Origin of the sequence: Sagittula sp. P11 (assembly GCF_002814095.1) — a bacterium.
Lineage (GTDB): Bacteria > Pseudomonadota > Alphaproteobacteria > Rhodobacterales > Rhodobacteraceae > Sagittula.
The window spans coordinates 4,056,291-4,110,680 of the sequence record NZ_CP021913.1; the positions used below are offsets into that span (position 1 = coordinate 4,056,291).

Sequence of the window (54,390 nt, forward strand, 5' to 3'; positions counted from 1 at the left end):
GGCGCGGCAAACTGGGCCTTTATCGTCTCGAAAAGGGCCTGGTCGACGCCGGTGAAGGTCGGGCGGATGAGAGCATAGACCTCATCAACCCGGGCGCGGATGTCGTCGATGCCGTGTTCGTGCACGGTGATCTTGATGCGCGACTTGTACTTGTTGTCGCGGCGGCCCAGCAGGTTCCAGACGGAGACAATGGCCTCCAGATAGGGCAGAAGATCGGCCATGGGCACGTGTTCCGCGATGGTCTTGCCGATCATCGGGGTGCGGCCCATGCCGCCGCCCACCACGACCTCTGCGCCCGCGACGCCGTCCTTTTCGTGCAGCCGAAGCCCGATATCGTGCGCCTTGATCACGGCGCGGTCGTTCGCGCTGCCGGTCACGGCGATCTTGAACTTGCGCGGCATGGCCTGGAATTCCGGGTGGTCGGTGGACCACTGGCGGATCAGCTCGGCCACCGGGCGCGGGTCCATCACCTCGTCGGCAGCGGCGCCGGCGAAGTGGTCCGCGGTCACGTTGCGGATGGTGTTGCCCGAGGTCTGGATGGCGTGCATCTGCACCTCGGCCAGCGCGTCGAGCATGTCGGGAATGTCGCGCAGTTCCGGCCAGTTGTACTGGATGTTCTGGCGCGTGGTGAAGTGGCCGTAGCCCTTGTCATACTGCTCGGCCAGGTCGGCGAGGCGGTCCATCTGCCGGCTGGAGAGCGTGCCGTAGGGGATCGCCACCCGCAGCATGTAGGCGTGCAGTTGCAGGTAGAGGCCGTTCATCAGGCGGAACGGCTTGAACTCGTCCTCGGTCAGCGAGCCGTCGATGCGGCGCTCGACCTGCTGGCGGAACTGGCGGTTGCGCTCGGTGACGAAGGCGTGGTCGAAGTCGGAATAGCTGTACATCGTGTCGTCCTTTCGGGGCTGCGGATTTCCGTGGAAAACCGGGCCCTTGTAGAAATCGGCGTCAGAGGTCGGCCTGCTTGCCGTGCGCGTAGTTGGAGGGTCCGGTGCGGCGGAACTCCTCGCGGAAGTGGGTGGGCTCAGGGCCGTCTTCGCCCTCGGCCACGTCGGCGAGGTAGACGCCGACGATCTCGGACTGGCGGACGGAGGCCTCCACCAGCCGGAGCTGGGCGTGCGCCTCGTCGGTCAGGACCTCCGCCTCGGACAGGCGCGGCGACCAGTCGTCGTTGGCGGTGAGGTAGACCACCTCGCCCGAGAGCAGCGCATTGGCGGTGACGACCTTGGGGGTGAATTCGCGGGGCATCAGGAGACCTCCTGCTGGCGGGATGGGACGGCCGTCAGGCCGGAAGACTGAAGGGTGGGCAGTGCGTCGCGCGGGGCGAGCCCGTAGAGGATCAGGGCGGGGCCGTCGGGACAGTCGTCCAGATCGGCGGAGAGCGTGGCGAGGGCCGAGGCGATCACCGCCTGGTCCCCGCGCGAGGCATTGGCGACCACGGTCACCGGCGTGTCGGCGGCGGCGCCGTGCATCAGCAGGCGGCCCTGCAGGAAGCGCGCGGCGCGCTTGCCCATGTAGATCGCGGCGACCTGGTCGGGGGCGGCCAGCGTGCGCCAGTCGTGGTCGGCGAAACCTTCGGTGTCATGCGCGGTCATCAGCCGGACAGAGGCGTTGCGGCCGCGCTTTGTCAGGCTCTGGCCGATGGCGGCGACGGCGGCGGAGGCCGCGGTGATGCCCGGCACGATCTCGTAGCCGATGCCATGCGCGGCCAGCGTGTCGATTTCCTCGTCGAGGCGGGCGAAGAGGGTCGGATCGCCGCCCTTCAGCCGCACGATCTGCGCGCCGGTCGCGGCGTGTTCCACGAGCAGGGCGTTGATCGTTTCCTGCGGGGTCGAGGGGCCGAAGCCGGTCTTGCCGACCTCGATCATCGTGGCCTCGCGGCGGGCGAGTTCGAGGATCGGCTGCGGGGCGAGCCGGTCGTAGAGCACCACGTCGGCCTCGTCGAGCAGGCGGCGCGCCTTCAGCGTCAGGAGGTCCGGGTCGCCGGGACCGGAGCCCACGAAGGAGACGAAGCCCGCGCGGGCCGGACGGTCGAGATGCGCGTCGAGGAGGTCGTTCAGGGCCTCCTGGGTTGCGTCCTCGCCCTGCGCGTAGGCGCGGGGGCCCGCGGCGAAGAACCAGTCGCGCCAGAAGTCGCGGCGCGCGCGGCCGTGGGGGAGCGCCTCTGCCATCTTGCGGAAACCGCTGGCGATGCGCGCGAGCGGGCCGGTGGCGGTGGGGAGGTGTTCCTCCAGATGGGCCTTGATGGCGCGGGCGAGCACGGGGGCGGTGCCTTCGGTCCCGATGGCGACGGTCACGGGGTCGCGGTCGACGATCGCGGGGGTGATGAAAGCGCTATCGTCAAGGTTGTCGACGATGTTAACAAGGACGCCAGCGGCGCGCGCGAGGGTTGCGGTGCGGGCGTCGGTTTCGGTGTCTTCGTCGGCGGCATAGGCGAGGGCGGCACCGTCGAGGTCGCCGTCGCGGAGCGGGCGGCGGTGCAGGGTGAGGCGGCCTTCGGCGGCCCAGCCCTCGATCTCGGGCGCGGGGAGGGAGGAGAAGACATGCAGTGCGGCCTCGGTCTTCATCAGCAGGCGCAGCTTGGCAAGTGCGGCGTCGCCGCCGCCGGAGAGGACGACGCGCGTGTCGCGCAGCGCGAGGAAGATCGGGAAGTGACGCATGACGGACCTCTTTTGACTCCGTCTCAATATAGGAAATTATCCTGCGGCGGGGCTATGCCCTTGTCTGAATAAGGAAGTTTGTTCTACCTTCTGAGACTGAAAGGAGCCGTGTTTCGGATTTCGCGGCAAAAAGGGAAAACGATGAAGATCGACGATACAGACCGGAAAATCCTTGTGCAGTTGCAGCGTGACGCGAGCCAGTCGCTGGACGAGATTGCCAAGGCGGTGGGGTCCTCGAAGACCCCGGTCTGGAACCGGATTCGCAAGATGAAGGAGGCCGGGGTGATCGGCGCGCAGACCGTGCTGCTGGATGCCGATGCGCTTGGGTTCGAGGCGTGTTTCTTCGTGCTGATCCGCACGTCGGAGCACGAGGCGGAGTGGCAGCGGCGGTTCCTCAAGGCCCTGCAGGAGCGCCCGGAGGTGCAGGAGGCGCACCGCCTGGCGGGCGACATCGACTACATCCTGAAGGTGAGGGTGAAGAACGCGCGGGCCTATGACGCCTTCTACCAGGCGTTGATCTCGGAGGTGAAGGTGCACAACGTAACGGCGCTTTTGTCGATGGAGGAGATCAAGGCGACGGTGGCGCTGCCCCTGTAGGCGTGACCCGATTGTGTGCTGCGCACGCAGGTTCAGCGCGCTGCGCGCGCCTGTCGGTTCCTGCGCGCTGCGCGCGTTTGGCAGTTCTTGCGCGCTGCGCGCGCGGGTGCCTTCGGCGGAGTATTTTCAAAGCGGAGAAACATGGGGTCCGTCCCATGGCCCGGCGTGTCGTGGGCGGTGGCGGGGGGCTACCAGGCGGCGCGGAGCGCCTCCAGCCCGTGGAAATGGTAGAGGTTGGCGTAGCGCGGCGGTTCCGCGAGGCGGAGGCCGGGCAGGCGCTGCATGAGGATCGGCAGGGCGATCGACATTTCCAGCCGGGCGAGCGGGGCGCCGACGCAGAAGTGCAGCCCGCCGCCGAAGCCGGTGTGGGTTGCAGGCGGGCGGGCGGGGTCGAAGGTCGCAGGATCCGGCCACGTCGCCGGGTCGCGGTTCGCCGCCGCGAGCAGCAGCGCCACGCTGTCGCCGCGCCGGAAGGTATGGCCGAAGACCTCGACCTCTTCGTAGGCCATCCGGGTGAACATGTGCAGCGGCGGGTCGAAGCGGAGGATCTCCTCGACGGTGCGGTCGGCGGTCTCCGGCGCGATCGGGACGTTCTCTTCGAGGAGGGCCTTGATGCCGTTGCCGAGGCTGTGGACCGTCGCCTCGTGGCCCGCGTTCAGGAGCAGGATCACCGTGGCGGTCAGTTCCCCGGTCGAGAGGCGGCTGCCTTCGGCCTCCGCCTCAACCAGCCGTGTCAGCAGGTCGTCCTCGGGGTGCCTGCGGCGGTGGGCCACGAGGTCGGCGAGGAAGGCCTGGAAGTCGGAGGCGGCGCGGGCGGCGGCGTCCTCAACCGCGCGGTCGCGGCGGGCCTGGTACATGGCGACCATGGCGTTGGACCAGTCGAGAAGCTGCGGCGCGTGCGACTCGGGCACGCCCAGAAGGCGGCAGATGACGATCACCGGCAGGGGCTGGCAGAAGGCCGGCAGGAGGTCGGCGCCGCCTGCGGGCAGGGCGTCGATCAGTTCGTGGGTGAGGGAGGTTATGTCGTCGCGCATCGCGGCGATCCGGCCGGAGGTGAAGGCGCGCAGCACCAGCCCGCGCAGGCGCGTGTGGCGGGGCGGCTCGAGCTCCAGCATGGAGTGCGCCTCGATCGCGTAGAAGGGGGCGAGGTGTTCGGGGATCGGCGGCGCGAGATCGGCGGGGACCTCGCGTCCGAACCGGCGGTCCTTCAGCAACGCCTGCACCGCGCGGTGCGAGACGGCGCAGGGCATGCCGTAGTCCTCCCACCATGCAAGGTCGCCGCCGTTGCGCAGGCGGTCGTAGAACGGGTAGGGGTTCTGGACGAAGTCGGGGTCGGTGGGGGATTGTGAGAGGCGCAGCATGCGCGGACAATCGTCCGGCGCGGCGCGCTTGGCAAGGGGCGGCTGAAGGGGAACGGATGACGAGGCGGCATCACCGGATCTGGACGGTTCTGGCCTTCCTTGCGGGGGTGGCCGGGCTGTCCTACGGCGTGTGGTCCTATGCCTACGGGCAGGCGCTGGAACAGGTGCGTGCGCGCGGCGAGGCGGACCTTGCGCTGGCGGCGGACCGGCTGGTGACCGGGCTCTTGCGGTACAGGGCGGCGGCGGTGCTGCTGGCCGATCATCCGGTGCTGGAGGCCCTGCACGACGAAGGCGTGAGCGGCGGCGCGGCGGCGCGGCGGGCCATGGTCTTCCTGCAGCGCAGCGCCGACCGGACGGGCGCGGCGCTGGCCTTCTACGCCGACGCGGAGGGGCGGGTGCTGGCCGCGACACAGGGCGACGTGCCCCGCGATTTTGCCCGGGCGGACTGGTTCCGCCGCGCGCTGGACGGGGCGCTGGGGGCGGGCGCGCGGGTGGCGCGGGACGAATCGCAGCGGCTTTTCGTGCATGCGGCGCCGTCCTTCGGGGCGGACGGACGGGTGCAGGGTGTGCTGGTCATGGTGGTCGACCTCGAAGGGATCGAGGGCGAATGGCGTGGGTCGCGCCCTTCCGTGTTCTTTACCGACAGTGCCGGCGACATCCTGGTGACCAACCGTTCGGAGCTCTTGTTCTGGCAACTGGCGCCGGAGGCGGTGATCCGTCCGGACGGCGGCGTGGCGGAGGTCACGCGGCGCTTTGTCGGCGGGTACGAGATCTGGCGGCAGGCGCTGTCGCCCTACGTGCCGGAACGCGGGCTGCACCTGGTCCAGCCCTTGCCGGTGGTGGGGTTGACGGGCGAGGCGCTGGTGGACGTGGGCCCGGCGCGCAGGCTTGCGGCCTTGCAGGTGGCGGTTGTGGCGATCCTCTGCCTCGGTTTCGGGGCGGTGCTGTTCCTGCTGGCGGAGCGGCGGCGCGTGCTGACGGAGGCGAACACGGCGCTGGAGGTCCGGGTGCGGGCGCGCACGCTGGAGCTGGAGGAGGCTAACACCGCCCTGCGTCACGAGGTACGCGAGCGGCAGGAGGCGGAGGCGGCTTTGCGGCGGGCGCAGGCGGACCTCGTTCAGGCGGGGAAGCTGTCGGCGCTGGGGCAGATGTCGGCCGGGATCAGCCACGAACTGAACCAGCCGCTGATGGCGATCCGGCAGTTCGCGGAGAATGGCGGCGCGTTCCTCGACAAGGGGCAACCGGAGCGGGCGGCGGAGAACCTGTCGCGGATCGCCGCGCTGGCGGGGCGGGCGGCGCGGATCATCCGCAACCTGCGCGCCTTTGCCCGCAACGAGAGCGAGCCGATGGGCCGTGTCGACCTCTGCGCGGTGATCGACGAGGCGGTGGAGCTGACCGAGACACGGCTGGAGGCGGAAGGCGTCGAGGTGGCCTGGGACCGTCCGGGCGGGGCGCTTTATGCCATCGGCGGCGAGGTGCGGCTGGGGCAGGTCTTTGTCAACCTGATCAACAATGCCGCCGACGCCATGGCCGGTCAGGCGGTAAAGAGGATCGCGATCCGGGTGGAGGCGGGCGAGCGGCTGGTGGTCCGGGTGCGCGACACCGGGCCGGGCATCGCCGATCCGGAGAAGGTGTTCGAGCCGTTCTATTCCACCAAGGAGGTGGGCGGCGGCATGGGGCTTGGCCTGTCGATTTCCTACGGGCTGGTGCAGAGCTTTGGCGGCAACATCCGCGGCCGGAACATCGCCGGGGGCGGGGCGGAGTTCGAGGTGGAACTGGACCGCTGGCAGGCGGAGGCCGCGGCGTGACGGGGTCCGGCGCTCCTGCGCCTGTGGCGCATGTCGCCCCGCCCGCCGTCCCGCTAAGGGGTGCACACGCCATGGGCCGGGCGATGAAACGGGGGACGGCATGATCTGCAAGGTGCTTCTGGTCGACGACGATCTGGCCGTGCGCGAGGCGTTGGGGCAGACGCTGGAGCTGAACGATTTCGAGCCGGTGACGGCAGGGTCCTTCGTGGAGGCCAAGGACCTGATCGGGCCGTCCTTTTCGGGCGTGGTGGTGTCGGACATCCGGATGCCCGGGCGCGACGGGTTCCACCTGCTGGATTACGCGCAGGGCCGCGATCCGGAGCTGCCGGTGATCCTGCTGACCGGCGAGGGCGACATTCCCATGGCGGTCAGGGCGATGTCGCAGGGCGCCTTCGGGTTCCTCGAAAAACCCTGCAGCCCGGCGGAACTGGCGGGGCTGGTGCGGCGGGCGCTGAAGACGCGGGAGATGGTGCTGGACAACCGGCGGATGAAGGCGCAGCTCGAGGCCGGGGATCCTGCCGCACGGATGATCTTTGGCCTGTCTGAGCCCGTAACGCGGCTGCGGGAGCAGGTGCGCACCGCGGCGCGCGCCGGGACGGAGGCGCTTGTGCGCGGGGCGCCGGGGTCGGGCATCTCGAAGGTGGCGGAGGTGGTGCACCTGAGCTCGGTCCAGTCGAAGGGGCCGTTCGTGAAGCGCGCGGCCGCGGGGCTCGACCGCGCCGGGTTCGAGGCGGCCTGGGAGGCGGCGCAGGGCGGCGCGCTGTTCCTCGACGAGATCGGGGTGCTGCCCGAGGACACGCAGCTTGCGCTGACCGACGCGCTGGAACGGGGCGGGGCGCGGCTGATCGCGGGGACGACGCAGGACCTGAAGCATATGGTCGCGGAGGGTCGGCTGTCAGCCGACCTGTATTACCGGCTGGACGTGGCGCAGGTGCGCATCCCGTCGCTTGCGGAGCGCCCCGAGGACATTCCGGTGCTGTTCCGGCATTACGTGGCGCAGGCCGCCGAGCAGGCGGGCATCCAGCCGCCCGAGATCACGCCGGAGCACGAGGCGGGCCTGATGGCGCAGGACTGGCCGGGCAACGCGCGGTCGCTGATGTCGGCGGCCATGCGGTTCGTTCTGGGCATGCCGGAGGAACTGTCGAAGACCAGCGAGATGGGGCTCGCCGAGCAGATGGCGCAGGTCGAGCGGTCGCTTCTGGTGGCGGCCCTCGGGCGGCACAACGGCGTGGCGGCGGAGGCCGCGAAGGCGCTGAAACTGCCGCGCAAGACGATGTACGACAAGCTGGCGAAATACGGGCTGAAGCCGGAGGCCTTCCGGCGGGAGGGGTGACGGGCCTTGGGTGGCTTTCAGGTATTTTTGTCAAGATGAAGGGTGGGGGCGTGCGCCGTCCCTTGCGTGGCGTTTGGGGGACCGAGGTTTCCGGGTGCGGTTCGAATCGCGGGGGTGCGGGCGCGAATCGGGGGCGGCGCTTGTGCGGATTTCCGCACAAGCCGCGCTAACGGGCGTGCGGGAATCCGCACAGCCGCCGTGCGGGGCGGCCATTCCGAGAATGCATGGATGTCGGCAAGTCTTTGCCGCTTGGGCGTTTTTCGGCCTGCGGGGCGTGGTCGTGCAACACGCTTGATCCGATTCTCGGGGGCGGGTCATGTAACGTCATTCGGTGCCCGGGGAGAGGGCGCCGGGCGAGAAACCAAGCCGTATCTGGGAGGATACCGATGAAAAAGCTTCTCATGACCGCCGCGGCGGCCGCCCTTGCCGTGACCGGCGCAACCTCGGCGCAGGCGTCCTGCGAAGAGGGCGAAATGGTCATCAAGTTCAGCCACGTGACCAACACCGACCGCCATCCGAAAGGCATCGCCGCCACCCTGCTGGCCGAGCGTGTCAACGAAGAGATGAACGGCACCGCCTGCATGGAGGTCTACCCGAACTCCACCCTCTACAACGACGACCAGGTGCTCGAGGCGATGCTGCAGGGCGACGTCCAGCTGGCCGCGCCGTCGCTGTCGAAGTTCGAGCAGTTCACCAAGGTGTTCCGCATCTACGACCTGCCGTTCATGTTCAAGAACATCGATGCGGTCGACGCCTTCCAGGCCTCCGAGACCGGCCAGGCGATGAAGGAATCCATGGTGCGCCGCGGCCTCCTGGGCCTCGAGTTCTGGCACAACGGCCTGACGCAGATCTCGGCCAACAAGCCGCTGATCTCGCCGGAAGACGCCAAGGGCCTGAAGTTCCGCGTGCAGCCCTCCGAAGTGCTGAAGGCGAACATGGAAGCGCTCGGCGCGTCGCCGCAGCCGATGGCCTTCTCGGAAGTCTACGGCGCGCTGCAGACCGGCGTCGTCGACGGGCAGGAGAACACCTGGTCCAACATCTACGGCCAGAAGTTCTTTGAGGTGCAGGACGGCACGACCGAGACCAACCACGGCGTGCTCGACTATCTGGTCGTGACCAACGTCGACTGGTGGGAAGGTCTGGACCCGGCGGTCCGCGAGCAGCTGGCCACCATCCTGAACGAAGTCACCACCGAGCGGAACGCCGCCGTGGGTGAAGTCGACGCAGAGGCCCGCCAGGCGGTTCTGGATGCCGGCGGCGAGATCCGCGAGCTGACCGAAGAGCAGCGCCAGGTCTGGGTCGACGCCATGAAGCCGGTCTGGGAACAGTTCACCGACGACGTGGGCCAGGAAAACATCGACGCCGCACAGGCGATCAACAACTCGATGTAAGCGCCTGAACGACAGGCAAGACAATCCGGCGGCGGCAGGGATCGCCGCCGGAACCGCACCCGGGGAACGCGGCCGAAAAGGTGCCGATGTCCCCACCACGCCCACAGGGCGGCTTCTCCCGACATCTGCGGCCCGTTCGACCGGGTCCCGGACCACGCAATGAGCGGGAGCCGCGGCAGGGCCTGATTTCTCGGAGGGGGACATGTCCGATCATACCGTCTCGGACTCCATGCTCGGACGTTTCGTCAACGAGCTGGAGGAGAGCTTCATCGCCCTGATCCTGGGGCTGATGACCATCATCACCTTCACCAACGTCGTGCTGCGCTACGGCTTCAACACCGGCCTGATCTGGGGGCTGGAGATGACCTCCATCCTGTTTTCGTGGCTGGTGCTCTTCGGGGTGAGCTATGCGGTGAAGACGACCGCGAACCTCGGGGTCGACGCGGTGACGAACATCATGTCGCCCGCCGTGCGCCGCGTCATGGCGCTGTTCGCCGGTGCGATCTGCATCGCCTATGCCTGCCTCCTGCTGAAGGGCGCGTGGGATTACTGGGCGAACTTCGCCAACCTGCCGCAGACCACCGGGCGCTGGTTCCCGACCGGGTTCGAGGAGATGACCCGCACGTCCTACCGGTCGTGGTACGAGATGGTCGACACCCCGATCCCCGGCTGGCTGCGCTGGATCGAGCCGCTGATCAACGAGGGCGAAGCCTACGAGAAGATCCCGCGGTTCATTCCCTACGTGATCCTGCCGGTCGGCGCCGCGCTGCTGCTGTTCCGCTTTGTCCAGGCGACCGTGCGGATCTGGAAGGGCACCTCCGACAGCCTGATCGTCAGCCATGAAGCCGAAGACGCGGTCGAAGACGTCGCGCACATGAACAAGGACTGATCCCATGGACGTCGTACTTCTGTTTCTCATGGTGATCGGCCTGATGCTGGTCGGCGTGCCGATCGCGGTGTCGCTGGGCTTTTCGTCGATCGTCTTCCTGCTGGTGCTGTCGGAGACCTCGCTGTCCTCGGTCGCGCAGAGCTTCTACCAGGCGATGGCCGGGCACTACACGCTGCTGGCCATCCCGTTCTTCATCCTCGCGTCGTCCTTCATGTCGACCGGCGGGGTGGCGGCGCGGATCATCCGCTTCTCCATCGCCATCGTCGGCCACCTGCCGGGCGGGCTGGCCATCGCGGGCGTCTTTGCCTGCATGATGTTCGCGGCGCTCTCCGGGTCGTCGCCGGCGACGGTGGTTGCCATCGGCTCCATCGTGATCGCGGGCATGCGGCAGGTCGGCTATTCCAAGGACTTCGCGGCGGGCGTCATCGCCAACGCGGGCACGCTGGGCATCCTGATCCCGCCGTCCATCGTGATGGTGGTCTATGCCTCCGCCACCGACGTGTCGGTGGGCCGGATGTTCCTCGCGGGTATCATCCCGGGCCTGATCGCGGGCGGCATGTTGATGGTCACGATCTTCGGCATCGCCGTGGTGCGCAAGCTGCCCAAGGGCGAGTGGCGCGGCTGGGGCGAGGTCTTCGAGGCGGGCGCCGATGCGATCTGGGGTCTTGGCCTGATCATCATCATCCTCGGCGGCATCTACGGCGGTGTCTTCACCCCGACCGAGGCTGCGGCGGTGGCGGCGGTCTACTCCTTCCTGATCGCCAACTTCGTCTACCGCGACATGGGACCGCTGCGCATGGCGGACGGTCACCACAAGGCGCTGTGGGAAAAGCCCATCGCGCTGGTGACCGCCTTCTTCCACCGCGACACGAAGCACACTCTGCTGGATGCGGGCAAGCTGACCATCACGCTGATGTTCATCATCGCCAACGCGCTGATCCTGAAGCACGTGCTGACCGACGAGCAGATCCCGCAGCAGATCGCCGCGGCCATGCTGGATGCCGGGTTCGGGCCGATCATGTTCCTGGTGATCGTGAACGTCATCCTGCTGATCGGCGGCCAGTTCATGGAGCCTTCGGGCCTTCTGGTGATCGTCGCGCCGCTGGTGTTCCCCATCGCGCTGCAGCTGGGGATCGACCCGATCCACCTCGGCATCATCATGGTGGTGAACATGGAGATCGGGATGATCACGCCGCCGGTGGGTCTGAACCTCTTCGTGACCTCCGGCGTGGCGGGCATGCCGATGATGCGCGTGGTCCGGGCGGCGCTGCCCTTCCTCGCCGTGCTCTTCGTGTTCCTGATCATGGTGACCTACATCCCGTCGATCTCGACCTGGGTGCCGGATCGGGTGATGGGGCCGCAGGTCCGCTGCGAGGGGGCATCGCTGCCGTCCGAGCCGCTGGAACGGGCCTTCTGCGAGGCGCGGGGCTTCGGCGCCCCGGCGGCCACGGAGTGACGGCGCGGGGCGTATGGCCGCCCCGTCCGACAGCTGGAGAAGGGAAGGGGGCGCGGTGCGCCCCCTTTTTCGTATCGCGGTTTGGCCGGTCCGGTCAGCCCGGACAGCAGGCGACGGACCCGTCCGCGTCGGTCAGCGGCAGACGGTGACCAGCTGGCCGTTGCGGTAGGTCTGGTAGGGGTCGTGGCAGACGCGGGTGGTGTAGGTGCGCTGCTGGTGGTTCTTGCGGGCGCCCTGGATGGCGAGCGTGCCGATCACGCCGAGAACGACTCCGCCGACGACGTTGCGCTCGTTCTGGTTCAGCGCGGCGGCCGGGGTCGCGGCAGAGAGGGAAAGCGCCATGGCAGCGGCGGCGATGACGGAGGTGAGGACCTTGGCAGACTTCTGGGCAGACATTTCAAATATCCTTTCTGGAATGGGCGTGGTGATGCCCTGAACGACCCCCGAGCAGCCGGGGGAATCGCCTGTGCGGAACAATCACCGCAATCGCCGTCGCAAATCGATATCAACGGTGTGTTAACAGATAACATCGCGGGCGCCTGCCGCGTATTCCGGAATACCCAACCCCTGGCGGGCCGTGTTCAGGGGGTGTTCCGAAGGGCGCGCGCCTGTCCGGCGCTGGCGCGTACGGAATCGCAGGGTGGCGTAAACCTCACCCTCCATCGTGTTTTCCTCTGCTGCAGAGGGCGCGCTGTGTCCCGCGCGCAGGGCAGGCCGGGAGGGTATCCCGGCCCGCGATGACCGAAGCGGTGGTCCGGCTCAGTCGGCGCTGGCGTTCAGCGCCTCGATGATCGGCACGAAGTCGGAGGCCTTAAGGGAGGCCCCGCCTACCAGCGCGCCATCGACGTTGGAGGTGGCAAAGATCTCCTTCGCGTTCGCGGCCTTCACCGACCCGCCATAAAGGATGCGGACAGAGCGGCCCACACCCTCGCCGAAGCGGCGCTCCAGCCGGGCGCGGATGAAGTCGTGCACCTCGCCGATCTGGTCGGTGGTGGGCACCTTGCCGGTGCCGATGGCCCAGACGGGCTCGTAGGCGACGACGAGGTTGTGGCCGGTGGCCGCATCGGGGATCGAGCCCGCAAGCTGGCCGCCGATGATGTCGAGCGTGTTGGAGGATTCGCGCTGGTCGAGCGTTTCGCCGACGCAGACCACGGCGGTCAGTCCGGCGGCCCAGGCCGCATCGCATTTGTCGCGCACGGCATCGTTGTGCTCGTCATGGTCGGAGCGCCGCTCGGAGTGACCCAGGATGACATAGGTCGCGCCCGCGTCCTTCAGCATGTCCGCGGCGATGTCGCCGGTATGGGCGCCGGAGGGTTTGGCGTGACAGTCCTGTCCGCCAATGGCCACGCCGTCCGCACGGGCGCTGGCGGCCGAGATCAGCGTCGCGGGCGGGCAGATCAGCACCTCGGCCGCGCCCTTCGCGGCCTCTGCCATGGCGTCGAGTTCGTCAAGGCTGGCGGTGGTGCCGTTCATCTTCCAGTTGCCGGCGGCCAGTTTCGTGCGCATGGTCTCTTCCTTTCGCTGCTTGCGCGCAGTTTCGCGAGTGGGGCCGGGAGGTCAAGGGTGGTTGCGCGCCACAGGCCCGCGTGGCAACAGTCGGAACGACCCTGACGGAGGCACGGATGATCCCTGTTCTCGATGCCCGCAAGATCGCCGCGCGCGATCCCGAAACGCTCTCCGCCCTGCGCCGCGGCGCGGAGGAAATCGGCTTCCTCAAGGTCGCGCATACGGCGATCACGCCCGCCCGGATGCGCTTCGTGCTGGCCGCATACCGCGCCTTCTTCGACCTGCCGGAGGCGGAGAAGCGCAAGGTGGACATGGCGGTGACGGGGGCGAACCGCGGCTGGGGCGCGCCGCGGTCGGAACAGGTCGATCCCGCCGCCAACCCGGATTACAAGCAGGTCTTCGACGTGGGCTTCGCCGCTCCGGAAACGGGCCTGCCGGTCTATGCCGAGAACCTCTGGCCGGACAGCCCCGAAGGCTTCCGCGAGGTGATCGGCGCCTATTACCGCGACGCCATGGCGGTGGCGCTGGACCTGCTGCGCGGCATCGCCGAGGCGATCGGCGCGGATCGCCACTACTTCGACACCAGGTTCGACCGCCCGATGGCGCTCTTGCGGGGCAACTACTATCCGCCGCGTCCGGACTGGGCGGGCGAGAAGGACTTCGGCATCGCGGACCACACCGATTACGGCTGCCTGACGCTGCTGGGAACGGACGGTGTCCCGGGGCTGGAGGTTCTGGGCCGCGATGACGCCTGGCACCCCGTGCAGGCGAACCCGGGCACCTTCGTCATCAACTTCGGCGAAATGCTGGGGATGTGGACCGAGGGACGGGTGAAGGCGACGCTGCACCGGGTGAAGGGGTCGGCCGAGGAACGGATCTCCGTGCCGCTGTTCTTCAACCCGAACCACGACACGAACGTGGCGCCCATGGGCTCGGACCGGACCATCCTCGCAGGCGACCACCTCTCGCGGCGGTTCACCGAAACCTACCTGCACCTGCAAAAGACCTGAACCGCCCCGCTCAGGCGCGCGCGCCCAGAAAAAAGCCGCCCCCCCTTCATCTTGGTCCAAATACCTCGGGGGTACGGGGGCAGCGCCCCCGCCGGGCGAAGGCCCGCTCCTGGCCTGCGTCACAGGCGACAGAACCGAACCCGGTCGCGGGCAACGCCCGCGCGGGTCGGCCCGGCGCAGCCGGGGCGAACGTCGGGTCAGAGGTGTTGCAGGGCCTCGCGGGCCAAGGCGACCGCCTCCTCGGGGTCGTCGAGGGCCGCGCCGGGGAGGGTCCAGTAGGGCATGGCCGCGCCCTTGCCGTTCTTGCGGGTGTAACGCCAGCGCTCGCAGCCCATCTCTTCGAGCCGGTCGACGAAGGGCCCGGCGCCTTTGATCATGAGGGTGCCGTCGGACATCATCAGGGCAAAGATCGTGCCGTTCGAATAGATGCCCATGCCGCCGAACATGCGGCGGGTGGTGACGTCTCCGAGGCCGGAGAAGAGGTCGCGGGCGTAGGCGCGATCCTCCTCCGAGAGGGCCATCAGCCCTGCGGTCCGCGGTCTGCGGCCATCTCCTCGACGTCCTTGAACTTGATCGACTCGCCGCAGCCGCAGGCGTCGACAACATTGGGATTGCGGAACTTGAAGCCGCTTTCCAGAAGCGAGGTCTCGTAGTCGATCTCGGTGCCGAAGAGGAACATCTGCGCCATGGGTGCGATCAGCACGCGGGCGCCGTCCTGTTCCACGATCTCGTCGGCGCCTTCCGCGGCGTCGACGTAGTCCATGGTGTATTCCATGCCCGCGCAGCCGCCCTTCTTGACGCCGATCTTCAGGCCGAAGCGGTTGTCGCGCTCCATCAGCCTGCGGATCTGGCTGACCGCCTTGGGCGTGATGGTCACGGGGGATTTGCCGGGTATGCCGAACATCGGGGTTCCTTTGCAGGGGTCCTTTTCGCGTAGGGCCAACCTAATGTGTCGGCGCCCAAATCTCAAGGTCGTGCGCGCCGGGCCCCTGTGCGCACGCGCTCAGACCGGACGATGCGCCACCCTTTCAGGCCACAACGCTCCGCATGGCTCAGGCCGCGTCGGCGGAGGGGACTTCGGGGAAGACGGTGGTGCCCTCTTCCTCGATCCGCGCGAGGCGGGCGACAAGGCGTTCGCGGGCGGTGCAGGCCACGTCCCAGGAGGTGTTCGGATCGCGGCAGGGCACCATGAACCACACGTCGATGCCGAAAGCGTCCTGCCCGGTGACGCTGACGGAGGCCTTGTCGCGGTCGTCGAGCTCTTCGGGGTCGAGCTCGTCCAGCACTTCGCCCAGGCATGTGCGCAGGCGGTCGATGTCGACGGAGGGTGCGAGCTTGAACTTCAGGACGCGCAGCATCTCCGGTTCCTTCAGCGTCCAGTTCTCGAAGGTGGTGGAGGTGAACTCGTTGACCGGCACCACCAGCCGCGTGCCGTCCCAGCTGTGCAGCTGCACATAGGTGAAGTTTATCCGTTCGACGTGGCAGAGCGCGCCCTTGTAGACCACGCGGTCGCCGATCCGGGCGGACTGGTTCAGGGCGATCTGCAGCGAAGACAGGATGTTGGCGAGGATCGTGCGGGCGGCAAAGCCCAGGATCAGCGTCAGCACCCCGGCGGAGGCCAGCAGCGAAAAGCCGTAGGTGCGGAACAGGTTGGCCGAGGACAGCACGATGCCGAAGCCGAAGAGGAACACGACGATGACCAGCAGGCGGCGCACGGCGGCGATGCGCGTGGCGCGGGTTCGGGTCTCGTCGAACTGCTGGCGGGTGAGGTCCATCTGCTCGAAGCCGGTGATCTCGTCGAGGATGACCTCGATCACGTTGACGATCAGCATGAGCGCGGCTGTGACGAAACCGGCGGCGACGAGTGGCGAGAGCACGCTGTTCAGCCGTCCCGAAAAGACGAAGATGGTCTGCATGCCCACCGACAGCACAAGCGCCACGGTGGCGATCAGCAGCGGGATGCGGGCGGAGCGGAAGATGGCGGAGGTCACGCGGTGGCTGGCCAGCCGTCCGATGCGGCGCAATGCCCGCGACATGGCCCAGCCCGACAACCCGGCGAGGAAGATGAGCAGCGGCACACCCAGAACCTCCCACCACATCAGGCGCCAGAAGGCCGGTTCGCGCAGCGCGTCGGGCAGCCATTTCTCGAACCCCGTGGGCCCGTAGGCGGCATAGAGCGGGGCGATGTTACGCACGGTGCGGGCGGAGATCACCCAGACCGGGTCCGCGCCCTCGGGCTTCACCCGCTCCAGCCGGATGGCGGAGGGCACGCCGTCAAGGTCGATTTCCCACAGCAGGAGCGAGCGGCGCGGCATCCCGGCGGTGGCGGCGTTCGACGTCTCGAGCGCGTCGAGCCCGTCGGGGCGGTCGATGATCTGGCTCCAGTCGACGATCACGCGGCGGGCGATCACCGTGCCGAGGTCGCGCGCCAGCCGGTCGCCCGCCGAGCGCTGCACCTCCGGTTCGAGGTCGTTGAGGTTGAGGAGGTGGCCAAGCTGGCCGGGCGCGTCGGCGGGGGTGTCGCTGCGTTGCCCGGCGCGCATCAGCAGCTCCATCGTCGCGCGAGGGGTGGAGCGGTCGATCCAGTCCGGCGCGGGTCCGAGCCCGTCGTTCAGGGACTCGACCTCGAACCATGGCGATGGCGATTGGGCATGCGCGAGGCCCCCGTGCAGGAGAAGCCAGAGCGCGGCGAGGGCCATGAGGCCGAGGTCGAAATACAGTCGCATCGGCAAGACAACGCCGCCCGGGCGAAAGGCGTTCCGGGCGGCGTTCGGCAATAGCGACGGGGCAGGGCGCAGAGCGCCCGGCGATTTACATGAAGCCCAGTTCCAGCCGCGCTTCGTCCGACATCATGTCCATGCCCCAGGGCGGCTCCCACGTCAGGTCGACGTCGACGTGTTTCACGCCGGGCAGGGGTTCGACCGCCTCGGCCACCCAGCCGGGCATCTCGCCCGCCACGGGGCAACCCGGCGCGGTGAGGGTCATGATGATCTTGACCTCGTTCTCCGGATTGATGTCGACCGTGTAGACAAGGCCCAGATCGTAGATGTTCACCGGGATTTCCGGGTCATAGACCGTGCGGCAGGCCTCCACCACGGTGTCGTAGAGCGGGTGGTCGGTGCTGGAGGGGGCGACCAGCGGCGCGCCTTCAAGCGGGGGGTTCTGCTCGCTCATGGGGATCCTCTTTCAAACCTGACCGAACATATAGGGATTAAGGCGGTCAGGGTAAAGGGTCGCACCGCGGCACTTGGCAATGCGGAACCCATTCGTAAACGCCATGTCAACTTTTGCCATGTTAACGATTCATGAGGAACGCGTGCCCCGTTTCGGCATGCGGCAAGGAGTTGGAATGCCGGGGACCATCGCCCAGAAAATCCGTTTTGTGCGGGCCTGCCTCCCCAGCCGCCGGCAGTTCTCCGGCTGGTGGATCGCGCCGTTCGCCATCGCCGGACTTCTGTTCTGGGTCTGGCTGATCCGGCTGGTCCTGCGGTTCTTCGGGGAGGCCGGATAACGGCAGGCGGTGCCCGCCTCAGTCCTCCGGCTCGATGCGGCGGCGGACGGGGGCAGGGCGGACCTTCGCCTCGATATGGTCATAGACCTTTTCGGCCACGTTCTTGCGGGTCGCGGTCTCGATCCCTTCGAGGCCGGGGCTGGAGTTCACTTCCAGCACCTTGGGGCCTGTCTCGGACCGTAGCAGGTCCACGCCGGCGAGGTTCAGGCGGAAAGAGCGGGCGGCGCGCAGGGCGGTGTCGCGCTCCTCCTTCGTGATGCGCACGACCGAGGCCTGGCCGCCCCGGTGCAGGTTGGAGCGGAAATCGCCCTCCGCCCCGGTGCGTTTCATCGAGGCCACGACCTTGCCTCCGACGACGAGGCAGCGGATGTCCTCTCCGGCGGCCTCCTTCACGAAGTCCTGAACGAGGAAATTCGCCTTCAGCCCGCGGAAGGCGTCGATGACCGATTCCGCGGCCTTCTTGGTCTCGGCCAGCACCACGCCCTTGCCCTGCGTCGATTCGAGCAGCTTCACGATCAGCGGTGCGGTCCCCACGAGCCGCATCAGCGACTGCGTGTCCTTGGGCGAGGCGGCGAAGGCGGTGTTGGGCATGCCGATCTTGTGCCGCGCCATGAGCTGGTGGGCGTAAAGCTTGTCGCGCGAGGCGGCGATCCCGTCCGAGCCGTTCAGGCAGAAGGTGCCGATCGTCTCGAACTGGCGGATGACGGCGGTGCCGTAGGAGGTGATGGAGGCGCCGATGCGCGGGATCACCGCGTCGTAGCGCGGCAGGCGCTTGCCGTCGTAGTGCACCTCCGGCGCCATGGCGTTGATCGCCATGTAGCAGCGCGTGGTGTCGATGACCTCGACGGTGTGGCCGCGTTTCTCGCCTTCCTCGACCAGCCGGCGGGTGGAATAGTTGTCCTCCCGGCTCAGCACCGCAACGCGCAGGGCGCGGTTGGGCGCGGCGCTGCGCACGCGGGCGGTGGTGTAGACGTCGTAGGACATCTTCGGCTGCTGGAAGCGGTCGGTGGCGACGATGGTGATGTGATCCTTCAGCGCCTCGCGCCCCAGCAGCATCCGCGACGCCATGGAGGAGCGGTCGGTCAGCGTCAGTTCGATCCGCCAGCTTTCGTCGCCCACGCGCAGGGTCGAGGCGATGACATAGCGCATCTCCGACTCGCCGTTCGACGAGGTGACCTGCCGCCGGTCGACGATCCGGGCGGAGCAGGGAATCACCAGGTCCTCGCGTCCCGGGACGGGGTGCACGGTAAAGCGCACCTTGGGGGCGGAGGCCGACCCGAAGGTTTCGATGTCGAAGGCGTGCAGGGCGGATGTCCGGGCGCCGGTGTCGACCTTGGCGCGCAGCGCCGGAAGGCCGAGATCGGGCAGCGAGACCCATTCCTCCCAGCCGAAGCGGATCATGTCCGTCGGCGTTTCGGGCGTGTCGGTCATGCTGTCGTGGCTCCCTTCTCGTCGCTTGGGCGGCATGTTCGGCCCCGGCCTACCAAGGCCGGGGGGCGGCGTCCAGCACTCACGATTGCGTCAGGAAACGGCGCTGAGGGCGCGGTTCAGGCCCGGCGATCGAGCCACTCGCGCACCTCTGTCAGACGGGAACGTGCCACCGGGACAGAGGTTCCGTCATCCAGCTTAAGAACGTGTTTCTGCCCGTCTCGCGATAGTCCGCGCGCGACGCGGGCTGCCACCCACCACGAGCGGTGCGGCTGTATGCCGTCGTCCGGCTCGGTCTGGGCCACGATGTCCGAAAGGCGCGCGCGCTGCGTGATGGTGGTGCGGTCGAGCACGACATGTACGTGGTGTTCGCGGGCCTGGATATGGCGGAGGCGGGCGAGGGGGACGGGTTCCGCGCCGATCAGGATGCGGCGGCTGTCTTCGTCCGACTCGTCCTCGGGCGTGGCGGTGGAGGCGGCGGCCGGTTCGGGTTCGGGTTCGGCCTGCGCCGGGGGCTGCGGCTGGCTGACGACCGGGCGCACGTATCGCATGTAGATGAGGATGAACATCTCGGCGATCACGAAATAGAAGAGAATCCTCGGCCAGATCGCGAAAGGCACGGCACCGTGGCTTGCGACGGCGGTCAGCCATTCGCCGATGAGCACGGTGGGTGTCAGCGCCGCAAGCGCCGCGATGAACCCGGGGGTTGTGAATCGCTTCGTCCGCTGCTGGAGCGCGGCCAGCGCGAAGATCACGAGGCCATGGGTGACCAGGAAGAGAACCACGACCAGCGCCCAGAGCCCCAGTGTCACGGCCAGGCTGATCTTTCCGAGCATTCCGGGCGCGTCCGTCGCCACCAGAAGCCCGTAGGCGCAGAGCAGGTAAACCTGGGTTCCGGAGCCCCGCAACAGCGAGATGTATTCCGCGGTACTGATTTCGTAGCGCTGACCGAGCGGGTCAAAGAAGGCGACGTTCTGTCTGAGGATATGCTCCACGGGGCGACTTCCCTTGGGTATTGGTTACTAGGCAACTATCGGCGACTGTCTGACAAGGATGACCTACTCTGCCATGATTTGGAAAGGTGTTGAAATGACACGGTGTTTTTCGGCGACTTTACGTCAGGTGAGTTCGCGGCAAGCGGCCCAACCCAGCGTTGCGCGACGGGTTCGGGGCGCGCGACGGTAACGATCAGGCGGCGGCCAATGGTATCTGAAGATGTCACGTGAGGGTCGATTCGAAGCAGGGCTACGCGGTCAGTGGTAGCATGGCCGGCCGGCGTCCGCCTTATTGGATGGCCGCGTTCGAGGCCTTCGTTGCCCCTCTGCGTCACTGTGACTGTGCGATGCTGGACGGGAGATGGGCACCTGAAGGGCCGCCGGAATTTTTGCGAAAAAGCTGGTCGGAAACCGCTTGACGGCAGTAGGTGCAGCCCATAGAAGGCCTCTCACGCCACGAGGCAGACAGCTTCGGGCGGGCAGCGAGCGGTTGTAGCTCAGTTGGTTAGAGTACCGGCCTGTCACGCCGGGGGTCGCGGGTTCGAGCCCCGTCAACCGCGCCACCGCTGTCCGATCACATGGCGTCAGAACAGCCCTCGCTTCGGCGGGGGCTTTTGCTTTTCCGGGCCTTTTTCCAGAGAGATCGCCGGTTTGCGCGGGTCGGCGAAGGGCAGGGCGGAGCGCCGGGGATTTTCCGCCCGTGCCGTTGGATTTTCCGCTTGACCACCCGGTGCGCTGCGGACTATCTGCCCCCACAAAGCGCGGTTGTAGCTCAGTTGGTTAGAGTACCGGCCTGTCACGCCGGGGGTCGCGGGTTCGAGCCCCGTCAACCGCGCCACTTTCCCCCCTTCAGTGACTTCGTTCGATAGCTTCGAACGCCCGACAGAAGGGGCATGCGCCGACGGTGCGCATTTTCCTGAAATTTCGTGACTTTCTGTGGAACCGAACGCGCAGCCGCGTCGTTTATCCCGCATGAAGGCCTCGTCGCTGTGGTCTTCACCGAGGACAGAGATCGCGAATGTCGGGTATACCTGACTGCCAATCCCCCGCGATCCCTGCCAGAAACGAAAAAGGCGCCGCAAAGGGCGCCTTCTTGGTGGAGTAGATAAAGGGGTAAGCCTCAGGCGCCCCAGGAGCGCACGGGGCCGCAGTCCATATGTACGAAGTTGGAGCCGGAGTAACGACCGACGCCACCGCCGTGGCAGGCCATAGCTGCCTTTGCCATCTGGTTGACGGACCGGCTGGAAAGCCGGAGGTCAGCCGCCTCGCCGCGCAGGTGGCGGGAGTTCTTGGCGACGCCGGACGACTTGGACCGCAGCATCGCGTTGGTTTTCGGCGAACGATAGCCGGAGATGAGCATGTAGGGCTCGGAACAGTCGAGAAGCCGGTGCGCCGCCGTACAGATGTCGATGGTGCGGGCGTCGATGTTCTTGACGTCGTTCGTGCGCCAGTCGCGCATGAAGTAGTTGATTTCCTTGATTGCATCGGCGAGGTACTGGCCTTCAATCCAGTAAATCATGTCGATGCGTTCCCCGGTCCTGCCGGAGTACATGCGGAGGCGTCTGATGTCGCCCGCGCCGCGCAGGAAGCCTGCTGCGTTGGAGTAGGTGGGCGCAGCTGCGAGTGTCGTTGCTGCGAAGGCGCCGAGGATACCCCGGCGCGTGAAGCTGCCCGTTGTCGAATCTGCCATGATGAGCGCCTGTCCCTGGTCGCTGTTACCTGTGTACGCACACCTCGTTGGGTGTGCACTGCCATCTATCCCCAGATGTCGGAACCTGTATGGCACGAATCGCATAGTGGAGAAAGTGCGATTTATGACGAATTTTATCCTTCAAGAGGGAAGTGGCAAAATCTCGCGCAGTGCTGGGAAGGTGTGGCGCAAATGCGCGGATCGGGCGCCCGGAACACATCGGAGCCCGTCTGCCACGTTTGTGAGTTTACAGGGTTATGACATTGTTAGACAAGTTTAAATCAAGGGCGGACAGAAGATATGAGGGTCAAGGAATGAAAGTTGCGAAGGTCGGGCTGCGTGCCCTTTTGCTGGCCGGTGTGATGGCTGCCGCCTTGCCCGCGGTCGGCGCGGCAGAGGAATTGTCCTTCAAGGTGACGGCCTACAAGCAGGCCGTGGCGGAACACGTCGGGCAGAATGAAAGCATCGCCGCCTTCTACCGTGCACGCGGGTTCGAGCCGATCTGGACCGGCCCCTCCGAGGAGGATCGCGCCCGTCGCGTGGCGCTGCTGGAAGCCTTTGCCATGGCTGACGTGCACGGCCTGCCCACCCGTCTTTATAATGAGCACACCCTGCGCGCGCAGCTGGCCGCCGCCACGTCCGGCCGCGACCGCGGCCTTCTGGAGGTGGAACTGTCGAAGCTGTTCATCAGCTTCGCCAACGATCTGCAGACCGGCGTGCTGGACGATCCGGGCGCCGTGGTGTCCGACATCAAGCGCGAGGTCCCGCGCCGCGCGCCCGAGGAACTGCTGTCGCGTCTGACGACCGAGCGTCCCGATGCCGTGTTCCGCAGCCTCGTCCCGCCGACCGCCGAATACTCGCGCCTGATGCGCGCCAAGCTGATGCTGGAACAGCGCATCCGTCACGGCGGCTGGGGCCCCATCGTGCAGGCGTCGAGCCTCGAGCCGGGGCAGAGCGGGCCTGACGTGGTCGCCCTGCGCAACCGTCTTGTCGCGATGAACTATCTCAAGCCGTCGCTGACCACCCGCTACGACGAGAACATGACCGCCGCCGTGCGCGCGGTGCAGGAGGATCACGGGCTCGAGGTCGACGGCGTGGCCGGTGCATCGACCATGAAGGCGATCAACGCCGCGCCCGAAGAGCGGCTGAAGTCGATCATGGTCGCCATGGAGCGTGAGCGCTGGCTGAACTTCCCCGAGGGGCGGGGCAAGCGGCACGTCCTCGTCAACCTCGTGGATTTCCATGCCCAGATCATCGACGACGACAAGGTGACGTTCGAGACGCGCTCGGTCATCGGGCAGAACCAGTCGACCCATCGTACGCCGGAATTCTCCGACATGATGGAGCACATGGTCATCAACCCGTTCTGGTACGTGCCGCGGTCGATCATCGTGAACGAATACCTGCCGCTGCTGCGCTCCAACCCGGGCGCGGCAGGCCATCTGGAGATCATCGACGGCCGTGGCCGCGTGGTCAGCCGGGGCCAGAGCTTTGCGCAGTATTCCAGCCGCAGCTTCCCCTATTCGATGCGCCAGCGTCCTGGGCCGCGCAACGCGCTGGGGACGGTGAAGTTCATGTTCCCGAACAAGTACAACATCTACCTGCACGACACCCCGTCGCAGAGCCTGTTCTCCCGCGAGGTGCGGACCTTCTCGCACGGCTGCGTTCGTCTGAACGATCCGCATGACTTCGCCTACGTGCTGCTGTCCCGGCAGGAGCAGGATCCGGTGAACTTCTTCCAGTCGATCCTGCGGTCGGGTCAGAACACCAAGGTGCCGCTGGCGGAGCCGATCCCGGTGCATCTGGTCTATCGCACGGCCTTCACCCAGGCGAAGGGCAACGTGAACTTCCGCGACGACGTCTATGGCCGCGACGAGATCCTGTGGCGTGCGCTGCAGAACGAAGGCGTGTCGCTGATGACCCACTGGGACAGCTGAGCGGCGACGCATACTCTATGGTGACAATGGAAGGCGTGCCCGGTCGGGCGCGCCTTTTGCATTCGCAGGTGCGGCGGGCGGGCAGGGGCGAAGCAGGGTTGAACCCCGGTGCGCCCAGCCTCTACATCTGCGACGGCGGCGCAGGCCGCGAAACGGCAGGAGCGGGCATGGCCTATACCATCCAGGAGATAGCAGCAGCGGTCGGCATGACGGCGCATGGCGACGTGTCGCTGAAGGTGGACGGCGTGGCAGAGCCGCAATCCGCCGGGCCGGACGATATCGCGCTGGCCATGCGGCCCGAATACGCCGCGCGGATCGGCGAAGGGCGCGCGCGGGTGGCCGTGCTCTGGGACGGGGCGGACTGGCAGGGCCTTGGGCTGAAGGCGGCGCTGACCTCTCCTCGGCCGCGGTTCGCGCTGTCGGGGCTGGCCGGCATGATGGACCCGGGGCAGGGCTACGGCACCGGGGTGCACCCGTCGGCGGTGATCGACCCTTCGGCCGAGATCGGCGAGGGCGCGTCGGTCGGGCCGTTCTGCGTGGTCGGTGCGCGCGCACGGATCGGGGCGGGCAGCACGCTCGGCCCGCAATGTTATATCGGCGAGGACGTGACGGTGGGCGAAGGTGCCCTGCTGCACACCGGCGTGCGGCTTATGGCCCGCGTGACCGTGGGCGACCGGCTGATCGCGCACCCGGGCGTGGTGATTGGCGGCGACGGCTTCTCCTTCGTCACGCCGGAGCCGTCCGGGGTCGAGAAGGCGCGTGCCAGCCTTGGCGGCGAGGGCACCGACAGCGCGCAATCCTGGGCGCGGATCGCCTCGCTCGGCGCGGTGACGGTGGGCGACGACGTGGAGATCGGGTGCAACAGCTGCATCGACCGGGGATCGGTGCGCGACACGCAGGTGGGATCGGGCGTGAAGATCGACAACCTCGTGCAGATCGGCCACAACGTGCGTGTGGGCCGCGACAGCATGATCTGCGCGGGCGCTGCCATCGCGGGATCGACGGTGCTGGGCACGAACGTGGTGGTCGGCGGCTGCGCGGGGATTTCCGACAACCTGAAGATCGGCGACCGGGTGATCCTGGGCGGCGGGACGATGGTTCTGTCGAACGTCCCGGAGGGCCGCGTGATGCTTGGCTACCCGGCGATGAAGATGGACAGCCACGTCGAAAGCTACAAGGGCCTGAGGCGCCTGCCGCGGCTGTTCCGGGATGTCGCGGACCTCAAGAAAGCGGTTTCAAAGTTGACGGGGAATGACTAAGTCTCCGCCAACCTGAGGAAGTGGGACCAGGACTATGGACGTCAAGGACAAGGTGATCGCGATCATCGCGGAACAGGCGATGCTGGAGCCTTCGGACATCACGCTGGACAGCACGCCGGAAGGCATCGGAATCGACAGCCTCGGGCTTGTCGAAGCGATCTTCGCCATCGAGGAGACCTTCGACATCTCCATCCCGTTCAACGCCAATGAACCGGAAGCGTCGGACTTCGACATTTCTTCTGTCGGCAGCATCGTCGCCGGAATCGAGCGGCTGGTGGCCGAGAAGACGGCGTGAAACGGGTCGTCATTACCGGGGCGGGGACGGTCAACGCGCTGGGTCAGGACGTGGCCGCGACCTACGAGGCCATGCGCGAGGGCCGGTGCGGCATCGGCCCGCTGGAATTCCGCGACGTCGAGAGGCTGGCGATCCGCATCGGCGGGCAGGTGAAGGGGTTCGAGGCCGAGGCCGTCTTCAACCGGCAGCAGCTTTCGCTTTACGACCGGTTCACCCAGTTCACCCTGCTCGCCGCACGCGAGGCGGTGCGGCAGTCGGGGCTGGAGTTCTCCGGCGAGATGGCGGACCGTTCCGGCGTGGTGCTGGGCAATTCCGGCGGCGGGCTGCTGACCCAGGACGAGAATTACCGCGCGGTCTACGAGGAGGGGAAGAACCGGGTTCATCCCTTCGTCGTGCCGAAGCTGATGAACAACGCCGCCGCCAGCCACGTGTCGATGGAGTTCAACCTGCGCGGTCCGAGTTTCACCGTCTCGACCGCCTGCGCGTCGTCGAACCATGCGATGGGGCAGGCCTTCCAGATGATCCGTTCCGGCATGTGCCACGCGATGATCACCGGCGGATCGGAATCCATGCTGTGCTTTGGCGGGGTGAAAGCCTGGGAAGGGCTGCGGGTCATGTCGAAGGACGCCTGCCGCCCGTTCAGCGCCAACCGCTCGGGCATGGTGCAGGGCGAGGGCGCGGGCGTCTTCGTCTTCGAGGAATACGAGCATGCGCGGGCGCGCGGTGCGGAAATCCTGGGCGAGGTGCTGGGTTTCGCGATGACCTCCGACGCGGCGGATATCGTGATGCCGTCGAAGCAGGGTGCGGCCCGGGCGATTTCCGGCGCGCTGCGCGATGCGCGGGTCGACCGCACCCGGGTGGGCTACATCAATGCCCATGGCACCGGCACCGCGGCCAACGACAAGACGGAATGCGCGGCGGTCGCCGATGTCTTCGGCACCCACGCGGACGACCTGATGATCTCTTCGACCAAGTCGATGCACGGCCACCTGATCGGCGGCACCGGCGCGGTGGAACTGCTGGCCTGCCTCATGGCGCTGAACGACGGCGTGATCGCGCCGACCATCGGCTACGAGGAACCGGACCCGGAGTGCGCGCTCGACGTGGTGCCGAACGAGGCGCGCGAGGCCGAGGTGGACGTGGTCCTGTCGAACGCCTTCGCCTTCGGTGGCCTGAACGCCGTGCTGGTGCTGGGCCGGGCGTGACCCTTTTTCGGATCGTGCGCGCTGCCGCGCGCGCATGTCGTCTCGTCGGCGGCCTTCGGCCTTCTCCTCGGTGATGTGCCTCCGGCGGAGGTATTTTCGCCAGGATGAAGGGGGCCGAGGAACGTATGTGTCGAGCCCCGCGTTTTCCCTTCAATCGAAACGAATTTGAAGGAGGACGACATGACCCTCGAGACATTGCAGGACGTCTACGTCGATCAGCTGCAGGACCTCTACAGCGCCTGTGAACAGGCCCAGAAGGTGATGGACGATCTGACCGCCAAGGCGGAGAACGAAGAGCTGCGTGCCGCGCTGGAGCATGGCAAGAGCGGCATTTCCGACGGGCGCGCCCAACTGGCCGGCCTGATCAAGGCACACGGTGCCGATCCCAAGGGAGAGCACTGCAAGGGTATGCAGGGCTTGGTGGCCGAGGCCCGTGCCCATGCGATCGATGCCGATTTCGGTGACGGTGCGGTGCGCGATGCGATGATCATCACGCAGTACCAGCGCATGACCCATTACGCCATCGCGGGCTATGGCTGCTGCGCGGCCTTTGCCAACCGTCTGGAGCATCTCGACGATGCCAAGACGCTGGGCGGGATGCTGGATGCGGCTTACTCCGGTGATCGTCACTTTTCCGGCATCGCCATGGGCGACGTGAACCGCGCCGCCGCGGAGTGACACGGCGCACGTGTTCTCGGGTTCTCGGCGGCAGTGATCCGGGCCGGTTGATCCGGCGCGGCGCTGTTGCCGGAATGAGGAGAATTCGTTGAAAATATGGGAAAGGCCGGCTGCCGTGGCAGCTGGCCTTTTTTGCGTTTCGAGGCCTTTAGTCTTGGGGACCGGAGGCGCGGGTGGACTGCTGAAAGCGGCGGAAGAGGCTGGATACCCTGTGCTGTTCCGCGATGGTCGCTGCTACGCGTCGTGGTTAAGGACCGGCCGGTTTACTTTGGGGGAAAGGCCGGTCCTCTGAGATATGCGGGCGTCTTCAGTATCCGCGCCAGATCCAGCCGCCGCCGAAGATGCGGCTGTCGTCGGGCGCGTAGAAAACGCAGGCCTGTCCGGGGCTTACGCCTTCTTCCGCGACGACCAGCTCGACCTCTGCAGTGGTGTCCGACAGCGGGCGGATGACCGCCTCGCGCGGGGGGCGGGTGGAGCGGACCTTCACGTCGAGGTGCCATTCCGCCTGCGAGGTGAAGGGCGCGTCGCCAAGCCAGTTGATCTCGCGCACGGGAATGGTCCGGGTGGCGAGCAGCTCCTTCGGGCCCACGACAACCTGCCGCGTCTCCACGTCCAGCCGGACCACGTAGAGCGGTTCGCTCAGGCCACCGATGCCGAGGCCGCGCCGCTGGCCGATCGTGTAGTGGATGACCCCCCGGTGGTCGCCCAGAACATGGCCGTCGACATGCACGATCTGGCCGGGCTCCGCCGCGCCGGGGCGCAGTTTCTCGATGACTTTCGCGTAGTTGCCGTCCGGAACGAAGCAGATGTCCTGGCTGTCGGGCTTGTCCGCAACGGCAAGGCCGTACTTCGCGGCGAGTTCGCGGGTCGCGGCCTTCGACGGCAGGTGGCCCAGCGGGAATCGCAGGAAATCGAGCTGCTCCGGCGTGGTGGAGAAGAGGAAGTAGCTTTGGTCCCGGCTGGCGTCGGCGGCGGAGTGCAGCTCTGGCCCGCGCACGCCGGTCTTGCGCTGGATGTAGTGGCCGGTGGCCATGCAGTCGGCTTCGAGGTCCTTGGCGGTTTCCAGCAGGTCCTTGAACTTCACCCGTTCGTTGCAGCGGATGCAGGGCACGGGCGTGGCGCCGCCGAGGTAGCTGTCGGCGAATTCCTCGATCACCGCTTCTTGGAAGATGTTTTCGTAATCAAGGACATAATGCGGGAACCCCATGTCCTCGGCCACGCGGCGCGCGTCGTGGATATCGATCCCGGCGCAGCAGGCGCCCTTCTTGGCGAGTGCCGCACCATGGTCATAAAGCTGAAGGGTGACACCGACCACGTCGTAGCCTTCCTCCTTCAGCTTCGCGGCCACGACGGAACTGTCGACGCCGCCGGACATGGCAACGACGACTCGCGTCTCGGACGGCGGTTTGGGCAGCCCCAGGCTGTTGAGGGGGGCGTCTTTGGGCATTGGACGATCTCCGGTGAATGGCCGGAATATAGGAAAAATCGAAATACTCTCAAGGGATGGTTTCAGGCGTCGTTAAGTCCTGTGGGGCTTTAGTCCCCGCACCCTGGTTCGGAGGTAACGGGATGTATCTCAAGAAGATCGATGGCCCGCGCGCCGTGAAGCTGCCCGATGGCTCGACCATGACACGTGCCGACCTGCCGCCTGCATCGACGCGCCGCTGGGTGGCGTCGCGCAAGGCTGCCGTGGTAAAAGCCGTCCAGTACGGGCTTCTGACACAGGACCAGGCGAAGGACCGATATGCGCTGAGCGACGAGGAACTGCTTGAATGGGTGAAGGCCGCCACCCAGTTCGGAGAGGACGCGCTGAAGGTGACACGCGTCCAAAAGTATCGTTAGTGGAAAGTACGAATTGTTCTTGGGCCCGGGTATGGTAACAAGGCGTTAACCTTTTTGGCTCAGGTTATCCGCAGCCCAAGTACACCCTGGAGACTGCACATGCGCATTTTGTTGGTGGAAGACGACCCGACCACTTCGAAAAGTATCGAGTTGATGCTCAGTCACGCGAACCTGAATGTCTATTCCACCGACATGGGCGAGGAAGGCATCGATCTGGCAAAGCTATACGATTACGACCTGATCCTTCTCGATCTGAATCTGCCAGACATGAACGGCCACGAGGTGCTGCGCCAGTTGCGCGTGGCCCGCATTGATACGCCGATCCTGATCCTGACCGGCGAGGACGACACGCAGTCGAAGATCAAGGGATTCGGTTTCGGGGCCGACGACTACATGACGAAACCCTTCCACCGGGATGAACTGGTGGCCCGCATCCATGCGATCATTCGCCGCTCCAAGGGGCATTCGCAGTCGGTGATCCGGACGGGCAAGGTGTCGGTCAATCTCGACGCCAAGACGGTGGAGGTCGCCGGCAAACCTGTTCATCTGACCGGCAAGGAATACCAGATGCTCGAACTTCTCTCTCTGCGGAAGGGCACGACCCTGACGAAGGAGATGTTCCTCAACCACCTCTACGGCGGCATGGACGAGCCCGAGCTGAAGATCATCGACGTCTTCATCTGCAAGCTGCGCAAGAAGCTGTCGGAAGCCACCGGCGACGACAACTATATCGAGACCGTGTGGGGCCGGGGCTACGTTCTGCGCGATCCCGATCCGTCCCAGGACGAACCGAAGGCCATCGCCGCAAACGGTTGAGCGGCTGGACCTCGGGTCTGACCGGCCCTATCACTCCATGGACGACAGGGCGTCCGAGGAACTGGGCATGAGCGATACAGAGGTCGGTCAGTTGACCGAAGATCAGGCGCGCGAAGAGCTTCGCGCGCTTGCCGACATTCTGGGACAGGCGAACCGCGCGTATCATGCCGAGGATGCGCCTGAACTGTCGGACGCCGAATACGACCGCCTGAAACGTCGCAACGCGGAGATCGAGGCGCGCTTTCCAGAACTCAAGCTGGCCGACAGCCCGTCGGAGCAGGTGGGCGCGGCTCCGGCGGACGGGTTTTCCAAGGTCCGTCACGAGGTCAGGATGCTGTCGCTGGCCAACGCCTTCGACGACGAGGATATCCGCGACTTCGACGACAGCATCCGGCGCTACCTTGGATTGGGCGCGGACACGTCGCTGGCCTTCACCGCGGAACCGAAGATCGACGGGCTGTCGCTGGCCTTGCGCTACGAGAAGGGCAAGCTGGTGCGCGCGGCGACCCGGGGCGATGGCTCCGAAGGGGAGAACGTCACCGCCAACGCCCGGACCATCGACGACATCCCCACCGACCTGACCGGCGCGCCGGAGGTGCTGGAGGTCCGCGGCGAAGTCTACATGAGCCACGCGGATTTCGAGGCGCTGAACGAACGGCAGGCCGCGCGCGGGGGCAAGACATTTGCCAACCCGCGCAACGCCGCTGCGGGGTCTTTGCGCCAGCTTGATGCGAAGATCACCGCCGAACGGCCCCTGAAGTTCTTTGCCTATGCTTGGGGCGTCCTGTCCGATCCGCTGGCGGACACTCAGAAGGGCGCCATCGATCGGCTCAAGGCCCTGGGTTTCCAGACCAATCCGCTGACAGCGCTCTGCGACGGGCCGGAGGAGATGCTGGACCACTACCGCAAGGTCGAGGCGCAGCGCGCAACGCTTGGCTATGACATCGACGGCGTGGTCTACAAGGTGAACGATCTGGCCCTGCAGGAACGGTTGGGCTTCCGGTCCACCACACCCCGTTGGGCCATCGCCCACAAGTTCCCGGCGGAACTGGCATGGACGCGGCTCGAAGCCATAGACATCCAGGTCGGGCGCACCGGCGCGCTGTCGCCCGTCGCCCGCCTGACGCCCGTCACGGTGGGCGGTGTGGTGGTGTCGAACGCGACGCTGCACAACGAGGATTACATCGCCGGACGCGACAGTTCAGGCAACGAGATTCGCGGCGGCAAGGACATCCGCATCGGCGACTGGGTCCAGGTCTACCGCGCAGGCGATGTCATCCCGAAGGTGGCCGACGTCGACCTGTCGCAGCGGCCAGACGATGCGCAACCCTATGTTTTCCCTACGGAATGCCCGGAGTGTGGCTCTGACGCGATCCGCGAGGAGGGCGATGCGGTGCGTCGGTGTTCCGGCGGGTTGATCTGCCCGGCGCAGGCCGTGGAGAAGCTGAAGCATTTCGTCGGCCGGTCGGCCTTTGACATCGAGGGACTGGGCGCCAAGCAGGTCGAACAGTTCTACGCCGACGGGTGGATCAAGGAACCGGCAGACATCTTCACCCTGCGTGAACGCTACGGTTCGGGCATCCAGCAGTTGAAGAACCGTGAGGGCTGGGGCGAGAAATCCGCGCTCAACCTGTTCAGCGCCATCGACGAGCGGCGGCGCATCCCCCTTGGGCGGCTGATCTTTGGCCTGGGCATCCGGCACGTGGGCGAAAGCGCGTCGAACCTTTTGGCACGGCATTACGGAACGTGGGCAACCTTCGAGGCCGCGATGAAGGACGCCGCCCCGATGGAGGGCGAGGCCTGGGATGACCTCCTGTCGATCGACGGGGTGGGCACGGTTCTGGCGCAATCGCTGGTCTCCGCCATGAACCAGGAGGCGGAGCGCGCGTCGATGGACCGGCTTGTCGCGCATCTGGAGGTCGAGGAAGCGGCGCGGCCCGATACCGAAGGTTCACCCGTCGCGGGCAAGACCGTGGTGTTCACCGGCACGCTGGAACGCATGACCCGGGCGGAGGCGAAGGCGCGGGCGGAGGCGATGGGCGCCAAGGTCTCGGGCAGCGTCTCCAAGAAGACCGACATCGTGGTGGTCGGGCCCGGCGCAGGCTCCAAGGAAAAGAAGGCGCGCGAGCTGGGTCTGACGGTGCTGGACGAAGACGCATGGCTGGAGCTGATCGGCGGATGAGCGGGCGGCCGGAACCGCTCTGGCCGCTGTTCGCCGACCTGAAGGGCCTCGACGGAATCGGGCCGAAGACGGCGCAGACGCTGGCAGGTGCCGGGATCGAGGCGCCGCGCGACCTGCTGTACACCTTGCCCTACAGCGTGACGGACCGCCGGGTGCGCGACACCGTGCAGGGGGCGGACCTGCCGGCGACCCTGACGGTGGAGGTGCTGATCGGGCGACACTGGCCGCCCCGCACCCGCGGCGGCGCCTACAGGATCGAGGTCGACGATGCCAAGGTCCGGTTCCAGCTGGTGTTTTTCCGCGGCAACTCCGAATACCAGCAGAAGCTCTTTCCGACCGGTCAGCGCAGGCTGGTTTCGGGGCGGGTCGAGCTGTTCGATGGCGTGCCGCAGATGGTCCACCCGGACCACGTCCTGCCGGTCGACGAAGCAGAGAGCCTTCCTGCGTTCGAACCGGTCTATCACCTGACCGGCAACGTCACGCAGAAGCTGATGGTGCGGGCGATTGCCGACGGGCTGACCCGTGTGCCCGACCTAGAGGAATGGATCGACGCGGCGCAACTGGCGAAAGAGGGATGGCCCGGGTGGGCAGAAGCACTAGCCCGGGTCCATGCGCCGGAAGGGCCGGAGGATCTGTCGCCGACTGCGCCTGCGCGGGCGCGGCTCGCCTATGACGAGCTGATGGCGCACCAGTTGACGCTGGCCCTGGCCCGCGCGGCGCGGCGCAAGCGGCGCGGGATCGAGACGAAGGGCGACGGGCGGTTGCAGGCCCGGGTGCTGGCCGCTTTGCCCTACGAGCCGACCGGGGCGCAGAGGCGGGCCATCGGCGAGATCCTGTCCGACATGGCGCGCCCCGAACGCATGAACCGGCTGCTGCAGGGCGACGTGGGCGCGGGCAAGACGCTGGTGGCTCTGATGGCCTTGCTCAACGCGGTCGAGGCGGGCGGGCAGGGTGTGATGATGGCCCCGACCGAGATCCTCGCCCGCCAGCACCTCGAAAGCCTGCGACCGCTGGCAGAGAGCGCGGGCGTTGTGCTGGAAATCCTGACCGGGCGCGACAAGGGCGCGGAACGCACCGCAAAGCTGGATGCCCTGGCGCGCGGCGACATCCAGATCCTCGTGGGCACGCACGCGGTGTTCCAGCCGGATGTGGTCTTTGCCGATCTGCGGCTGGCTATCGTGGACGAACAGCACCGCTTCGGCGTCCGTCAGCGGCTGGAGCTGGGCAAGAAAGGCGCGGGCGCAGACGTGCTGGTGATGACCGCGACGCCGATTCCGCGCTCGCTGGCTTTGTCGCAATACGGCGACATGGACGTGTCGATCCTGGACGAGAAGCCGCCGGGCCGGACCCCGGTGAAGACCGCGCTCCTGTCGACGGAGAAGATGTCGGAGGTGGTCGACCATCTGCGCAAGGCGGTGGCGGAGGGGCGGCAGGCATACTGGGTCTGCCCGCTGGTCGAGGAAAGCGAAAGCTCCGACCTGATCGCAGCGGAGGCGCGGTTTCAGCGTCTGCGGGCGGCCTTGGGTGAGGGCGTTGTCGGGCTGGTGCACGGGCAGATGCCCCCGGCCGAGAAGGACGCGGCCATGGCGCGCTTCGTTTCGGGCGAGACCAGCGTCCTGGTGGCGACGACGGTGATCGAGGTAGGTGTCAACGTGCCGAACGCCTCGATCATGGTGATCGAACGGGCCGAGATCTTCGGGATCGCTCAGCTCCATCAGTTGCGGGGCCGGGTTGGGCGCGGCACCGCGGCCTCCACCTGCCTGCTGATGTACCAACCGCCCTTGTCGGAAACCGGGATGAAGCGGCTGACGACCCTGCGCGAGACCGAGGACGGCTTCCGCATCGCGGAGGTCGATTTGGAGATGCGCGGGGCGGGCGACCTGATCGGCACGGCGCAGTCGGGTCTGCCGAAGTTCAGGGTCGCGGACCTCGAACGGCAGGCGGCGCTGATGGAGGTGGCGCAGTCGGATGCGCGGCGCCTGCTGGCGGACGATCCGACGCTGGAAAGCCCGCGCGGACGCGCCGCCCGGTCGCTGCTCTGGCTGATGCGGCAGGACGAAGCGATACGTCTAATCGAGGTAGGCTGACTGCTGTTCCGGCCCGTGTTCTCGTTAATTCACATTTTGTTCTCATTTAGTTCTTTACTCATGGTTAAGAATGTGAGAACAAAGGGTCAACAACGGAACACGGAGTGACCCAATGCTCGACATCGTCAAGACCGCGCTCAACCGTCAGGATGGAACGCTTTGGCAGGACACCCTGGGTGCGATCAGCCTTGCGGTGATCCTTCTGGGTGCGCTTCACCTTCCGTCCCTGATCTGAGTTTCTGCCCGCGTGTACCGGCCCGGCTTGCCGCGTCTCTGTCCCGACGCGCACTGCCTGTCCCCTTCGGTTTCCTGCCTGTAACCGAATTTGCCTGACCGGTTCCGACACGCTCCTGACCGCCGCCTCCCGTCCCGGAGTGCGGCGGTTTTTTATGTCACGAAAGCGGGGGTGCGATGGGCGGCCAGGGGCGCGGACAGGCCGTCACGCGGTGCGCGCGGCTTCGGCCTGATGGGCGGCCTCGCTAGCCGCGTCGAGCGTCAGCATGATCGAGGCATGGCGGTTCTTGTAGGCGGCGGCGGGGCGCAGCACCTCGAGCCCGTCGAAGGGCGCGGGCGGCGTCGGGCCGTCCTGTTTCAGCATCTCGCGCAGGGCATCGCGCGCCGTGTCGATCTCTTCGGCGGTGCGCCCGATGATGGCGCCGCCGACGACAGAGGCTGCGGCCTGACCGAGCGCACAGGCCTTCACATCCTGCGCGAAATCCGCGACGCGCCCGTCCTCCATCGTCAGATCGACGGTCACAGTCGATCCGCAGAGCGGAGAGCGCTTCTTCACCGTCGCCCCCGGCGCGTCGAGACGTCCCAGATGAGGGATGTCGGCCGCCAGTTCGAGGATGCGTCCGGAGTACAGTTTGATCAGATCGGTTTCCGCAGTCATGCCTTTGGCTTTCGCTTGCCTTGGGTTCCCAATACATAGGGGGCCGAGCGTGGCAAGCAAAAGGTTTTTCATCCATGTCCTTCGATCCTGCGACCTTGGTCTATGACGCAAACGGCCTGATCCCCTGCATCGCCCAGCAGGAGGACACCGGCGAGGTGCTGATGATGGCGTGGATGAACGCCGACGCCGTCGCCCGCACGCTGGAGACCGGGCGTGTCACCTATTGGTCGCGCTCGCGCCAGGCCTTCTGGGTGAAGGGCGAGACTTCCGGACACACGCAGGCGCTGGTCGATCTGCGGGTGGATTGCGACCGGGACTGCCTGCTTGCGGTGGTCCGGCAAGAGGGGCCCGCCTGCCACACGAACCGCCGCTCGTGCTTCTTCACCTCCGTCACGGGCGAGGCGGAGACGGAGCTGATGGCACCGATGATCTAGAGCCCGACGAGGGCGCGGATGTCCTCCGGCGTCTTTCCGTCGTCGCGGTAGGTGGCGATGGCACGGGCATCGTCGCGCTTGGCCAGCCGCTTGCCCGCCTCGTCACGGATCAGGCGGTGGTGATGGTAGACGGGCGTCGGCAGGTCCATCAGGGACTGCAGCAGCAGGTGGATCTGTGTCGCGTCGGCAAGGTCTTGGCCACGGACCACGTGGGTGATGTCCTGCGCAGCGTCGTCAAGCACGACAGACAGGTGATACGATCCGGGAAAGTCCTTTCGGGACAGTACGATATCGCCCACATTTGAGATCATGTGTTCGGCAGAGACATGTTTCGGCCCGGGGTTCACGCCGGTTTCGAGGTAGCCGAACACCGGGCGCCCCGCCAGCGCCCGCGCCATGTCGAGCCGCAGCGCCACGCCTTCGGGCATCGGGCCGGTGGGGGGCGCGGAGGGGCGGCAGGTTCCGGGATAGACGGGGCCGTCCGGCCCGATCTTCGGCTCCGCGCCTTCCTGCGGGGCGCTGGCTGCCTCGGCAATATCGCGGCGGGTACACGTGCAGGGATAGAGCACCCCGTTGTCCCACAGGGCCTTGAGCGCTGTCATGTAGGTCGGCAGCCGGTCGGTCTGCCGCATGGGTGGTTCATCCCACGTGATCCCCAGCCAGGTCAAATCGGCGTAGATCTGGTCTTCCCATTCGGGGCGGGACCGGGTGGTGTCGATGTCCTCGATACGCAGAAGGAACGTTCCATCTTCGGCCCGCGCTTTGTCATGGGCGACCAATGCGGAATATGCGTGCCCGAGGTGAAGGGGGCCGGTCGGGCTGGGTGCAAAGCGCGTTCTGAATTTCACGTTTTTCAGGTGCTTAAATGGTTGAGTTCAAGTTGACTTGTGGCGAGTCACATTGGCTGTCGGAGCCTGAAGGGCCGTGTTCCGCTTGTGCCCGGATCGTCGGGGACCCCACAAGAAAAACGCGCACCCACGGTCAAAGGGTGCGCGTGCAACAAGGGTCGCGTCAAGGCCTGTCAGTCGTCGCGGCGTCCATAGCGGCGCGCGCGGCGCTCTTCACCAGCTTGGTAGATCAGGATCCACGCGAGGACGATGAACATCGGGTGCGTCAGGCCGCCGGAGAAGATGATGGCGGGCACCCAGATGATGAAGACGACGATAGACAGGATGATCCGCCCCAAAAGCAGGATCGACAGCGGGGGCAGGAACAGGGCGAGGACGTAGTTCATGCGGGCTCCTTCTGAGTGGCGAGCCAGCGGCTCCATTCTTCCTTGGCGCGGTCGGTGTAGCCCTTGTAGCGCTCCCGCCGGCCCTTGCGGCCTCCACGCAGCCCGTCGAGGGGGCGGAACAGGCCAAAGTTGACGTTCATCGGCTGGAAGGTCTTGGCCTCTGCGCCGCCGGTGATGTGGTGCACCAGCGCGCCATGGGCGGTGTCCTGAGGGACGACGGGCAGCGGCTGGCCGAGGATCTCGGCGGCGGCCATGCGACCGGCCAGAAGTCCCATCGCGGCGGATTCCACGTAGCCCTCGACCCCGGTGACCTGACCGGCGAAGCGGATGTTCGGCTTCGACCGGAGGCGCATCTGCGCGTCGAGCAGGGTCGGCGAGTTCAGGAAGGTGTTGCGGTGGATCCCTCCAAGGCGGGCGAAGCTTGCATTTTCAAGCCCGGGGATCATTTTAAAAACAGAGGCTTGCGCGCCGTACTTCATCTTCGTCTGGAAGCCGACGATGTTGTAGAGCGTCCCGAGCGCGTTGTCGCGCCGAAGCTGAACCACCGCGTATGCCTTTTCCTCGGGCTTGTGCGGGTTGGTCAGGCCGACGGGCTTCATCGGGCCGTGGCGCAGGGTTTCGCGTCCGCGCTCGGCCATAACCTCGATGGGCAGGCAGCCGTCGAAGTAAGTGGCCGTCTCGCCGTCGTGGAACTCCGTCTTGTCGGCGGCGAGGAGCGCGTCGATGAAGGCCTCGTACTGCGGCTTGGTCATCGGGCAGTTGATGTAGGCCTTCTGCTCTTCCTCTGTCTCGCCCTTGTCGTAGCGCGACTGGCGCCAGGCCACGTCCATGTCGATGCTCTCGGCATAGACGATGGGGGCGATGGCGTCGAAGAAGGCGAGCCGGTCGGCGCCGGTCTCTGCCTGAATCGCGGCGCCGAGCTTTTCCGAGGTCAGCGGGCCGGTGGCAAAGATCCATTGGCCCTCGGACGGCAGCTCCGACACCTCCTCGTGGCTGATCGCGATATTGGGGTGGTCGGTCAGCGCCTTGGTGATGGCTTCGGAAAACGGGTCGCGGTCGACGGCCAGTGCACCGCCCGCGGGCAGCCTGTGCCGGTGCGCGGTTGTGATGATCAGCCCTTCGGCGGTGCGCATTTCCCAATGCAGGAGGCCCACGGCGTTCTGTTCGTCATCGTCCGAGCGGAAGGAGTTGGAACAGACCATTTCCCCCATGTTGCCAGTGCGATGCGCGAAGGTCTTCACGTGCGGGCGCATCTCGTGGAGGACCACGGAAACGCCCATGTTCGCCGCTTGCCAGGCCGCTTCCGACCCGGCCATGCCGCCGCCAACGATGTGGAGTGTATCTGTCTTTGCCATGCGCGGGAGGTAGGCGAAGTCTCGGGGATTTCCAAGTGTGCTTTATGGAATTCCGCCGGGTTACTTCGCCCAGTCCGGCGCGCGCTTCTCGAGGAAGGCGCTGATCCCCTCGTCGGTGTCGCGCCACAGCATGTTCTCCACCATGACCTCGCCGGTATAGGTATACGCCTCGTCCAGCGGCATGCTCATCTGGTCGTAGAAGGCGGATTTGCCGATCTTGACCGCGGCGGAGAGTTTCGAGGCGACGGTTTCCGCCAGCGTCCGTGTCGCATCGGCCAGCTCTGCCTCGGAAACAGCGGCGTTGATGAGGCCGGTGGCCTCGGCCTCTTCGGTGGTCATGAAGCGGCCTGTGGTCAACATCTCGAACGCCTTCTTGCGGGGGATGTTGCGCGAGAGGGCGACCATGGGGGTGGAGCAGAACAGCCCGATGTTCACGCCGTTGACGCCGAAGCGCGTGCCGCGCGCGGCCACCGCCATGTCGCAGGAGGCGACCATCTGGCATCCGGCGGCGGTGGCTATCCCGTGGACCTGTGCGATGACGGGCTGGGGCAGGCGGGTCAGCCCGGTCATCACGGAGGCGCAGCGCCGGAACAGGTCTGCGAAGTAGGCGCGCCCGTCGTCATCGGCCTGCCGGGCCGCCTGCATCTGCTTGAGATCGTGACCCGCGCAGAACGCCCGCCCTTCGCCAGACAGGATCACGACGCGCGTGTCGCGGTCCTCTGCCAGTGCATCGATCTGGTCCTGAAGGGCAGCCAGCATCTCGTCCGACAGGGCGTTGAGGTTCTGCGGCGTGTTCAGGCGCAGGTGGGCGATGTGGCCGGTGTCGTGGCGTTCCAGAATGGGCATCTTGTCCTCCCTTTTGCGGCAAGGTTAGCTGTCGCGACAGATGGAGGAAAGCGAATGCCTGTGATGACTGCGGACGAGATGACGGAATTTCTGGATGAGGTGTTTCCGCAGGTCAGGGGCATGTTCGGCATCGACGAGCTTGGCGACAGCCGGATCGTCATGCGCCTGGTGAACGACGAACGGCACCTGCGTCCCGGAGGAACGGTGTCCGGCCCCGCGATGTTCAGCCTTGCCGATGTGGCGGCCTATGTTGCGGTTCTGGCCAACGTGGGGCGGCAGGCGCTGGCGGTGACGACGCATTGCTCCATCGATTTCATGCGCAAGCCCGCGTCGGGCGTGGACCTGCTGGCCGAGGCGCGCGTGCTGAAGATGGGCAAGGTGCTGGCGGTGATCGACGTGCTCTTGTTCAGCGAGGGCAGCGACAAACCCGTGGCTCACGCCAGCCTCACATATTCGATTCCGCCGCGTCCCGCGGGTTGACGAACCTGTGGCGCGCAGGCCACGGGCGCGCGCCTGGGTCGTTTTGTGGGAACGCGGTGCGTGTTTTCGCGTTTACCTCTCACAAGCGACGCCGCAAACCGTCGCATTGCTGAAAGGAGACACGACATGAATATCGGAGGACTTATCCGCCGCGCCGTGGGCGCCTTCGCACGGTCGCGCACTCACGGGCATTACCGTGGCCACAGCACCTACGGTCACCACCAGAGCGCCGAAGCGCAGGCCGCCCGCGGGTTGGCCCGCATGGCGAAGAAGAAGCTCTGAACCTGACCGCTTTCGAGCGAAAAGGGCGCGTCCTGCCGGGCGCGCCCTTTTGCTGCGTGGGATGGGACGGGGACCATGCGGTGCCCATCACGGGCATCAGGGGAAGAGCTTCCGGATATAGCCGGGCAGGGCGAAGGCCGCCTTGTGGACCTCGGCCGTGTAATACTGCGGGCGGATGCCGCTGGCGCAAAAGCGTGTCTGAAGGGTGTTCACGTCGGTGTGGCGCGCGCCGCTGTCGGTGCCCCAGCCGAAGGCCATCGGACCGCCCGCGTAGCTGGGTACGGTCGCGAGGTAGCAGGTGGCATCGGCAAACAGTGCCTGGAAGGCGCGCATCGTCCGGGTCAGCTCATCCCCCTGCATGAAGGGCACGCCGTTCTGCGTGACGATGATGCCGCCGTCTTTCAGCGCCTTGCGGGCGTTGGCATAGAAATTGTTGGAATAGAGCGCTTCGCCGGGGCCGATCGGGTCCGTCGAATCCACGATGATAACGTCATACCCGCCCTTCGTGGTCTTCATGAAATCCGATCCGTCGGCGATCACCAGATCCAGCCGCGGATCGTCGAAGGCGCCGTCGCTGATCGTCGGCAGGTAGCGTTTGGAGAACTCCACCACGCCCGCGTCGATCTCGACCATAGTGATGTGCTTGACCGTCTTGTGGCGCAGTGCTTCTCGGGCCATGCCGCCGTCGCCGCCACCCACGATGCAGATCCGGGTCGCCGCGCCATGGGCGAAGATCGGCACATGGGTCAACATCTCGTGGTAGATGAAGTTGTCCTTCTCGGTGACTTGAACCACGTCGTCGAGGGTCAGAACCCGGCCAAAGGTCTCGTTCTGGATCACCCGCAGGCGCTGATGGTCGGTCTGGCTGTCGTACAGAACATCGTCCACCCGCATCGCCTGGGCGTAATCGCCGTGAAGCTGTTCGCGCATCCAGCGCGGTGTTTCGTCCATGGTCTCCTCCTGCCCATGCGACCACGATTAGCGTAACCGCATGATTCCACAATGACGCTGACGCCGGAAGGTTCCCTTGGGTCAACAAATGTGAATGTCCCGGGGGCCGCGCGGGGCCGCCCTTCGGGACCGGATCGGCGCGCCGAGAGGGGTGGCGCGCAGCGGGTTTAGTCGGGGCAATCCCGTTCCTTCAGGCGGCGATCCCGGCCTCTGCCACGACACCTTCGCCGCGTTTGAGTTCACGGACGCGGACGTCAGCGGTGTCAAACGCCTTTGCCAGCACGTCGACGGCCAGCCATGGCTGCGCATCGCCGCACATGAAGACGTCGAAGGCACCATAGCCGATTTCCGGCCAAGTGTGGACCGAGATGTGGCTTTCCGCCAGCACCGCCACGCCGCTCACGCCTTGCGGGCTGAACTTGTGCGTGTGGATGTGCAGCAGCGTCGCGCCGCAGGTGTCCACGCAATCGCGGAATGCCTGCTGGATGCGCGCCTCGTCGTCGAGGCCCGTGCCATTCACAACCTCGATGATGAGGTGCGTGCCGGCAAAGACGGCGCCGTCGCGGCGGATGAAATGGTCGTCGCGCTGTTCGTCGAACACGTCGCGCGCGGTGGGTGCGGGACAAGTCCCGGTGGTGTCTTCCTCGTGGGCGCCAGTCTCCAGACCGTACCCCAGTTGGAAGAGGGTGATGTCCTTCATGACATTCGCCTCCTCAAGCCAGCAGTGCGTTCCAGTCGGTTCCTTAGCGCCCCCCTGAACTGCAGGGTTGGGATCGGTTCCGAAAGTCCGGCTCACGTAAGGGGTGAGGGCGCGACGATCAAGTATTAATTCTGCGGGTGCGAGAGATTATGCCGGCGGGCGGGAGTGATGCCCGCCGGCGGCCCCGGAGCGAGGGGTCCGGGGCTTTGTCTGGCAGGGTTACTGCCAGAACCTGCGGTTGGCTTCGTGCCGCGCGGTCAGCGCGTCGATTCCCACGTCCTTCAGCATATGGGCGTCGAGGTCGGCGAGCGCCTGTCGCGTGCGCCGCTTTTCAGCCCATTTCGCCGAGGCGACCGCAACACGCAGCGCAATGCTTGCCACCAGCGGGAGCGGGCGGCTCGTCTCGAGGTAGGTCAGTGCTTCACGCGTGACGATCTGTGCCATGGGAAATCCTTTCAATTGTATTGACACAAAGTACCTGTATTCGGTACCTTGATTGATACAATGTGTTCTGGAGAGGGTCGAGCCAATTATTGTGATGGATACAATTTCGAAACTCTATGAGTCGCAGCAGGCGGGGCCCAAGTATCGCGCCGTCGCGGACGCCCTGAAGCAGGCGATTGCGCAGGGCGACCTGGGAGTCGGCGACCGCTTGCCCCCGGTGCGCGAACTCGCCTGGCATCTGAAGATCACCCCCGGCACGGTCGCCCGCGCCTACACCATCCTGACCGACGACGGCCTGGTGGTGGCAGAGGTCGGGCGCGGCACCTACGTGGCCGACCGAAAGCGGCCGCCTACACCGGGGCCGCTGCTGAGTTTCGACGAGACGACGCTAGACAATATCAACCTGTACTTCTCGCGCCCGCCGGACGTGGGGCAGGTGGCCCTGATCAGCGACGGCATGCGGCGACTGGCCGACACGCCGCGCCGTTCACTGATGGACTACCCCTCCGCCGAGGCCTACGCGCCCGCCCGCAGGGCCGTGCTGCGCTGGCTGTCCGATGCGGTGCTGGGGCCGGCGGACGAAGACCAGGTCGTCCTGTCGCACGGCGGTCAGTCCGGCGTGTCACTGGTCTTGCAGTCCGTGCTGAAGAGGCCGTCGCCGGTCGTGCTGGTGGAGGAGGTCTTCTACCCCGGTTTCCGCCGCGCGGCGCAGCTGGCACGGGCGGAAATTGTGCCGGTGCCGATGGATGCGCACGGATTGATCCCCGCTGCGCTCGATGAATTGTGCCAGAAACATGAGGCGCAGGTGCTTTGTACCAGTGCCGAGGTGCACAATCCCACCGGATTGTTCACTCCGCCCGAGCGCAGGGACGAGATCGCGAAGGTCGCCGCCCGGCACGGGCTGAACGTGCTGGAGGACGACTGCTACCGTCTGGGACCGTCGCGGGCGCCAACCTACCGCGTGCTGCTGCCGGATCTCGGCTGGTACGTGAACTCCCTGTCGAAGACGCTGGCGCCCAGTCTCAGGATCGGTTTCGTGGTGGCCCCGGCGGCGCAGGCGCGCCGCTTGCGGCAGACGGCGGAACACGGCTTCTTCGGGCTGTCTGAACCGCTGGCCATGCTGGTGGAGGACCTGCTCCAGCGGGAGGAAACCTACGAGGTCACGACCCGCGCCCGGGAGGAGATTGCCCGTTACGTGCGTGCCGCGGTCAACATCCTCGGGCGATACGATCTGACTTGGAACGAACAGGTGCCGTTCCTCTGGCTGAGATTGCCGCAGGGCTGGCGCGCGGGATCCTTCGCGCAGGCGGCCGAGGCGCAGGGCGTGCGCATCCGCGCCGCAGAGGAGTTCGTGACCCGCGACGGACGGGTGCCCCACGCGGTGCGGATCGGTGTGAACGCGCAGCTGTCGCTGAAGACCTTTGAAACGGCAATCGCGCGGCTGCGGGACATGCTGGACAACCCGCCGGAACGGATGACGGTATGACTTGGGCCAGGGAACTGCCGGCCCGCATGCTGGGTGCGACGCTTGACCTGCGCCCGCTGGTCGAGGCCGATCGCGAACCGTTGTTCCAGGCGGCCTCCGATCCGGGGATCTGGGCGGGTCATCCAACCAGCAACCGGCATGAGCGCGCGGCCTTCACCACATACTTCGACCATCTGCTGACCTCTGGCGGCTCCGTCACCGTACGCAGGCGCGACGGCGGGCAGGTCATCGGCTGTTCACGTTTCTACGAACCGCCGGAAACACCCGGAGGGATCGCCATCGGATCGACCTTCCTTGTTCGCGAGGCATGGGGTGGGGCGGTGAACCGCGAACTGAAGGCGCTGATGCTCGGATGGGCCTTTGAAAGGCACGACCACGTGTGGCTGCATATCGACCCGGAAAACCTGCGATCCCAGCGCGCGACGGCCAAACTGGGCGCGCGTCTTGTGACCACGGCAGAGCTTGTGATGGCGGGCAGGCGGGGTCATCGGCAATGCTGGCGGCTCGATCGGGACGATTTTGTGGGGTAAAATGATACCATAATTTCAAGTCATTGATTTTGCTTCTTAAATTTGGATAAAGCGCGCTTGACGCGACCTGGGGGCGGCTTTATGAACCGTCCATCGAATTTCGGGCCGGGGGTGACCTCGGCCCTTCTCTATCGAAACGGACGACACACATGAAAACCTTCTCTGCAACTCCGGCAGACATCGACAAGAAGTGGATCGTGATCGACGCCGAAGGCATCGTTCTCGGCCGCCTCGCTGCGATCGTCGCCACACGGCTGCGCGGCAAGCACAAGCCGTCCTTCACCCCCCACATGGACATGGGTGACAACGTCATCATCGTGAACGCCGACAAGGTCCAGCTGACCGGCAAGAAGCGCGAAGAGAACTTCTACTGGCACACCGGCCACCCGGGCGGCATCAAGTCCCGCACGAAGGCGCAGATCCTCGAGGGAGCACACCCCGAGCGCGTGGTGCTCCAGGCCGTCAAGCGCATGCTTCCGGGCAACCGCCTGTCGCGCCAGCTGCTGACCAACCTGCGCATCTACGCAGGCGCGGAGCACCCGCACGATGCCCAGAACCCCGAAGTTCTGGACGTCAAGACCAAGAACTCCAAGAACACCCGGGTGTAATCATGGCTGAACAGATCAACTCTCTTGATGACCTCGCCAAGGCCGTGACCGACGATATCGGTGCAGTCCAGGGCGTCGAAGAAGCCCCGCGTGAGCCGGTTCGCGACGAACTCGGCCGCTCCTATGCCACCGGCAAGCGGAAGGACGCCGTCGCACGCGTCTGGATCAAGCCGGGCTCCGGCAAGGTCGTGGTGAACGGCAAGGACCAGGACAAGTACTTTGCGCGTCCGGTTCTCCAGCTCATCCTGCGCCAGCCGTTCCAGGTTGCCGGCGTCGAAGGCGAATTCGACGTGATGGCGACCGTGAAGGGGGGCGGCCTGACCGGTCAGGCCGGTGCGGTCAAGCACGGCATCTCCAAGGCTCTGCAGCTTTACAACCCGGAACTGCGTTCCGCGCTGAAGGCCGCCGGCTTCCTGACCCGCGACAGCCGCGTCGTGGAACGGAAGAAGTTCGGCAAGCGCAAGGCGCGCCGCTCGTTCCAGTTCTCGAAGCGCTAAGCTTTTTCCGGGTGCGTCGCGCACCCTGCGGACAATGCGAAGGGCGGCCCAATGGGTCGCCCTTTTTGCTGCTTTCCGCCTCGCGCAGGGTGCGGTAAGCCTCCGCGCATGCTGAAGGTCACGCTAGAAGACGCCGGGGATCTCGCCCGCATCGTGCACGGAACGGTCGATCCGTCCCGGCTCACCATGTTTTCCACGATGAAGAACGAGATGACGTTCCTGCCCGCGTGGCTGGCGCATCATCGGTCCATCGGGTTCGAGCAATTCCTGATCTGGGATGATGCCTCCGACGACGGGTCGTTCGACTACCTGTCGGGGCAGGACGATGTGGTGATCATGCGGTCGGACCTGGGGTTCGGCGATGCCGTTCTGTACCGCGATCCGGACGGGGTAGAGAAGGCGGACCGCGCCGGCACCTATTTCAAGATCGCGCTGCCGCACCTGTTCTTCGACGGGGCCTATGTCGGCTATGTCGACGCGGACGAATTCCTGCTGTTGCCGCCGGGCGTGACCTCCATTGCAGAGGTCGTGGCGCGGCTCGAACGGGAAGGCGCACCGTCGGCCGTGGCATCGGTGGTTGAGTTCTTCCCGGCGTCCGTCTCCGGCCTGAGTGGGTCTGTTCCGCAAAGCCTCGACGGTCTGCTGAAAGCCTATCCGTATTTCGAGGCGGAGCAGTTGGTCGATCTGGTGCCAGGGGGGCAGCCAAAGCTGGTGGGAAAGGCCAAGACAACCCGTCTTTTCAACACTTTCTCTGTCGAGCCCAAAGTGGTTCGGAGCGGCTGGCAGAGGATCTGGATGTCGTCAAAGGCGAAAAAGGCACAACGGTTTCAGAAGTCGGCGCGGCACAAGACGCCCCTGGTGCGTCGCGACGCGCAGACCCGGCTGACCGGCTCGCATTACGCCAACCTGCCGCCGTCACCGGACGTTCTGTTGTGCGTCGCGCATTTCGTTTTCACCGCGCAATTCGCCGAAAAGATCGCCCGCGCGACCGAGTGGGGCGCACATGCGAACGGGGCCGCGAAGTACCGTTATTACGCGGAACTTCTGGACAAGATGGCCGGGGTGGAGAACGCGTTCCTGGGGGAGAATTCTGTCGCCTACGAGGGGCCGGAGCAGCTGGTCGCCGCGGGGCTCATGCGCTGGTGAGCGCGTATTTCGCAGAAGCCCACAGCGACGCGATCTGCGGGAAGCGGAGGGCGACGGCCTCGTAGACAGGGCGATAATGGGTGGCGATCTCGGCCACGATGTCCTCGGACAGGCCGCTGCCCTTGGCCCGTGCATTGACTGCCTGTCCTCCCGCGTCCGCATCCACGGGCACCTCGGCGAATTGGGCCAAGGCGGCGATTCCCTTTGGCGTGAACAACTCCTCGAACAGGCAAAGATGGCTGTCCTGCGGTGCGAACACCTGCGCGATTGCGGTCATCGTCCGGTCGTAGCGTGTGCGTGCCTCCGCCTCTGCGCCAGCGTAGAAGGCGCGCAGCGGTTCGGTGTTGTCCTCGGAGGACGGCAGGCGATCCTTGGCCATTTCCATTCGCATGTGCGACCGGATGCGGTCCACCGGATCGCGCATCGAGAACAGTACCTTGACCGCAATTCCACGCTGTTCGAATCCCTGCTTGATCCTTGCGAGCGTCTCGGGCGGGAGGGCGGCGTAGGACGGGCTGATGTCGCCGGTCCGCACAATGCCTTGGCGATCCAGAAGCCCGGCAAAGTAGTCGAGATAAGCCTCGGGGTCCGATTGCAGTCGCCAGCGCAGGTGCTGCGCGGGCTCTGAAGCTCCGACACTCGTCTTGGCCTTGGCCCTCAGCCGCTCAACGGTGGAAGGGGGCGCAACCTTGTACCGGGCAAACACGCCGCCGAGGGTATGCTCCCAAACCTGATACTCCCCCAAACGCCCGAAATCCGACCCGGATTGCCGCGCCAGATACGCTTGTATCCAGGTTGAGCCGCATTTCTGGCCGCCGAGGCCGAGGTAGAAGGTGGGGGTCATGGCGTCGTCCGGCTTGGTCAGTTGGCTTGGGCGGTTCGGTTCGAAACGGGTTTCGGTTCAGTTGTCGGGCGGGAGGAGGCCAAGGCCACGGAGATACACGCCGATGCCGCTTTCCAGCAGGTCTTCGGGCGGAAAGGGTGACTGTGTGCCCGGCGAATTCCGGGCGAACAGTTCCACCACGCCATGGGACAAGGCCCAGATATGGGCAGAGAACATCTGCGGCGGCGGCCGCTTCTCCGGCGGGATATGTTGCGACAACTCGTCGGCGGCACGTTCCAGCACTCCGCGGGCGCGGGCAGAGACCTGCGCCAGTTCCGGCGAGTGGTTCACCGAGATGCCGCTTTCGAACATGGCGATGTAGTGGCCGGGGTAGCGCCGGGCGAAGGCGAGGTAGGCGCGGCCCGTCGCCTCGAACGCTGCCAGCGCCGAGGGCTGCCCCTTGTCGTAGGCGTATTGCATGACGTCGGCGAAGATCTCGTACCCCTGGCGCGCGGCTTCGGCGATCAGGTCTTCGCGGCCCGCGAAATGGCGGTAGACCGCCGCGGGCGTGACGCCCGCCTGCTTGGCGGCCTCGGACAAGGTGAAGCCCGTGGGGCCCTTTTCCTCGATCAGTTGCAGGGCCGCTTCGACCAGCGCCTGCCGCAGGTTGCCGTGATGGTAGCCGCGTTTGCCCATGTTCGGGGGACACCTCCGTTTCTCAGGGACTTAGCCTGCGCGCCGGGGCAGGGAAAGGGCTCAGGCGTCCCAGATGTCCGGTCCGCCGCAAATCGCCGGGTCAGGATGGCCAAGTGCCTGCTGGTCCTTGCGGGAATAGTCGAGATGCGTCAGCACGTGCCGGATCGCGGACAGTCGCGCGCGTTTCTTGTCGTCCGACCGGATGATCGTCCAAGGCGCGGCGGCGGTGTGCGAGCGGTGCAGCGTCTCCTGGATCGCGGCGGAATAGGCCTCCCAGCGGCTCAGCCCCTCGACGTCGATCCAGCTCAGTTTCCACTGTTTCAGCGGATCGGATTCGCGTTTCAGGAACCGGCGGAGCTGTTCGGCCCGGCCCACGTTGAGCCAGAGCTTGAAGAGGTGGATGCCCTCGTCGACCAGCATCTTTTCGAAGTCCGGGACCTGAGAGAAGAAGTGCTCCCTTTGCTGTGCCGTGCAGAAACCGAAGACATGTTCCACGACGCCGCGGTTGTACCAAGAGCGGTCGAAGAACACGATCTCGCCGGCAGCGGGAAGGTGATCCACGTAGCGCTGGAAATACCATTGCGTCGCCTCCCGGTCGGTCGGCTTGGGAAGCGCCACGACACGGGCACCGCGCGGGTTCAGGTTCATGCGGAAGCGGGCGATGGTGCCACCCTTGCCGGCCGCGTCGCGGCCCTCGAAGACCATGGCGATCCGGTGGCCTTCCTGCTTGGCCCACGCCTGCATCTTGACCAGTTCGATCTGCAGCGCCTCGAGCTCTTTGTCGTAGTCCTTGCCGGACATCTGTTCGGTGTAAGGATAGCCCGCGTCGAGAATGTCGTTCTTGTCGGCGGAGGCGATGGCCGCCCGCACGTCCTTTGGTGCATCGTTTTCGGCGTATCGTGTGATGGCACCGTCGAAAGGCAGGTCTTGGGGCATGATTTCCGTCCGTTTGATTGTCGTGAGTATGGCTTTGTGTGCCGTTGATGGCAAACCGCTGCCGAGCGGCGGAACAATCGAGCCGGACGAACCGTTTGCCTTTCGAAGAATACTGGAAAGGCATCTCATGATATCGCAAGTCCCCAAACCGGTCGCCGGGCTGGTTCTTCTCGCGCTTGTGGCAGCCTGTGCGCGTCCGCTTCCCCCGGTCTCGGACGTGTCCGAGGCGCAACCGCAAGCGGTGCCCAACGTGGCCATGACCGAAAACGGCTACCTGGCGGAGGTGGAGGTGCTGCCTCCCGAGCCGCCGCGCAAGCGTCCGCTGCAGCCCGAGACGCGGTCCATGTACATGTCGACCCAAGACAACGGCATGACCATTCCCGCGGTGCCGGAGAAATACCTCAGCGAGGAAAAGAAGCGCCAGCTGGTGGATTACTACGCGCCGTATCCGGCCGGCACGATCATCGTCGATCCGGGCGCCACGAAGCTGTATCACCTGCAGGGCAACGATCAGGCCATGCAGTACACCGTGGCGGTCGGTGCCGCGGGACGCGCGTTCAATGGCGAGGCGAAGGTGGCCTACCAGCGCGACTGGCCGCGGTGGACCCCGACGCAGAACATGATCAAGCGCGAACCCGAGGTCTACAACCAGTTCAAGGACGGCATGGAAGGCGGGCTGGACAATCCGCTGGGCGCCCGGGCCCTGTACCTGTACCGGAACGGCAAGGACACGCTCTACCGCATTCACGGCACGCGCAGCCCTGCCTCCATCGGGCATGCGGTATCATCGGGCTGTATCCGGCTGTTCAATCAGGACATCATCCACCTTGCGGATCAGGTGAAGAACGGCGCGCGGGTGATCGTGCTGAACGAGAGCGAGACGGGCAAGTACCTGCGCGCGCCGTCCGACGTGGTGCAACTGGCCGAGGATGTGCTCGACGCGGGCTGAGGTCAGTCGTCGCCGCGATCCCGGGCGCGCTCGTGGGCGCGCCGGATCGCCTCCACCACCGCGCCTTCGCGGACGTGGTGGGGCATGTGGCCGACGCCCTCCAGCACCGTCAGCCGGGCATGGGGCAGACGGTCCGCCAGCGGTTCGGAGTGGATGCCAAGCCCCACCGTGTCGTCCGCCGTGCCGTGCACCAGCTCCACCGGCATGACGGACAGCTTGTCATAGCGCGGCTCCAGCTCTGTGATCTGGTCGAGCAGACCCGCGCGGTGCAGCGCGTTGGCCTTCAGCGCCGTGCGCCGGATCGTCAGAGGCGCGCCGATGTGGCGGTCGTAGCCTGGCGGCATGTCCTGCGGATCGAAGACGGTTTCCACCACGCCCTGCACGTAGCTCGACGGGACCCAGGCCGCCTCGAACGGGATGGCGAGGGCGCCGAGGATCGGGTGCGAATTCACCTTGTAGAGCCGTGACATGCCGCCGTCCCATGGGTGGGACGGGCTGGCGGTCAACACGAGGGCCGAGACGGTTTCGGGGAATTCCACGGCCCAGGCCAGCGCGACGGAGCCGCCGTAGCTCTGGCCCATGAGGACGGGCTTTTCCAACCCCAGCGCCCGGGTGGCGGCAGAGAGCAGCGCGGCCTGTTCCACGATGGTTTCGCCGGCGTCGTGCAGCCGGTCGGTATACCCCATGCCGGGACGGTCGAAGGCGGTGACGCGGAAGTCCTGCGCCAGCCGGTCGACCAGCGAAAAGGTCATGTCGCGCAGGTTTCCGGACATACCGTGGATCAGGACGACGTCCGGGCCTTCGCCCTTGGTCACGTAGTGGACGCGTGTCGTGCCGACCTCGACGAACTGGCCGGAGGGGGGGAAGGCGGCCTCTGCCGCGCGTTCGCGCAGACCGGCGCGCAGGTGGCTCAGCCCCCAGGCCGCGGCCCCGAACGCCAGAACGTATGCAGCCCACATCAGCGGTTTCACCTGTCCTCCGTCGTGTCGTTCATGACCCGATGGAGGATAGCTCGTAAGGTGTCGACTGGTAGATCTGGTTGATCCAGTTGCCGTAAAGAAGATGTGCGTGGCTGCGCCAGCGGTTCTGCGGCGTCAGCGCCGGATCGTCGCCCGGATAGTAATTCGCGGGCACGTTGATCGGTTTCCCGGCGGCGATGTCGCGGTCGTACTCTTCCTTCAGGGTGCCGGAATCGTATTCCAGGTGGTTGAAGATGTAGAGCGCGCGGTGCGCCGGGTCCTCGACGAGGCAGGGGCCGGTCGTCTCGCTGTCGATCAGGATCGGCAGGCCCGCGGCGGTGATCTCGGCGCGGTTCATCTCGGTCCAGCGGGAGACGGGGATGACCATGTCGTCAGAGAACCCGTTCAGGTAAGGCGAGGTCGGCGCGCGGTTGATGTGCCGCACGGCGCCGAAGGCCTTGGCGTCCAGCATGTGCTTGGGCACGCCATGGAAATGGTAGACCATCGCCATCCCGCCCCAGCACACGCCGAAGGTGGAATGCACATGGGTCTGCGTCCAGTCGAATACCTGCGTCAGTTCCTCCCAGTACGTGACCTCCTCGAAGGGCAGGTGCTCGATCGGGGCGCCGGTGATGATGAGACCGTCCAGCTTTTCGCCGGAGTCGGCCACCTCGGCGAAGGGGCGGTAGAAAGCCTCCATGTGCTCGGCGGCGGTGTTCTTGGTCTGGTGCTCGGTCATGCGGATCAGCTGGAAGTCGATCTGCAACGGCGTCGCCCCGATCAGGCGGGCGAACTGGTTCTCCGTCTGGATCTTCTTCGGCATCAGGTTCAGCAGCCCGATCCGCAGCGGCCGGATGTCCTGCCGCGCGGCCTGTTCCTCGGACATGACCATGACGCCCTCGCGCGTGAGCACGTCGAAGGCGGGAAGGTCCGAGGGCAGGCGGATGGGCATGGGTCTGTTTCCTGAGGGTGATTGCGAGGGGCAGACATAGGCCAAGCCTTGCCGCCGAACAAGGGTTGCGCCGACTCGGGGGCTGTGGCCGTAATTCTCAGGACCATTTTTCTGGAGGGCATTTGAATGAAGTCTATTGCAGCGGCGTTTTCCATGGCGTTGGCTGTCCTGTCCGGCGGGGCGGTGGCGCAGACGAATTCCTGCATGGGCAACTGCCTGGCGAGCGAGGGGGACACCCCTGGCTACCACGCCTGCATCCGGCGCCTGTGCAATGCCAACCATGTCCAGCCCTCGACCCACATCCCGACGTGGAACGGCGGGGCGATCCAGGACGGTGCGATCCTCTGGGCGGGGATCGACACGCAGAACGGTCAGTCGGGGCTCTATTACTTCTGTCAGCAGGGCGGTATCAGCGATCTGCTGATCCCCGGCACGCCACCGGGCCAGCAGACCTTCTACCTGACGGTGGACGGCCAGACCTTCGAAAAGACGTTCCGCACGATCAGCAACGGGGTCACGGCGACGGTCGTGCCCGAAGAGCCGCTGATGCGCGCGATGCGCGGCGGCAAGGGCGTGGTGATCGAAAGCCAGCGCGGCGGCATGGTCATGGGTCTTCCGCTCATCAACGCCGAGGAGGCGCTGGAAAGCGCGCTGGTCGGGTGCGGCTTCATGGAGCCGGACGAGCGCCCGCTGGGGGCGGGGGAGCGTCAGGACTGACAGGACGCGCCGTACAGGAATGAGCGCAAAAAAAAACCGCCGCAGGATGTGCGGCGGTTTGTGTTTGCAGTACCCGGGACTGACTCAGAACGGGATCTCGTCGTCCAGATCGCGGGACGGCGCGCGGGAGGGGCCGGAACCGCCACCGGCGCTGCCACTGCCGCCGCGGTCGTCGTAACCGCGGTCGTCGTAGCCGCCGCCACCGTAGCTGTCGCCACCGCCGCCGAACGAGCCGGCGCCACCACCACCGCTGCCGCCATCGCTGCGGCCGTCGAGCAGGGTCAGCTCGCCACGGTAGGGGCGCAGCACGACCTCGGTCGAATAGCGGTCCTGACCAGACTGGTCCTGCCACTTGCGCGTTTCAAGCTGGCCCTCGATGTAGACCTTCGAACCCTTGCGCAGGTATTGCTCGGCGATCCGGGCCAGCGGCTCGGAGAAGATCGCGACCGAATGCCATTCCGTGCGTTCGCGGCGCTCGCCCGTATTGCGGTCCTTCCAGTTCTCTGACGTGGCGATCCGCAGGTTGCAGACCTTGCCCCCGTTCTGGAAGGTACGCACTTCCGGGTCGCGCCCGAGATTGCCCACGAGGATCACCTTGTTGACGGAACCGGCCATGTTTCTCCCTCTCGAAACCTAGAATCGCATCGGCGAATGTCTGCCGTTTCTACACGCGGTGCAAAGGGGGGGCAAACAGAGCGGACCACAGGGGTTCCGATTGAGCGATTTTTGGGTATAGTCCCGCGCAAAGACCAACAGAACAACACGGCGGCAACGAACAAGGGACGGACCATGGCGGGGGCACGCTTGGCAGTCGGCCTGAGCATTTTCCTGGCGATCACAGCCGGAAGTGCAGGGGCCGAGATCATTTCGACCAAGAACCGCGCGAACCTTTTCTCCTCGCAGACGGGAGTTTTGGACAGTCGCGCAGCGCAACAATACAAGAGCTCGGTGCGGCTTCAGCCGCCGAAGGTGGTGACGCCCACCAAGTGGGGTGTCGAAGGTGCCGAGAACGGCGCCGTCCCGAAATACCGGGGCCGCTACAACGGCGAATACGCAGTGCTCGCACGCGTCGCGGCGCAGAAACACGGCGTTCCCGAGGACCTTTTCCTGCGGCTCGTGATGCAGGAATCGCGTTTCAACCCGAAGGCCCTGTCGCACAAGGGCGCCATCGGACTGGCGCAGCTGATGCCCGCCACGGCCAAGGCGCTTGGCGTCGACCCGCACAACCCGGCGGAAAACCTCGACGGTGGCGCGCGCTACCTCAAGATCCAGTACCGCAAGTTCGGATCGTGGCGACTGGCGCTTGCGGCCTACAACGCGGGTCCCGGGGCGGTCGAAAAGCACAAGGGCGTGCCGCCCTACCGCGAGACGAAGAACTACGTGAAGGTGATCTGGGGCAGCTGACCCCGGACCTTCCGTGCGTCGAAACCGTCGCGCCTTAATCCCGGATTATTGCTTTGGTGGCACCCTGCCGCGCTAAGAGCGGTGGCAAGGGATATGAGGGCTATGGGCCGCGCGGAGATCGGCAGGCGGACGGGCAAGGCCGTGCAGGGCGCGCGGCTGTTCGTCGTGGCCGCCGTGATCTTGCTGATGGTGCTCATGCCCGGCGTGGCCAGGGCAGAGGCATGCAAGCTGCCCGCGGAACTTCTGTCGCTGGCCCGGACACTCGCTGCCCTCCCGCAGAAGCAGCGAACGATCGACCAGCTTGTGGCGGAACGCATTGCCTCACAGATGGACGGGCTGTCGGAATTCTCGATTCTCAATGACCTGCAGCGCAATCGACTTGGCGGGCTCAGCGGCATCGCGCTGGAGCTGATGGCAGAGGGGGAGCGGCTTTCTTACACCTCGGCGCCTTACGACCCCCGACACCTGCGCGCGATGCTGGCGGAGTTCGAACATCAGTCGACACTGGCCTGCAACAGTGCCGGCCAGCACAGCCAGGCCGACGCGCCTGAAACCTTTCAGGAGGCGGTCACCGAAGGCCGGATCGACTGGGAAGAGGTCGAGAAGATGCTGGAGGAGAACAAGGTCGTCAGCGGCGGTGCCGTGCTCGCCCTCATGGTGGTCTTCATCGCGCTGCTGTTCGGGATGGACCTTGCCGTCCGCTGGGCCTTTGCGCTTGTCTACAACCGGCGCGCCTGCCGAGTCGGTGCCACCCTGATCTTCGGCGAGGAGGAGGCGCACGGCCTGATCCTGACACTCGGACGGGGCGGTTTCCGCTTCCATCCCGATGACATGGACGCGCTCAGGGACGGGGGCGCCGAAGGCGGTGTGCCGTTCCAGTTGCGTGTCGGAACGCACGCCCCGTTCGAAGGCCGGATGAGCGTGGTCCGCGATCTTGTCGTCGATTGCCGGTTCGACACGCCCCTGACCCTGCGCCAGCAGGCCGAGGTTCTCGCGCTCTCGTCAATCTCTCCGTATTACGTCCGCACATCCCACGACGGCGGGGAAGAGCGCACCCTGTCACTTGCGCGGCAGGAGCAAGGGCCGCCTGTGCCTGCGCCGAACGCGAAGCCTTAGGCGACACGAGACCCTTGCCA

The 54,390-nt window shown here is 66.1% G+C and carries 58 protein-coding genes and 2 tRNA genes (1 of these 60 cut by a window edge); 32 read left to right on the top strand and 28 right to left on the bottom strand.

Annotated features, from left to right (window positions below; translation table 11 throughout):
- The 3 genes from CDO87_RS19540 to cysG form a co-directional block, all read right to left on the bottom strand.
- Positions 1-884 carry the 5' portion of a nitrite/sulfite reductase gene (locus CDO87_RS19540; RefSeq protein ID WP_100930328.1) on the bottom strand. It extends 790 nt beyond the left edge of the window, so 884 of the gene's 1,674 nt are visible here — the first part of the coding sequence; the start codon lies at positions 882-884; the stop codon falls past the left edge of the window.
- 61 nt (positions 885-945) lie between these two features.
- Positions 946-1,245 (bottom strand): DUF2849 domain-containing protein, encoded by a 300-nt coding sequence (locus tag CDO87_RS19545; protein ID WP_100930329.1) that lies wholly within the window; start codon positions 1,243-1,245, stop codon positions 946-948.
- A complete protein-coding gene (gene cysG, locus CDO87_RS19550; protein WP_100930330.1) occupies positions 1,245-2,657 on the bottom strand; it encodes a siroheme synthase CysG in 1,413 nt (470 codons plus the stop codon). The genes CDO87_RS19545 and cysG overlap by 1 nt, the downstream gene beginning before the upstream one ends.
- Before the next feature lie 141 nt (positions 2,658-2,798).
- Between cysG and CDO87_RS19555 the strand changes: the two genes are divergently transcribed.
- A complete protein-coding gene (locus CDO87_RS19555) occupies positions 2,799-3,254 on the top strand; it encodes an Lrp/AsnC family transcriptional regulator (protein ID WP_100930331.1) in 456 nt (151 codons plus the stop codon).
- Between the two features lie 188 nt (positions 3,255-3,442).
- Here the strand turns inward: CDO87_RS19555 and CDO87_RS19560 are convergent, their stop codons facing one another.
- Positions 3,443-4,615, bottom strand: coding sequence for a cytochrome P450 (locus CDO87_RS19560; protein ID WP_100930332.1), 1,173 nt, complete (start codon positions 4,613-4,615; stop codon positions 3,443-3,445).
- 56 nt (positions 4,616-4,671) lie between these two features.
- On the opposite strand from CDO87_RS19560, the gene CDO87_RS19565 reads away from it, so the two are divergent.
- The 5 genes from CDO87_RS19565 (at position 4,672) to CDO87_RS19585 (ending at position 11,492) form a co-directional block, all read left to right on the top strand.
- Positions 4,672-6,423: an ATP-binding protein gene (locus tag CDO87_RS19565; protein WP_100930333.1), complete on the top strand. Its 1,752-nt coding sequence runs from the start codon at positions 4,672-4,674 to the stop codon at positions 6,421-6,423.
- 100 nt (positions 6,424-6,523) lie between these two features.
- The gene (locus tag CDO87_RS19570; RefSeq protein WP_100930334.1) at positions 6,524-7,756 is read left to right on the top strand and encodes a sigma-54 dependent transcriptional regulator; all 1,233 of its coding nucleotides are present in this window, start codon (positions 6,524-6,526) and stop codon (positions 7,754-7,756) included.
- Between the two features lie 386 nt (positions 7,757-8,142).
- A complete protein-coding gene (locus CDO87_RS19575; RefSeq protein WP_100930335.1) occupies positions 8,143-9,147 on the top strand; it encodes a DctP family TRAP transporter solute-binding subunit in 1,005 nt (334 codons plus the stop codon).
- A 202-nt stretch (positions 9,148-9,349) separates the two neighbouring features.
- Positions 9,350-10,036: a TRAP transporter small permease gene (locus tag CDO87_RS19580; protein WP_100930336.1), complete on the top strand. Its 687-nt coding sequence runs from the start codon at positions 9,350-9,352 to the stop codon at positions 10,034-10,036.
- A 4-nt stretch (positions 10,037-10,040) separates the two neighbouring features.
- The gene (locus tag CDO87_RS19585) at positions 10,041-11,492 is read left to right on the top strand and encodes a TRAP transporter large permease (RefSeq protein ID WP_100930337.1); all 1,452 of its coding nucleotides are present in this window, start codon (positions 10,041-10,043) and stop codon (positions 11,490-11,492) included.
- Positions 11,493-11,624: 132 nt separating this feature from the next.
- On the opposite strand, the gene CDO87_RS19590 is transcribed toward CDO87_RS19585, so the two are convergent.
- Both CDO87_RS19590 and tpiA read right to left on the bottom strand, forming a co-directional pair.
- Positions 11,625-11,888 (bottom strand): hypothetical protein, encoded by a 264-nt coding sequence (locus tag CDO87_RS19590; RefSeq protein WP_100930338.1) that lies wholly within the window; start codon positions 11,886-11,888, stop codon positions 11,625-11,627.
- 363 nt (positions 11,889-12,251) lie between these two features.
- Entirely contained in the window at positions 12,252-12,998 is a 747-nt protein-coding gene (gene tpiA / locus CDO87_RS19595; RefSeq protein ID WP_100930339.1) for a triose-phosphate isomerase, read from the bottom strand.
- Positions 12,999-13,114: 116 nt separating this feature from the next.
- Between tpiA and CDO87_RS19600 the strand changes: the two genes are divergently transcribed.
- The gene (locus tag CDO87_RS19600) at positions 13,115-14,008 is read left to right on the top strand and encodes an isopenicillin N synthase family oxygenase (RefSeq protein ID WP_100930340.1); all 894 of its coding nucleotides are present in this window, start codon (positions 13,115-13,117) and stop codon (positions 14,006-14,008) included.
- A gap of 197 nt (positions 14,009-14,205) precedes the next feature.
- Here the strand turns inward: CDO87_RS19600 and CDO87_RS19605 are convergent, their stop codons facing one another.
- The 4 genes from CDO87_RS19605 to CDO87_RS19620 form a co-directional block, all read right to left on the bottom strand.
- A complete protein-coding gene (locus CDO87_RS19605) occupies positions 14,206-14,529 on the bottom strand; it encodes a TfoX/Sxy family protein (protein ID WP_100930341.1) in 324 nt (107 codons plus the stop codon).
- Positions 14,529-14,912 (bottom strand): iron-sulfur cluster assembly accessory protein, encoded by a 384-nt coding sequence (locus tag CDO87_RS19610; RefSeq protein WP_100930342.1) that lies wholly within the window; start codon positions 14,910-14,912, stop codon positions 14,529-14,531. Before CDO87_RS19610 ends, CDO87_RS19605 begins: the two co-directional genes overlap by 1 nt.
- A 148-nt stretch (positions 14,913-15,060) precedes the next feature.
- Positions 15,061-16,734: a mechanosensitive ion channel family protein gene (locus tag CDO87_RS19615; protein WP_100930343.1), complete on the bottom strand. Its 1,674-nt coding sequence runs from the start codon at positions 16,732-16,734 to the stop codon at positions 15,061-15,063.
- 85 nt (positions 16,735-16,819) lie between these two features.
- Positions 16,820-17,182 carry an SUF system Fe-S cluster assembly protein gene (locus tag CDO87_RS19620; protein WP_100930344.1) on the bottom strand — a complete coding sequence of 121 codons (363 nt, stop codon included), beginning with the start codon at positions 17,180-17,182 and terminating at the stop codon, positions 16,820-16,822.
- A gap of 175 nt (positions 17,183-17,357) precedes the next feature.
- On the opposite strand from CDO87_RS19620, the gene CDO87_RS26865 reads away from it, so the two are divergent.
- Positions 17,358-17,519, top strand: a complete 162-nt coding sequence (locus tag CDO87_RS26865) for a hypothetical protein (RefSeq protein WP_157815054.1) — start codon at positions 17,358-17,360, stop codon at positions 17,517-17,519.
- Between the two features lie 18 nt (positions 17,520-17,537).
- Here the strand turns inward: CDO87_RS26865 and rimK are convergent, their stop codons facing one another.
- The gene (gene rimK / locus CDO87_RS19625) at positions 17,538-18,950 is read right to left on the bottom strand and encodes a 30S ribosomal protein S6--L-glutamate ligase (protein WP_100930345.1); all 1,413 of its coding nucleotides are present in this window, start codon (positions 18,948-18,950) and stop codon (positions 17,538-17,540) included.
- Between the two features lie 116 nt (positions 18,951-19,066).
- On the bottom strand, positions 19,067-19,942 hold the full coding sequence (locus CDO87_RS19630) for a LytTR family DNA-binding domain-containing protein (protein ID WP_100930346.1): 876 nt from the start codon (positions 19,940-19,942) through the stop codon (positions 19,067-19,069).
- A 486-nt stretch (positions 19,943-20,428) separates the two neighbouring features.
- Between CDO87_RS19630 and CDO87_RS19635 the strand changes: the two genes are divergently transcribed.
- Both CDO87_RS19635 and CDO87_RS19640 read left to right on the top strand, forming a co-directional pair.
- Positions 20,429-20,505 (top strand) — tRNA-Asp (locus tag CDO87_RS19635).
- A 198-nt stretch (positions 20,506-20,703) separates the two neighbouring features.
- A tRNA-Asp gene (locus tag CDO87_RS19640) sits at positions 20,704-20,780 on the top strand.
- A gap of 282 nt (positions 20,781-21,062) precedes the next feature.
- Here the strand turns inward: CDO87_RS19640 and CDO87_RS19645 are convergent.
- Positions 21,063-21,632 carry a DUF882 domain-containing protein gene (locus tag CDO87_RS19645; protein ID WP_198521765.1) on the bottom strand — a complete coding sequence of 190 codons (570 nt, stop codon included), beginning with the start codon at positions 21,630-21,632 and terminating at the stop codon, positions 21,063-21,065.
- A gap of 314 nt (positions 21,633-21,946) precedes the next feature.
- Between CDO87_RS19645 and CDO87_RS19650 the strand changes: the two genes are divergently transcribed.
- The 5 genes from CDO87_RS19650 (at position 21,947) to CDO87_RS19670 (ending at position 27,006) form a co-directional block, all read left to right on the top strand.
- Complete coding sequence (locus CDO87_RS19650) at positions 21,947-23,569, top strand: murein L,D-transpeptidase (RefSeq protein WP_100930348.1); 1,623 nt, start codon at positions 21,947-21,949, stop codon at positions 23,567-23,569.
- A gap of 167 nt (positions 23,570-23,736) precedes the next feature.
- Positions 23,737-24,828: a UDP-3-O-(3-hydroxymyristoyl)glucosamine N-acyltransferase gene (locus CDO87_RS19655; RefSeq protein WP_100930349.1), complete on the top strand. Its 1,092-nt coding sequence runs from the start codon at positions 23,737-23,739 to the stop codon at positions 24,826-24,828.
- A gap of 34 nt (positions 24,829-24,862) precedes the next feature.
- The gene (locus CDO87_RS19660; protein ID WP_100930350.1) at positions 24,863-25,123 is read left to right on the top strand and encodes an acyl carrier protein; all 261 of its coding nucleotides are present in this window, start codon (positions 24,863-24,865) and stop codon (positions 25,121-25,123) included.
- Positions 25,120-26,328: a beta-ketoacyl synthase gene (locus CDO87_RS19665; RefSeq protein ID WP_100930351.1), complete on the top strand. Its 1,209-nt coding sequence runs from the start codon at positions 25,120-25,122 to the stop codon at positions 26,326-26,328. The genes CDO87_RS19660 and CDO87_RS19665 overlap by 4 nt, the downstream gene beginning before the upstream one ends.
- Before the next feature lie 180 nt (positions 26,329-26,508).
- The gene (locus CDO87_RS19670; protein ID WP_198521766.1) at positions 26,509-27,006 is read left to right on the top strand and encodes a ferritin-like domain-containing protein; all 498 of its coding nucleotides are present in this window, start codon (positions 26,509-26,511) and stop codon (positions 27,004-27,006) included.
- Positions 27,007-27,313: 307 nt separating this feature from the next.
- On the opposite strand, the gene mnmA is transcribed toward CDO87_RS19670, so the two are convergent.
- Positions 27,314-28,453, bottom strand: coding sequence for a tRNA 2-thiouridine(34) synthase MnmA (gene mnmA / locus CDO87_RS19675; protein ID WP_100930353.1), 1,140 nt, complete (start codon positions 28,451-28,453; stop codon positions 27,314-27,316).
- Positions 28,454-28,575: 122 nt separating this feature from the next.
- Between mnmA and CDO87_RS19680 the strand changes: the two genes are divergently transcribed.
- From CDO87_RS19680 to CDO87_RS27450, 5 genes are all read left to right on the top strand, one after another.
- Positions 28,576-28,848, top strand: coding sequence for a DUF1153 domain-containing protein (locus tag CDO87_RS19680; protein ID WP_005857698.1), 273 nt, complete (start codon positions 28,576-28,578; stop codon positions 28,846-28,848).
- A gap of 99 nt (positions 28,849-28,947) precedes the next feature.
- Positions 28,948-29,664, top strand: coding sequence for a response regulator transcription factor CtrA (ctrA, locus tag CDO87_RS19685; RefSeq protein ID WP_100930354.1), 717 nt, complete (start codon positions 28,948-28,950; stop codon positions 29,662-29,664).
- Between the two features lie 67 nt (positions 29,665-29,731).
- The gene (gene ligA, locus CDO87_RS19690) at positions 29,732-31,846 is read left to right on the top strand and encodes an NAD-dependent DNA ligase LigA (RefSeq protein ID WP_100930355.1); all 2,115 of its coding nucleotides are present in this window, start codon (positions 29,732-29,734) and stop codon (positions 31,844-31,846) included.
- On the top strand, positions 31,843-33,933 hold the full coding sequence (gene recG, locus CDO87_RS19695; RefSeq protein ID WP_100930356.1) for an ATP-dependent DNA helicase RecG: 2,091 nt from the start codon (positions 31,843-31,845) through the stop codon (positions 33,931-33,933). Before ligA ends, recG begins: the two co-directional genes overlap by 4 nt.
- A 112-nt stretch (positions 33,934-34,045) precedes the next feature.
- A complete protein-coding gene (locus tag CDO87_RS27450; protein ID WP_256388380.1) occupies positions 34,046-34,168 on the top strand; it encodes a hypothetical protein in 123 nt (40 codons plus the stop codon).
- Between the two features lie 204 nt (positions 34,169-34,372).
- Here the strand turns inward: CDO87_RS27450 and CDO87_RS19700 are convergent, their stop codons facing one another.
- Positions 34,373-34,825, bottom strand: a complete 453-nt coding sequence (locus CDO87_RS19700) for an iron-sulfur cluster assembly scaffold protein (protein ID WP_100930357.1) — start codon at positions 34,823-34,825, stop codon at positions 34,373-34,375.
- 74 nt (positions 34,826-34,899) lie between these two features.
- On the opposite strand from CDO87_RS19700, the gene hisI reads away from it, so the two are divergent.
- A complete protein-coding gene (gene hisI / locus CDO87_RS19705) occupies positions 34,900-35,259 on the top strand; it encodes a phosphoribosyl-AMP cyclohydrolase (protein WP_100930358.1) in 360 nt (119 codons plus the stop codon).
- Here hisI and gluQRS read toward each other — a convergent pair.
- From gluQRS to CDO87_RS19725, 4 genes are all read right to left on the bottom strand, one after another.
- The gene (gene gluQRS, locus CDO87_RS19710) at positions 35,256-36,107 is read right to left on the bottom strand and encodes a tRNA glutamyl-Q(34) synthetase GluQRS (protein WP_100930359.1); all 852 of its coding nucleotides are present in this window, start codon (positions 36,105-36,107) and stop codon (positions 35,256-35,258) included. The genes hisI and gluQRS overlap by 4 nt on opposite strands.
- A 173-nt stretch (positions 36,108-36,280) precedes the next feature.
- Complete coding sequence (locus CDO87_RS19715) at positions 36,281-36,493, bottom strand: hypothetical protein (RefSeq protein ID WP_100930360.1); 213 nt, start codon at positions 36,491-36,493, stop codon at positions 36,281-36,283.
- On the bottom strand, positions 36,490-37,848 hold the full coding sequence (trmFO, locus tag CDO87_RS19720) for a methylenetetrahydrofolate--tRNA-(uracil(54)-C(5))-methyltransferase (FADH(2)-oxidizing) TrmFO (protein WP_100930361.1): 1,359 nt from the start codon (positions 37,846-37,848) through the stop codon (positions 36,490-36,492). The genes CDO87_RS19715 and trmFO overlap by 4 nt, the downstream gene beginning before the upstream one ends.
- 60 nt (positions 37,849-37,908) lie before the next feature.
- Positions 37,909-38,694, bottom strand: coding sequence for an enoyl-CoA hydratase (locus CDO87_RS19725; protein ID WP_100930362.1), 786 nt, complete (start codon positions 38,692-38,694; stop codon positions 37,909-37,911).
- A 54-nt stretch (positions 38,695-38,748) separates the two neighbouring features.
- Here CDO87_RS19725 and CDO87_RS19730 point away from each other — a divergent pair, with 54 nt between their 5' ends.
- Together CDO87_RS19730 and CDO87_RS26870 are read left to right on the top strand one after the other, a co-directional pair.
- On the top strand, positions 38,749-39,174 hold the full coding sequence (locus CDO87_RS19730; protein WP_100930363.1) for a PaaI family thioesterase: 426 nt from the start codon (positions 38,749-38,751) through the stop codon (positions 39,172-39,174).
- A gap of 126 nt (positions 39,175-39,300) precedes the next feature.
- A complete protein-coding gene (locus CDO87_RS26870; protein WP_157815055.1) occupies positions 39,301-39,456 on the top strand; it encodes a hypothetical protein in 156 nt (51 codons plus the stop codon).
- Between the two features lie 96 nt (positions 39,457-39,552).
- On the opposite strand, the gene speE is transcribed toward CDO87_RS26870, so the two are convergent.
- The 3 genes from speE to CDO87_RS19745 all read right to left on the bottom strand — a co-directional run bounded on the left by speE (position 39,553) and on the right by CDO87_RS19745 (position 41,551).
- Positions 39,553-40,407: a polyamine aminopropyltransferase gene (gene speE, locus CDO87_RS19735; RefSeq protein WP_100930364.1), complete on the bottom strand. Its 855-nt coding sequence runs from the start codon at positions 40,405-40,407 to the stop codon at positions 39,553-39,555.
- 190 nt (positions 40,408-40,597) lie between these two features.
- Positions 40,598-41,107, bottom strand: coding sequence for an adenosylmethionine decarboxylase (gene speD / locus CDO87_RS19740; RefSeq protein WP_100930365.1), 510 nt, complete (start codon positions 41,105-41,107; stop codon positions 40,598-40,600).
- A 219-nt stretch (positions 41,108-41,326) separates the two neighbouring features.
- Positions 41,327-41,551 carry a DUF1127 domain-containing protein gene (locus tag CDO87_RS19745; RefSeq protein ID WP_100930366.1) on the bottom strand — a complete coding sequence of 75 codons (225 nt, stop codon included), beginning with the start codon at positions 41,549-41,551 and terminating at the stop codon, positions 41,327-41,329.
- A 94-nt stretch (positions 41,552-41,645) separates the two neighbouring features.
- On the opposite strand from CDO87_RS19745, the gene CDO87_RS19750 reads away from it, so the two are divergent.
- From CDO87_RS19750 to CDO87_RS19770, 5 genes are all read left to right on the top strand, one after another.
- Complete coding sequence (locus CDO87_RS19750; protein WP_100930367.1) at positions 41,646-43,037, top strand: PLP-dependent aminotransferase family protein; 1,392 nt, start codon at positions 41,646-41,648, stop codon at positions 43,035-43,037.
- Complete coding sequence (locus CDO87_RS19755; protein ID WP_100930368.1) at positions 43,034-43,567, top strand: GNAT family N-acetyltransferase; 534 nt, start codon at positions 43,034-43,036, stop codon at positions 43,565-43,567. Before CDO87_RS19750 ends, CDO87_RS19755 begins: the two co-directional genes overlap by 4 nt.
- Before the next feature lie 149 nt (positions 43,568-43,716).
- On the top strand, positions 43,717-44,175 hold the full coding sequence (gene rplM, locus CDO87_RS19760; protein WP_100930369.1) for a 50S ribosomal protein L13: 459 nt from the start codon (positions 43,717-43,719) through the stop codon (positions 44,173-44,175).
- 2 nt (positions 44,176-44,177) lie between these two features.
- Entirely contained in the window at positions 44,178-44,672 is a 495-nt protein-coding gene (rpsI, locus tag CDO87_RS19765; RefSeq protein ID WP_100930370.1) for a 30S ribosomal protein S9, read from the top strand.
- 108 nt (positions 44,673-44,780) lie between these two features.
- Positions 44,781-45,818: a glycosyltransferase family 2 protein gene (locus tag CDO87_RS19770; RefSeq protein ID WP_157815056.1), complete on the top strand. Its 1,038-nt coding sequence runs from the start codon at positions 44,781-44,783 to the stop codon at positions 45,816-45,818.
- On the opposite strand, the gene CDO87_RS19775 is transcribed toward CDO87_RS19770, so the two are convergent.
- The 3 genes from CDO87_RS19775 to ppk2 are packed head-to-tail and all read right to left on the bottom strand — an operon-like array spanning position 45,805 to position 48,273.
- The gene (locus CDO87_RS19775) at positions 45,805-46,662 is read right to left on the bottom strand and encodes a hypothetical protein (protein ID WP_100930372.1); all 858 of its coding nucleotides are present in this window, start codon (positions 46,660-46,662) and stop codon (positions 45,805-45,807) included. The two genes, CDO87_RS19770 and CDO87_RS19775, sit on opposite strands and share 14 nt — an antisense overlap.
- A gap of 57 nt (positions 46,663-46,719) precedes the next feature.
- Positions 46,720-47,337, bottom strand: a complete 618-nt coding sequence (locus CDO87_RS19780) for a TetR/AcrR family transcriptional regulator (RefSeq protein ID WP_100930373.1) — start codon at positions 47,335-47,337, stop codon at positions 46,720-46,722.
- 60 nt (positions 47,338-47,397) lie between these two features.
- Positions 47,398-48,273: a polyphosphate kinase 2 gene (ppk2, locus tag CDO87_RS19785; RefSeq protein ID WP_100930374.1), complete on the bottom strand. Its 876-nt coding sequence runs from the start codon at positions 48,271-48,273 to the stop codon at positions 47,398-47,400.
- A gap of 127 nt (positions 48,274-48,400) precedes the next feature.
- On the opposite strand from ppk2, the gene CDO87_RS19790 reads away from it, so the two are divergent.
- The gene (locus tag CDO87_RS19790) at positions 48,401-49,222 is read left to right on the top strand and encodes a L,D-transpeptidase (RefSeq protein WP_254698217.1); all 822 of its coding nucleotides are present in this window, start codon (positions 48,401-48,403) and stop codon (positions 49,220-49,222) included.
- A gap of 2 nt (positions 49,223-49,224) precedes the next feature.
- Here the strand turns inward: CDO87_RS19790 and CDO87_RS19795 are convergent, their stop codons facing one another.
- Both CDO87_RS19795 and metA read right to left on the bottom strand, forming a co-directional pair.
- Entirely contained in the window at positions 49,225-50,193 is a 969-nt protein-coding gene (locus CDO87_RS19795; protein WP_100930375.1) for an alpha/beta fold hydrolase, read from the bottom strand.
- A 19-nt stretch (positions 50,194-50,212) separates the two neighbouring features.
- Entirely contained in the window at positions 50,213-51,133 is a 921-nt protein-coding gene (gene metA, locus CDO87_RS19800) for a homoserine O-succinyltransferase (RefSeq protein ID WP_100930376.1), read from the bottom strand.
- 126 nt (positions 51,134-51,259) lie between these two features.
- Between metA and CDO87_RS19805 the strand changes: the two genes are divergently transcribed.
- A complete protein-coding gene (locus CDO87_RS19805; RefSeq protein WP_157815057.1) occupies positions 51,260-51,850 on the top strand; it encodes a hypothetical protein in 591 nt (196 codons plus the stop codon).
- 84 nt (positions 51,851-51,934) lie between these two features.
- On the opposite strand, the gene ssb is transcribed toward CDO87_RS19805, so the two are convergent.
- Positions 51,935-52,465 (bottom strand): single-stranded DNA-binding protein, encoded by a 531-nt coding sequence (gene ssb / locus CDO87_RS19810; RefSeq protein ID WP_100930378.1) that lies wholly within the window; start codon positions 52,463-52,465, stop codon positions 51,935-51,937.
- 174 nt (positions 52,466-52,639) lie between these two features.
- Here ssb and CDO87_RS19815 point away from each other — a divergent pair, with 174 nt between their 5' ends.
- A complete protein-coding gene (locus CDO87_RS19815; RefSeq protein WP_198521767.1) occupies positions 52,640-53,254 on the top strand; it encodes a lytic transglycosylase domain-containing protein in 615 nt (204 codons plus the stop codon).
- Positions 53,255-53,356: 102 nt separating this feature from the next.
- Positions 53,357-54,370: a hypothetical protein gene (locus CDO87_RS19820; protein ID WP_100930379.1), complete on the top strand. Its 1,014-nt coding sequence runs from the start codon at positions 53,357-53,359 to the stop codon at positions 54,368-54,370.
- The last annotated feature ends 20 nt before the right edge of the window (positions 54,371-54,390 follow it).

Coding starts and splice junctions, on each gene's coding strand:
- CDO87_RS19545 (WP_100930329.1), bottom strand. CDS start 1,245: ATGCCCCGCGAATTCACCCCCAAGGTCGTCACCGCCAATGCGCTGCTC.
- cysG (WP_100930330.1), bottom strand. CDS start 2,657: ATGCGTCACTTCCCGATCTTCCTCGCGCTGCGCGACACGCGCGTCGTC.
- CDO87_RS19555 (WP_100930331.1), top strand. CDS start 2,799: ATGAAGATCGACGATACAGACCGGAAAATCCTTGTGCAGTTGCAGCGT.
- CDO87_RS19560 (WP_100930332.1), bottom strand. CDS start 4,615: ATGCTGCGCCTCTCACAATCCCCCACCGACCCCGACTTCGTCCAGAAC.
- CDO87_RS19565 (WP_100930333.1), top strand. CDS start 4,672: ATGACGAGGCGGCATCACCGGATCTGGACGGTTCTGGCCTTCCTTGCG.
- CDO87_RS19570 (WP_100930334.1), top strand. CDS start 6,524: ATGATCTGCAAGGTGCTTCTGGTCGACGACGATCTGGCCGTGCGCGAG.
- CDO87_RS19575 (WP_100930335.1), top strand. CDS start 8,143: ATGAAAAAGCTTCTCATGACCGCCGCGGCGGCCGCCCTTGCCGTGACC.
- CDO87_RS19580 (WP_100930336.1), top strand. CDS start 9,350: ATGTCCGATCATACCGTCTCGGACTCCATGCTCGGACGTTTCGTCAAC.
- CDO87_RS19585 (WP_100930337.1), top strand. CDS start 10,041: ATGGACGTCGTACTTCTGTTTCTCATGGTGATCGGCCTGATGCTGGTC.
- CDO87_RS19590 (WP_100930338.1), bottom strand. CDS start 11,888: ATGTCTGCCCAGAAGTCTGCCAAGGTCCTCACCTCCGTCATCGCCGCC.
- tpiA (WP_100930339.1), bottom strand. CDS start 12,998: ATGCGCACGAAACTGGCCGCCGGCAACTGGAAGATGAACGGCACCACC.
- CDO87_RS19600 (WP_100930340.1), top strand. CDS start 13,115: ATGATCCCTGTTCTCGATGCCCGCAAGATCGCCGCGCGCGATCCCGAA.
- CDO87_RS19605 (WP_100930341.1), bottom strand. CDS start 14,529: ATGGCCCTCTCGGAGGAGGATCGCGCCTACGCCCGCGACCTCTTCTCC.
- CDO87_RS19610 (WP_100930342.1), bottom strand. CDS start 14,912: ATGTTCGGCATACCCGGCAAATCCCCCGTGACCATCACGCCCAAGGCG.
- CDO87_RS19615 (WP_100930343.1), bottom strand. CDS start 16,734: ATGCGACTGTATTTCGACCTCGGCCTCATGGCCCTCGCCGCGCTCTGG.
- CDO87_RS19620 (WP_100930344.1), bottom strand. CDS start 17,182: ATGAGCGAGCAGAACCCCCCGCTTGAAGGCGCGCCGCTGGTCGCCCCC.
- CDO87_RS26865 (WP_157815054.1), top strand. CDS start 17,358: ATGCCGGGGACCATCGCCCAGAAAATCCGTTTTGTGCGGGCCTGCCTC.
- rimK (WP_100930345.1), bottom strand. CDS start 18,950: ATGACCGACACGCCCGAAACGCCGACGGACATGATCCGCTTCGGCTGG.
- CDO87_RS19645 (WP_198521765.1), bottom strand. CDS start 21,632: ATGGCAGATTCGACAACGGGCAGCTTCACGCGCCGGGGTATCCTCGGC.
- CDO87_RS19650 (WP_100930348.1), top strand. CDS start 21,947: ATGAAAGTTGCGAAGGTCGGGCTGCGTGCCCTTTTGCTGGCCGGTGTG.
- CDO87_RS19655 (WP_100930349.1), top strand. CDS start 23,737: ATGGCCTATACCATCCAGGAGATAGCAGCAGCGGTCGGCATGACGGCG.
- CDO87_RS19660 (WP_100930350.1), top strand. CDS start 24,863: ATGGACGTCAAGGACAAGGTGATCGCGATCATCGCGGAACAGGCGATG.
- CDO87_RS19670 (WP_198521766.1), top strand. CDS start 26,509: ATGACCCTCGAGACATTGCAGGACGTCTACGTCGATCAGCTGCAGGAC.
- mnmA (WP_100930353.1), bottom strand. CDS start 28,453: ATGCCCAAAGACGCCCCCCTCAACAGCCTGGGGCTGCCCAAACCGCCG.
- CDO87_RS19680 (WP_005857698.1), top strand. CDS start 28,576: ATGTATCTCAAGAAGATCGATGGCCCGCGCGCCGTGAAGCTGCCCGAT.
- ctrA (WP_100930354.1), top strand. CDS start 28,948: ATGCGCATTTTGTTGGTGGAAGACGACCCGACCACTTCGAAAAGTATC.
- ligA (WP_100930355.1), top strand. CDS start 29,732: ATGAGCGATACAGAGGTCGGTCAGTTGACCGAAGATCAGGCGCGCGAA.
- recG (WP_100930356.1), top strand. CDS start 31,843: ATGAGCGGGCGGCCGGAACCGCTCTGGCCGCTGTTCGCCGACCTGAAG.
- CDO87_RS27450 (WP_256388380.1), top strand. CDS start 34,046: ATGCTCGACATCGTCAAGACCGCGCTCAACCGTCAGGATGGAACGCTT.
- CDO87_RS19700 (WP_100930357.1), bottom strand. CDS start 34,825: ATGACTGCGGAAACCGATCTGATCAAACTGTACTCCGGACGCATCCTC.
- hisI (WP_100930358.1), top strand. CDS start 34,900: ATGTCCTTCGATCCTGCGACCTTGGTCTATGACGCAAACGGCCTGATC.
- CDO87_RS19715 (WP_100930360.1), bottom strand. CDS start 36,493: ATGAACTACGTCCTCGCCCTGTTCCTGCCCCCGCTGTCGATCCTGCTT.
- trmFO (WP_100930361.1), bottom strand. CDS start 37,848: ATGGCAAAGACAGATACACTCCACATCGTTGGCGGCGGCATGGCCGGG.
- CDO87_RS19725 (WP_100930362.1), bottom strand. CDS start 38,694: ATGCCCATTCTGGAACGCCACGACACCGGCCACATCGCCCACCTGCGC.
- CDO87_RS19730 (WP_100930363.1), top strand. CDS start 38,749: ATGCCTGTGATGACTGCGGACGAGATGACGGAATTTCTGGATGAGGTG.
- CDO87_RS26870 (WP_157815055.1), top strand. CDS start 39,301: ATGAATATCGGAGGACTTATCCGCCGCGCCGTGGGCGCCTTCGCACGG.
- speE (WP_100930364.1), bottom strand. CDS start 40,407: ATGGACGAAACACCGCGCTGGATGCGCGAACAGCTTCACGGCGATTAC.
- speD (WP_100930365.1), bottom strand. CDS start 41,107: ATGAAGGACATCACCCTCTTCCAACTGGGGTACGGTCTGGAGACTGGC.
- CDO87_RS19745 (WP_100930366.1), bottom strand. CDS start 41,551: ATGGCACAGATCGTCACGCGTGAAGCACTGACCTACCTCGAGACGAGC.
- CDO87_RS19750 (WP_100930367.1), top strand. CDS start 41,646: ATGGATACAATTTCGAAACTCTATGAGTCGCAGCAGGCGGGGCCCAAG.
- CDO87_RS19755 (WP_100930368.1), top strand. CDS start 43,034: ATGACTTGGGCCAGGGAACTGCCGGCCCGCATGCTGGGTGCGACGCTT.
- rplM (WP_100930369.1), top strand. CDS start 43,717: ATGAAAACCTTCTCTGCAACTCCGGCAGACATCGACAAGAAGTGGATC.
- rpsI (WP_100930370.1), top strand. CDS start 44,178: ATGGCTGAACAGATCAACTCTCTTGATGACCTCGCCAAGGCCGTGACC.
- CDO87_RS19770 (WP_157815056.1), top strand. CDS start 44,781: ATGCTGAAGGTCACGCTAGAAGACGCCGGGGATCTCGCCCGCATCGTG.
- CDO87_RS19775 (WP_100930372.1), bottom strand. CDS start 46,662: ATGACCCCCACCTTCTACCTCGGCCTCGGCGGCCAGAAATGCGGCTCA.
- CDO87_RS19780 (WP_100930373.1), bottom strand. CDS start 47,337: ATGGGCAAACGCGGCTACCATCACGGCAACCTGCGGCAGGCGCTGGTC.
- ppk2 (WP_100930374.1), bottom strand. CDS start 48,273: ATGCCCCAAGACCTGCCTTTCGACGGTGCCATCACACGATACGCCGAA.
- CDO87_RS19790 (WP_254698217.1), top strand. CDS start 48,401: ATGATATCGCAAGTCCCCAAACCGGTCGCCGGGCTGGTTCTTCTCGCG.
- metA (WP_100930376.1), bottom strand. CDS start 51,133: ATGCCCATCCGCCTGCCCTCGGACCTTCCCGCCTTCGACGTGCTCACG.
- CDO87_RS19805 (WP_157815057.1), top strand. CDS start 51,260: ATGAAGTCTATTGCAGCGGCGTTTTCCATGGCGTTGGCTGTCCTGTCC.
- ssb (WP_100930378.1), bottom strand. CDS start 52,465: ATGGCCGGTTCCGTCAACAAGGTGATCCTCGTGGGCAATCTCGGGCGC.
- CDO87_RS19815 (WP_198521767.1), top strand. CDS start 52,640: ATGGCGGGGGCACGCTTGGCAGTCGGCCTGAGCATTTTCCTGGCGATC.
- CDO87_RS19820 (WP_100930379.1), top strand. CDS start 53,357: ATGGGCCGCGCGGAGATCGGCAGGCGGACGGGCAAGGCCGTGCAGGGC.